This window comes from Paraburkholderia unamae (genome assembly GCF_003096875.1).
Lineage (GTDB): Bacteria > Pseudomonadota > Gammaproteobacteria > Burkholderiales > Burkholderiaceae > Paraburkholderia > Paraburkholderia unamae.
Map to the genome: position 1 here is coordinate 55,237 of NZ_QEOB01000030.1, position 40,469 is coordinate 95,705.

Annotated in this window: 36 protein-coding genes and 1 pseudogene (1 of these 37 running past the window's edge); 27 read left to right on the forward strand and 10 right to left on the reverse strand. The window is 66.3% G+C overall.

What is annotated here, in order from left to right:
- The 4 genes from C7402_RS39645 to C7402_RS39660 form a co-directional block, all read left to right on the forward strand.
- Window positions 1–191, forward strand: the 3' portion of a protein-coding gene (locus C7402_RS39645; protein ID WP_112171052.1) for a hypothetical protein. The gene continues 127 nt to the left of window position 1, outside the view; the window shows 191 of its 318 coding nt (coding positions 128–318); its start codon lies off the left edge, out of view; the stop codon is at window positions 189–191.
- An 889-nt stretch (window positions 192–1,080) separates the two neighbouring features.
- Window positions 1,081–1,674 (forward strand): IMPACT family protein, encoded by a 594-nt coding sequence (locus C7402_RS39650; protein ID WP_112171051.1) that lies wholly within the window; start codon window positions 1,081–1,083, stop codon window positions 1,672–1,674.
- Between the two features lie 169 nt (window positions 1,675–1,843).
- Window positions 1,844–3,283 (forward strand): flagellar filament capping protein FliD, encoded by a 1,440-nt coding sequence (gene fliD, locus C7402_RS39655; RefSeq protein ID WP_116614428.1) that lies wholly within the window; start codon window positions 1,844–1,846, stop codon window positions 3,281–3,283.
- Between the two features lie 392 nt (window positions 3,284–3,675).
- On the forward strand, window positions 3,676–3,924 hold the full coding sequence (locus tag C7402_RS39660; RefSeq protein ID WP_112171049.1) for a DUF2964 family protein: 249 nt from the start codon (window positions 3,676–3,678) through the stop codon (window positions 3,922–3,924).
- A 73-nt stretch (window positions 3,925–3,997) separates the two neighbouring features.
- Here C7402_RS39660 and C7402_RS39665 read toward each other — a convergent pair whose 3' ends face one another.
- Together C7402_RS39665 and C7402_RS39670 are read right to left on the reverse strand one after the other, a co-directional pair.
- Entirely contained in the window at window positions 3,998–4,612 is a 615-nt protein-coding gene (locus C7402_RS39665) for a hypothetical protein (protein WP_116614429.1), read from the reverse strand.
- Between the two features lie 59 nt (window positions 4,613–4,671).
- On the reverse strand, window positions 4,672–5,037 hold the full coding sequence (locus tag C7402_RS39670) for a hypothetical protein (protein ID WP_112171047.1): 366 nt from the start codon (window positions 5,035–5,037) through the stop codon (window positions 4,672–4,674).
- 847 nt (window positions 5,038–5,884) lie between these two features.
- On the opposite strand from C7402_RS39670, the gene C7402_RS39675 reads away from it, so the two are divergent.
- On the forward strand, window positions 5,885–6,289 hold the full coding sequence (locus tag C7402_RS39675; RefSeq protein ID WP_112171129.1) for a helix-turn-helix domain-containing protein: 405 nt from the start codon (window positions 5,885–5,887) through the stop codon (window positions 6,287–6,289).
- A gap of 63 nt (window positions 6,290–6,352) precedes the next feature.
- On the opposite strand, the gene C7402_RS39680 is transcribed toward C7402_RS39675, so the two are convergent.
- Window positions 6,353–7,972, reverse strand: coding sequence for a GGDEF domain-containing protein (locus tag C7402_RS39680; RefSeq protein ID WP_116614430.1), 1,620 nt, complete (start codon window positions 7,970–7,972; stop codon window positions 6,353–6,355).
- A gap of 209 nt (window positions 7,973–8,181) precedes the next feature.
- Between C7402_RS39680 and C7402_RS39685 the strand changes: the two genes are divergently transcribed.
- On the forward strand, window positions 8,182–9,780 hold the full coding sequence (locus C7402_RS39685) for an inorganic phosphate transporter (RefSeq protein WP_116614431.1): 1,599 nt from the start codon (window positions 8,182–8,184) through the stop codon (window positions 9,778–9,780).
- A gap of 70 nt (window positions 9,781–9,850) precedes the next feature.
- On the opposite strand, the gene C7402_RS39690 is transcribed toward C7402_RS39685, so the two are convergent.
- The 6 genes and pseudogenes from C7402_RS39690 to C7402_RS39710 all read right to left on the reverse strand — a co-directional run.
- Window positions 9,851–10,120 carry a helix-turn-helix domain-containing protein gene (locus C7402_RS39690; protein ID WP_372460308.1) on the reverse strand — a complete coding sequence of 90 codons (270 nt, stop codon included), beginning with the start codon at window positions 10,118–10,120 and terminating at the stop codon, window positions 9,851–9,853.
- Between the two features lie 4 nt (window positions 10,121–10,124).
- Window positions 10,125–10,259, reverse strand: a complete 135-nt coding sequence (locus C7402_RS47870; RefSeq protein ID WP_372460309.1) for a type II toxin-antitoxin system RelE/ParE family toxin — start codon at window positions 10,257–10,259, stop codon at window positions 10,125–10,127.
- Window positions 10,260–10,298: 39 nt separating this feature from the next.
- Window positions 10,299–10,457 carry a type II toxin-antitoxin system RelE/ParE family toxin gene (locus C7402_RS47875; protein WP_244315043.1) on the reverse strand — a complete coding sequence of 53 codons (159 nt, stop codon included), beginning with the start codon at window positions 10,455–10,457 and terminating at the stop codon, window positions 10,299–10,301.
- A 100-nt stretch (window positions 10,458–10,557) separates the two neighbouring features.
- A complete protein-coding gene (gene ppk2, locus C7402_RS39700; protein WP_372460312.1) occupies window positions 10,558–11,505 on the reverse strand; it encodes a polyphosphate kinase 2 in 948 nt (315 codons plus the stop codon).
- A gap of 172 nt (window positions 11,506–11,677) precedes the next feature.
- Window positions 11,678–12,058, reverse strand: coding sequence for a VOC family protein (locus tag C7402_RS39705; RefSeq protein ID WP_112171042.1), 381 nt, complete (start codon window positions 12,056–12,058; stop codon window positions 11,678–11,680).
- A 351-nt stretch (window positions 12,059–12,409) separates the two neighbouring features.
- Window positions 12,410–13,063, reverse strand: a pseudogene (locus tag C7402_RS39710) (FadR/GntR family transcriptional regulator); the annotation flags it as partial.
- A 174-nt stretch (window positions 13,064–13,237) separates the two neighbouring features.
- Here C7402_RS39710 and C7402_RS39715 point away from each other — a divergent pair.
- The 16 genes from C7402_RS39715 to C7402_RS39790 all read left to right on the forward strand — a co-directional run bounded on the left by C7402_RS39715 (window position 13,238) and on the right by C7402_RS39790 (window position 33,222).
- Window positions 13,238–14,035, forward strand: a complete 798-nt coding sequence (locus C7402_RS39715) for a (Fe-S)-binding protein (protein WP_116614432.1) — start codon at window positions 13,238–13,240, stop codon at window positions 14,033–14,035.
- Window positions 14,032–14,784 (forward strand): LutC/YkgG family protein, encoded by a 753-nt coding sequence (locus C7402_RS39720; RefSeq protein ID WP_224038378.1) that lies wholly within the window; start codon window positions 14,032–14,034, stop codon window positions 14,782–14,784. The genes C7402_RS39715 and C7402_RS39720 overlap by 4 nt, the downstream gene beginning before the upstream one ends.
- Window positions 14,781–16,259 (forward strand): LutB/LldF family L-lactate oxidation iron-sulfur protein, encoded by a 1,479-nt coding sequence (locus tag C7402_RS39725; protein WP_116614433.1) that lies wholly within the window; start codon window positions 14,781–14,783, stop codon window positions 16,257–16,259. Before C7402_RS39720 ends, C7402_RS39725 begins: the two co-directional genes overlap by 4 nt.
- A gap of 107 nt (window positions 16,260–16,366) precedes the next feature.
- Window positions 16,367–18,085: a lactate permease LctP family transporter gene (locus C7402_RS39730; RefSeq protein WP_112171039.1), complete on the forward strand. Its 1,719-nt coding sequence runs from the start codon at window positions 16,367–16,369 to the stop codon at window positions 18,083–18,085.
- Between the two features lie 218 nt (window positions 18,086–18,303).
- Window positions 18,304–18,783 carry a carboxypeptidase regulatory-like domain-containing protein gene (locus C7402_RS39735; protein ID WP_165842101.1) on the forward strand — a complete coding sequence of 160 codons (480 nt, stop codon included), beginning with the start codon at window positions 18,304–18,306 and terminating at the stop codon, window positions 18,781–18,783.
- 687 nt (window positions 18,784–19,470) lie between these two features.
- Window positions 19,471–20,982: an efflux transporter outer membrane subunit gene (locus C7402_RS39740; RefSeq protein WP_116614434.1), complete on the forward strand. Its 1,512-nt coding sequence runs from the start codon at window positions 19,471–19,473 to the stop codon at window positions 20,980–20,982.
- Window positions 20,983–20,996: 14 nt separating this feature from the next.
- A complete protein-coding gene (locus C7402_RS39745) occupies window positions 20,997–22,064 on the forward strand; it encodes an HlyD family secretion protein (RefSeq protein ID WP_116614435.1) in 1,068 nt (355 codons plus the stop codon).
- Window positions 22,064–24,817: a ribosome-associated ATPase/putative transporter RbbA gene (gene rbbA / locus C7402_RS39750; protein ID WP_116614436.1), complete on the forward strand. Its 2,754-nt coding sequence runs from the start codon at window positions 22,064–22,066 to the stop codon at window positions 24,815–24,817. Before C7402_RS39745 ends, rbbA begins: the two co-directional genes overlap by 1 nt.
- A gap of 1 nt (window position 24,818) precedes the next feature.
- Window positions 24,819–25,946, forward strand: coding sequence for an ABC transporter permease (locus C7402_RS39755; RefSeq protein ID WP_116614437.1), 1,128 nt, complete (start codon window positions 24,819–24,821; stop codon window positions 25,944–25,946).
- Window positions 25,947–26,136: 190 nt separating this feature from the next.
- Window positions 26,137–28,938 (forward strand): monovalent cation/H+ antiporter subunit A, encoded by a 2,802-nt coding sequence (locus tag C7402_RS39760; RefSeq protein WP_116614438.1) that lies wholly within the window; start codon window positions 26,137–26,139, stop codon window positions 28,936–28,938.
- Window positions 28,938–29,270: a Na+/H+ antiporter subunit C gene (locus tag C7402_RS39765; RefSeq protein ID WP_112171033.1), complete on the forward strand. Its 333-nt coding sequence runs from the start codon at window positions 28,938–28,940 to the stop codon at window positions 29,268–29,270. Before C7402_RS39760 ends, C7402_RS39765 begins: the two co-directional genes overlap by 1 nt.
- Entirely contained in the window at window positions 29,267–30,913 is a 1,647-nt protein-coding gene (locus C7402_RS39770) for a monovalent cation/H+ antiporter subunit D (protein ID WP_116614439.1), read from the forward strand. Before C7402_RS39765 ends, C7402_RS39770 begins: the two co-directional genes overlap by 4 nt.
- A gap of 1 nt (window position 30,914) precedes the next feature.
- The gene (locus tag C7402_RS39775; protein ID WP_112171031.1) at window positions 30,915–31,409 is read left to right on the forward strand and encodes a Na+/H+ antiporter subunit E; all 495 of its coding nucleotides are present in this window, start codon (window positions 30,915–30,917) and stop codon (window positions 31,407–31,409) included.
- Window positions 31,403–31,678, forward strand: coding sequence for a K+/H+ antiporter subunit F (locus C7402_RS39780; RefSeq protein ID WP_112171030.1), 276 nt, complete (start codon window positions 31,403–31,405; stop codon window positions 31,676–31,678). Before C7402_RS39775 ends, C7402_RS39780 begins: the two co-directional genes overlap by 7 nt.
- Before the next feature lie 12 nt (window positions 31,679–31,690).
- The gene (locus C7402_RS39785) at window positions 31,691–32,089 is read left to right on the forward strand and encodes a Na+/H+ antiporter subunit G (protein WP_112171029.1); all 399 of its coding nucleotides are present in this window, start codon (window positions 31,691–31,693) and stop codon (window positions 32,087–32,089) included.
- Window positions 32,090–32,436: 347 nt separating this feature from the next.
- Window positions 32,437–33,222, forward strand: coding sequence for a DUF4397 domain-containing protein (locus tag C7402_RS39790; protein WP_116614440.1), 786 nt, complete (start codon window positions 32,437–32,439; stop codon window positions 33,220–33,222).
- 53 nt (window positions 33,223–33,275) lie between these two features.
- Here the strand turns inward: C7402_RS39790 and C7402_RS39795 are convergent, their stop codons facing one another.
- Entirely contained in the window at window positions 33,276–34,184 is a 909-nt protein-coding gene (locus tag C7402_RS39795; protein ID WP_112171027.1) for a LysR family transcriptional regulator, read from the reverse strand.
- A gap of 148 nt (window positions 34,185–34,332) precedes the next feature.
- Between C7402_RS39795 and C7402_RS39800 the strand changes: the two genes are divergently transcribed.
- The 5 genes from C7402_RS39800 to C7402_RS39820 form a co-directional block, all read left to right on the forward strand.
- Window positions 34,333–36,456: a 3-hydroxyacyl-CoA dehydrogenase NAD-binding domain-containing protein gene (locus C7402_RS39800; protein ID WP_116614441.1), complete on the forward strand. Its 2,124-nt coding sequence runs from the start codon at window positions 34,333–34,335 to the stop codon at window positions 36,454–36,456.
- Window positions 36,457–36,490: 34 nt separating this feature from the next.
- The gene (locus tag C7402_RS39805; RefSeq protein ID WP_116614442.1) at window positions 36,491–37,699 is read left to right on the forward strand and encodes an acyl-CoA dehydrogenase family protein; all 1,209 of its coding nucleotides are present in this window, start codon (window positions 36,491–36,493) and stop codon (window positions 37,697–37,699) included.
- A gap of 10 nt (window positions 37,700–37,709) precedes the next feature.
- Window positions 37,710–38,846 carry an acyl-CoA dehydrogenase family protein gene (locus C7402_RS39810; protein ID WP_116614443.1) on the forward strand — a complete coding sequence of 379 codons (1,137 nt, stop codon included), beginning with the start codon at window positions 37,710–37,712 and terminating at the stop codon, window positions 38,844–38,846.
- A gap of 59 nt (window positions 38,847–38,905) precedes the next feature.
- Entirely contained in the window at window positions 38,906–40,120 is a 1,215-nt protein-coding gene (locus tag C7402_RS39815; protein WP_112171126.1) for a CaiB/BaiF CoA transferase family protein, read from the forward strand.
- A gap of 23 nt (window positions 40,121–40,143) precedes the next feature.
- Window positions 40,144–40,469, forward strand: a 326-nt coding sequence (locus tag C7402_RS39820; protein WP_425273820.1) for an electron transfer flavoprotein subunit beta/FixA family protein, incomplete at its 3' end; no start/stop codon positions are given.

Sequence of the window (40,469 nt, forward strand, 5' to 3'; positions counted from 1 at the left end):
CGCCGCAATATGGCGAGCCGCACATGATGCCGGTGGATGCGCGTATTTCGATCGGCTGGCACGACAACCGTTACTACGACGGCCACCGTTACTGGGAACACGACGAGTGGATGCATCACCATCCGCACGATCCGGGTCCCCCGCACTACCGTGACGACGACCGTCGTCCGCCGCCCCCGCCGCGTTACTGATCCGGGCGTGCTTCACATGTGACCCGCATGTGACCCACCTGTGATCGACAGGGCAAACAGGGCAACACCGAGGCCGGTCCTCCCCCACGGGGAGACCGGCCTCGGCGCATTTCCACGTCTTACTTCGCGCGCTTTCGATCCTTTCGCCAACTTCCTCAGCAATCCGAATCAAAATGGCGACAAGGCCCGCCACACGGCGTGTCCGGCGCAGCGGCGCCCGGCTCCGGCAGGCTTCGAAAGCCGGACGTCAGTAATCGCAGGTAATGCGCAAGCGTTGCCCGTGGCGCGTCGCGCGGGTAACGTTATTGGGCGTTTCGTTCCCCGGAGCGCACGGTGTATTCTCATTGCCCGGCCAGCGATGGCCGGGATTTTTTTTGGGCGCGACGAAACGAATGCGCCCGTCAGTGCCGGGCAAACGATCGGCCCGAACCTGGTTTTTTTCCGATTGCCGAGTCAATTTTGCGGACGTAAGGTGGTGTCGCCTCTTGAGAACAGGCGAGCCTTGTGACCCCCGGTCGTGAGATCTTGCGACCGGGGATTTTTTTGCCCCTGATTTGCGTGGGACCGCGGCGGTCTGCCGGGATTCGCGTATGCCGGAACGGCGCCGCGAGGGAATGCGAGGGGAAGAAGAGAAGGCGGAAAACATGACGGATCACCGAATGAGGAGTTCGGCGTCGCTCCAGCCAGAGCTAGATCCGTCATGTGATGCATTATCAGGCCTGGCAGACTGGGCGTCACTAGCATCTGACGCAAGAAACCGTTACGTAATTTGTGAGGATATGGGGACGGACGTCGAAGGCGCCCCGCCCGCATCGGTTAACATGACGGTTTCCCCCGGCGGCGCCGCGCGCCGAGCCGCCCCGCTTTGCCCACCGCGTCGCCCACTGTTTTGGCCACCTTTACGCTCGCCCACACTGTCAGCGCGGATCTGGAGATCCGCAAGAGCCGCTTCATCGCGCATGCGATTCCCGTCGCCGACCGCGAAGCGGCCATGGCCGAACTGCGCCGCCTGCGCGAAGAACACCCTGCCGCCACGCACGTCTGCTGGGCGCTGCTCGCGGGCGGCCAGTCGGGCATGTCCGACGACGGCGAACCCTCCGGCACCGCCGGCCGCCCGATCCTCGAAGTGCTGCGCCATCACGACCTGGACGGCGTGCTCGCCGCCGTGGTGCGCTACTACGGTGGCGTGAAGCTCGGCGCGGGCGGCCTCGTGCGCGCCTATACCGACGCCATCGCGAGCGCCCTGCAAGGCGCCACGCGCATCGAGCGCATCGCGCAGGCGCGCCTCACCGTCGAAATGGGCTACCCCGACGAAACACGCGTGCGCCACTGGATCGAGCAGGCGCAGTTCACGCTCGTGGACAGCCAGTACACGATGACCGTGCGCCTCACGGTGCAGATGCCCGCCAGCAACGTGGAAAACGCGCGTGAGGAACTGCGCGACCTCACGCAGGGCCGCGCGGGCTTCCCCGAGCACGTGTGAAAGCGTCGAAAAGCAACTGAAAGCGGCGGCCGGCGCCATGTCGGCCAAACTTTTCAATTTCTTTTCGATTCTTACATAAAGTTTCATGAAAGCTTGCCGTAATGAAAGAAAGTCCACGCTTTAAGCGTGTCCTGTCGATCCGACGCACCAGAACGAACGGACTTCTTTCATGGCAAGCACGATCACGAACACCACAGCCAGCGCGAACAGCGTCCTGAGCGACGCCGCGCAATCGATCATCAGCGGGGCGACCAACTCCGCGCTCGACGTCAACCAGCTCGTCAAGGCGCTCGTCAACGCGAAGATGGCGGGACCGAGCGCCGCCCTCGCCGCGCGGCAAACGGCCAGCAACACGACGCTTTCGGCGTTCGGCACGCTCAAGTCGTCGCTCGCCTCGTTGCAAACCGCGCTCGAACCGTTCAAGGACGGCGCCGCGCTCCAGCGCTTCACGGTCACCGCCAGCGAAAAGGACAAAGGCCTGAGCGCCGTGGCCGGCAAGAGCGCCGTGGCCGGCAGCTACACGGTCGAGGTGGATCACCTCGCAACCGCCCACAAGCTCGCCTCCGACGGCTTCGACACGGGCGCGACGCTCGGCACGGGCGCGCTCGACATCTCGATGGGCGGCAAGTCGATGCACCTGACGATCGCTGCGGGCAGCAACACACTCTCCGACATCGCGGCGGCCATCAACCGCGCGGCGGACAATCCTGGCGTCACGGCCTCGATCGTGAACGGCACCGACGGCCAGCACCTCGTGCTCAGCTCGACCAAGACGGGCGCGGCCAATGCGATCGAAGTGAGCGCAGACGCGGGCCTCGACGCACGCCTTGGCTCCGCGCAGATGCGCGAAGTCGTGCCGGCCGGCGACGCCGAACTGCATATCGACGGCACCCGCGTGACGAGCGCGAGCAACACGCTCGAAGGCGTGGTGAGCGACCTCACGATCAAGCTCGAGAGCGCCTCGGTCGGAACGAAGCAGACGCTCACCATCGCGCCGGACATGACGGCGACGGGCACGGCCATCCGCGACTTCGTGAAGGCCTACAACAGCTACGTGGACGCAATGAGCGGGCTCACCTCGTTCACGGCCGGCACCGACTCGTCCAGCTCGCACTCGGGCGCGCTGCTCGGCGACTCGGTCGCGCGCATGCTCTCCGAGGCGCTGCCGGCCGTCATCGCGAACGGCGTGAAGGGCGGCGACGGCGTGCGCCATTCGCTGGGCGAGATCGGCATCAAGCTGGACAAGACCGGCAAGCTGGAGATCGACGACAAGACCTTCGACAAGGCGCTCCAGCCGGATAACCGCGCGATCGCCACGCTGTTCGGCAGCGGCGGCATCCCCGCGAAGCTCGACGCCGCCATCAAGCCTTATGTGCAGTCGAGCGGCATCATCGAGCGGCGCACCGACGCGCTCAACAAGGAACTCAACGACATCAAGCAGCAGTCGACCACGCTCGAAGCGCGCGCAGCGCTGCTCACCACCAAGTTCAATCGCCAGTTCACGGCGCTCAACACGCTCATGACGACGATGAACAACAACGCGCAATACCTCACGCAACTCTTCGGCGGCGCGAACAGCGCGGGCGCACTCGCGACCAACCACAAATAAGCCGTGTCGAAGACGTGAACCGGCGCGCCTGCACGAAACAGGCGCGCCGGTTTTACGTTGGCGTGGCGATGCGCAGGAATGAATGCCCGATCGATAATCGCAGGCAAAAAAAAGCCGCCGAACGCATCGGCGGCCAACAGGGGACGTGAAGAACAACCGCGAATCGAACTATCGAATCGACCCGACGCACCCATCATGGCGACGCAAAATTAAGCCAGACTTAAACGCGCGCAAAAAACGGTGAAGAATTCCGCGAAGACCGCGTTGGGCAGTGAAAGAACGCGCAATAATGGGCTCGCTATAATGAATTCGGGCTAGGTGCTCGCTGTATTGTGTTCGCGTGACCGCCTTTCCAGTTCTTTCCGTCCTTTACTCAACCCGGAAGAGCCACCATGTTTTTCGACAGACTGCATCGGTTTATAGAAGGCGCCGGTCCCGCGCGGCGCCATCGCGTATGGAGCAAGGTGCGCATCTTCGTTGCAGCCATGGGCACGCTCGGCTCCGCGGCAGGCATCGCCATCGCCGTGATCGGCCTCCTTAATTTCGATCACCGGAAGGTCATTACGGGCGTGGCCATCATCATTGTTTGCACGGTGATTTACGTCTCGATCCTCGTGCGCGACCGCAATCGCGTCGATTAGCGCGTCAAAGCGCCGATGCGCGGCGGCAAGCCGCGCATCGGCATCATGCGTTCATCGCTCGCCGGCCCTCGACTCACTCCACGCGCTGGCCGTTGCGCGTCACCTGGACAGCGGTCGCGCCCACATAGTCGGCGCGAATGCTGTCACCCACCTTGAGCGAACCGATCGGCACGTCCTGGGGCACGGCCACCACCACCGTGTGACGCGGCCCGCGCAACGTCACCTTGCGATTCTTGTGGTCGATCTTCTGCACCGTGGCGACCACCTGAATGGCGCGCGCCTTGGCCACCACACCCTCCGAAGCCGGCGAGGTTGCCACCGTTTCGACACGCGAGCGTATGCCCTTCGTGCTCACCTTGTCGGCGCGCAGCAGCACTGCCTCCCGGTAGAGAATGTCCAGCTTGTCGCCGGGCGCGAGCTTGCTCACGTTGCCCACCGCCGGATCGACCGTGATCGTCTCCTGCTTGCCGTTATCGCCGCGCAGCGTGACCGCGTTGTTCGCCGCGTCGATACTCACCACCGTGGCCGTGCCCGAAATCTCCCCGACCTGTAGCAAGCCGCCCGGCGCGCTGGCAGGCGCGGCCTCCGATGCGGTTTGCGCATAAAGCGGCACGAGAGGCGAGGCACCAAAAGCGAGAACAAGAACGGCGCCGAGCAGCGGCGCGGACGTACGGTAACGCATGGACATGGACAGGCTCCTTCTCCGGATCGTGGATGACAACACAACGCAGGCGCGCGGCGCGCGCCTCATACGCCGTCCGCGCAAGCCGCTTCGGCTACGCAGCGTCGATAGTGGGCATACACGCGTTCGCGCTCGTCGCTCGCGAGCTGACGCTTTTCGACCAGCCTCAGCATGCGATGGCGGTCCGCGCCAAGCGTCGCGTAGTAGCGCTCGGCATGCAGACGCCGCAAGCGCTGGTAGAAGTCCGGCCCGGGCAGACCCGAGTCGGTCGCGAGCAACGACGCATAGTCGGCTTCGCCCGGCTCGCACAACGCCGCCGCGGCCGTCTCCAGTTTTTCATAGCGCTCACGCAGCGGCACGTCGCCTTCAAAGAGTGCGTGAAACGCTCCATACGGCACCAGCGAGCGACGGCTCGCGGCGCGACGCAACAACCTGCTTACCCTTTCATCAATTTCTCTATGCATCCCCACGACCAGGAAATGGGCCGACGCCTATGCTGCACGGCGCTTGCAAAAGGCACGCACATGGCGGCCCGGCAGGATTCAAGGAACCGTTTCATTTCGCAACGCGAAGCGAATCCGGCAATCGCCATTCGTTTCATTCCAATCCAATCCGCATTGAAATCAACCTGGAATGTTTGCGAAAAGTATTCTGCACAAAAAAATCATTTCGCTCCCTGAAATTGCACGGCCGACGAAAAACGTCCGACTATGGAGAGCGACGTCGAAATACGGGAAATGCTATCGGCGATACGCTAACAAACGTCTCAAGGCGCGCTTCGATATTTGATTTGCATTGTTTCGGCAACATTGGCGCCTATCGAAAGACCCATGATTACTCATACGAAACAATGCGCAATGCCCGGCCGCATCTTGCTCCGAGTAATTGAGTAAAAAAGTCAGGCTATTCGCCACAGATGGCGGAAACGACCGCATTGCAGCATCCGCGCGAAATGGCGGCCATCATTGTTGAGCAATCCGAGTCGGTTGTTTTTTCTCATTAGTTCAGGATTATCCACAAGTCAAGCAGACTATTTTTCCGCTGACTATACACATTCCCTACAAAAACAATTATTAATATCCGCTGCGGAACACCGAGGCGTTTCGCTACACGCGCCCTTCACCGGGCGTCGATTTCGCCGTCCGCCATGGCTTTCGCGTCACCGCACCCGGCGCGGGATTCATGGCAAGCGAGAAGACCCGCATGCAGGAAGAGGGTTACAGGTGCGGCACATCCGCAATGCCGCATGACCGGAATCTTTCGTCGACGAGTGAACACATGCTTACCCGAACCGAGAACCTGCCGAGCGTCGCGAGAAGAATGGCCGCCGGCCAGATGTTGATGGAAGGCGCGACCGTGAATAGCGTCGCCGACTCACTTCACCTTTCCGCCCAGACGGTGAGGCGCTACAAATCGATTGTCGAAGATGGCGGTCTCGCCGCGCTCAAGCAGATGAGCGTGGGCGGCCGGCCCTCGGTGCTCGACCAGGCCGCGCTGGGCTGGATCGCAACCGCCCTGCATGGCTCGGCGCGGGACCATGGCTTCCCGAGCGACGCATGGACCAACAGCCGCGTGCGCGAGCTGATCGGCCGCCAGTTCGGCGTGCACTATTCGCGCGTCTATACCTGGCAGATCGTCTCGAACCTCGGCCTCGGCCACCGGCTGTCGAAATCGGCACGCTAAGCGGCATGCACCGGCACCGCACGCCCCGCGGCGCATAGCGGGCGCGCGGCAAGCCGGATTGCGTCAGCTCGCGGGCGCGTCGCGGCCTCGGGTTCCGGCTTCGGAATCCACCACCGGCTCCGCGCCCTCGTCGGTCCATTGTTGCGAGCGGACCTGATTGCGGCCGGCATCCTTGGCCTCGTAGAGCAGGCGGTCGGCTTCGGCAAGCAGCTTCGCCCCGCTGCCGCCGACCGGCGGATTGCAGCTCGCGCACCCCACGCTGACCGTCACGCACCCGTGGTGCGTACCGTTCAGCGTGAGATTCGCCGACTCGATGCGTTGGCGGATCTTCTCCGCAATGCGCGTTGCGGCCTCGAGCGCCGTACCCGGCAGCACCACCGCGAACTCCTCGCCGCCAAAGCGCGCGGCGAGATCCGTCGCGCGCCTCGAACCGGCCGCGATGCGCCCGGCCGTGAAGGTCAGCACCTCGTCGCCGGCGCTGTGCCCGTAGGTGTCGTTGAAAAGCTTGAAGTGATCGATGTCGAAAAACAGCACGGAAAGCGGCGTGCCGTCGCGCACCGCGTGCTGCCATTCCTCCACGAGGCGCCGGTCCAGCGCGCGCCGGTTCGCCAGTCCCGTGAGCGGGTCGGTCACGGCGAGGCGCAGCAGCTCGCTTTCGGCCACGACCTTGTCGCGCAGCGCGAACGCGAGCACCCAGGACACCGCGACCCACGCGCCGCCGAACACCGTCGTCATGACCAGCGCGATATAGCTGCGCCGCCGCCAGCCTGCGAGCACGTCCGCCACGGCAGGCGCCACGACGACGATGAGCGGCGCGTTTTTCACATGCGCATAGGTGAAGATGCGCTCCACGCCGTCGAGCGCCGAATGGGCCGTGAAGGAGCCCGCGTCGTGGTGCGAAAAAATCGCGTAATTCGGTAGATCGCCATAATTCGCCCCCGCGCCGCGCAGCGAGGCGGGCTTGCTCGCGAGCAGCGTGCGGTCGTGCATCATGATGAACAGACGCCCGCCCTGCCCGACGTCGATCCGCTCCAGGAGCTGCTGGAAATAATCGAGGCGCACGCCGAGCAGCGCCACGCCCGCGAAGGAGCCGTCGGGCGCGTTGATGCGGCGCGAAAGACCGATGCTGGGTATGCCGCCGCGCAAGCGCGAGCGGTACGGCTGAGAAAAATAGAGGCCTGCCTGCGGGTCGCGTTGCTGCGCGATGAAGTAATCGCGGTCGGCGAACGAAAGACCCGCCGCCCCGGCTCGCCCGAGCGCGTTCTGCGACGCCCTCACGTGGCCCGTGGCGTCGATCACATAGGCACCGCCCAGGTTCGACGCCGCCGTCGCGCGGTCGAACAGCACGCGCTGGCGCAGCGCCTCGGGCATGAGCCAGGTTTGCGGCTGCTGCGCCGCCATGACCACGGCCTGTAGCGACAGGTCGTAAATCTCCATGTTGCGCGCGATGTCGTTGCTGATGAGCTGCACGAGGTTGCGCGAGTTCTCGGCCGCGTGGCGCAGTTCTTCGGCACGGCCCTCGTAGAGCGCCGCGTAGGTCAGGATCGCCATCACCGTCGCGACGAGCGTGCCCGAGAGCGCCGCGAAGAACGGATAGTGACCGATCAGGCGCGTCGCCCGCTTCGCCTGCGCGTGCGCCCATCGACGCACCCGAAGATGCGGCGAAAGAAACCCTCGTGGCATCTGCGCAATCCTCCGTCAGTCGGCGGGCCGCGTTGCAAGGCCCGAATCCGGCCACCGAAATTCAGCGTTTGCCTCACACGCCGCAGGGTGGCCTACGGCGATTTATAGGGCATGGCTGGCACAAATCCGTCATCAAACCGAAACCTGCGCGGTTCACGATCGAAGGCGAAACCTCTGCCTTCCCTCCATCCCCCAGGAGCGTGCCCGTCATGCCAGATCTTTCCCTGTCACCCCAACCGGGCGCCGCCCAGGCGCGTGGGCGCAATGCGAGCCTGCTCGCCTTCCTCATTGTCATCGCGGCAGGCGCCGTGTACGTGGGAATGCATCTCGCCGACGACCTCTCGCCGGTGCGCGAAAGCTCCGCGCTGCCCTGGCTTCTGCTTGGCATCGCGCTCTTGATCGCGCTCGGCTTCGAATTCGTGAACGGCTTCCACGATACCGCGAATGCGGTTGCGACCGTCATCTATACGCACTCGCTTTCGCCCAACATCGCCGTGATCTGGTCGGGTGCGTGGAATTTTCTCGGCGTGCTCACGTCCACCGGCGCGGTGGCCTTCGGCATCCTGCAACTGCTGCCCGTCGAGCTGATTCTCCAGGTGGGCAGCAGCGCGGGCTTCGCCATGGTGTTCGCACTGCTGATCGCCGCGATCATCTGGAATCTGGGCACCTGGTACTTCGGCCTGCCTTCGTCGAGCTCGCACACGCTGATCGGCTCGATCATCGGCGTGGGTCTCATGAACCAGCTCATGCACGGCGCGAATGGCGCTACGGGCACGAGCGGCGTGGACTGGAGCCAGGCGCTCGGCGTGGGTAAGTCGCTGCTGTTTTCGCCGATCGTGGGCTTCCTGCTGGCCGGGCTGCTGCTGCTCATCCTCAAGGCCGTCGTGCGCGTCCCCGCGCTCTATTCGGAGCCGAAGGGCAAGGAGCCGCCGCCGTTCTGGATCCGCGCGCTGCTGATCCTCACCTGCACGGGCGTCTCGTTCGCGCACGGCTCCAACGACGGCCAGAAAGGCATGGGCCTCATCATGCTGATCCTGATCGGCACGGTGCCCACCGCCTACGCGCTGAACCGCGCCGTGACGGCCGAGCAAACGCAGACCTTCGTCGCCGTCGCGCACGACGCCACGCGCGCGCTGGAGCGCTACACGAACGGCGTGGCCGCGCCCGCCGATTCGCGCGCCGAGGTGCAGCGCTTCATCAGCTCGCGCAGCCTCTCCAGCACGACGGTGCCGGCCCTCGCCGCGCTCTCGAACCAGGTGGCCGACCAGGTGCACGGCTATGGCTCGCTCGCGGCGGTGCCGCAATCGGTCGTCGACAACGTGCGCAACAACATGTACGTGATCTCCGAGGCGATCCGCCTGATCGACAAGCAAAAGGCGGTGGCCTTCTCAGCCGACGATGCGAAGTCCATCGATAACTTCCGCGGCCAGATCGACCACGCGACGAAGTTCATTCCGACGTGGGTGAAGGTGGCCGTGGCGATCGCGCTCGGCCTCGGCACGATGGTGGGCTGGAAGCGCATCGTGGTGACGGTGGGCGAGCGCATCGGCAAGCAGCACCTGAGTTATGGCCAGGGCGGCTGCGCCGAGGTCGTGGCGATGGTGACGATCGGCGCGGCCGACGTGTACGGCCTGCCGGTTTCGACGACGCACGTGCTCTCCTCGGGCGTGGCGGGCACGATGGCCGCGAACGGCTCGGGCCTGCAATGGAACACGGTGCGCAGCCTGGTAATGGCCTGGGTGCTGACGCTGCCCGCCTCGATCGTGCTGGCCGGGGCGCTTTATTGGGTGTTCAAGCACCTGTTTTGAGCGCGAACGGACGAGAAAAAAGCCGCGCTCCCGTGAGGGAGCGCGGCTTTTTTGCATTAGGCGTTTGGGTTCAGACGATCGATATCTTCAACGTTTTGCCGCACGCCTGCGCGTATTTGCGCAATGTGTCGATAGAAGGCGAGTGCTCGCCCGAGGCAAGCGCGCGTTCGAGCCGCGTTACCGCCGGCGCTTTTGTACCCATGCGCTCGGCCACCTGCGCCTGGCTGAGTCCCGCCTTGTGGCGGGCGGCCAGCATCTGGTCGAGCAGCGCAAATTCTTCCCGGTTCAACCGGTCGTATTCCGCCCGCGCCTCGGGATCAGCGAGAACTCGCTCGCGCATTTCCCTAAAGGTTCCCACTCTTGACCTCCTCGTGCCGCTTACGCGCAATGTCCAGTTCCTTGCGCGGCGTGTGCTGCGTCTTTTTCACAATGCAGTGAAGCATCACGACACGACGATCCACGATTGCGCAGTAGAACACCCTCGCGATGCCTTCCGCCCCTTTGAGCCTAAGTTCGAACTAGCCGTCACCCATCGCTTTGGTGTGCGGCTCTCCAAGGTTCGGCCCGTGCTGCTCCATACGTTCGGCAAGCGCCACGAAGCGCACCGCGAGCATTTTCGGCAGCGCATAGATGCTGCGTTCGACACGTTCGCTGTAGAAGTCGATCCGGTATCCCATGGCGATTATAGTAACAAATATGTTACTGCGCCACGGGCATCCCAGAATCGCCGCGTTTGTCCTCGATCAGGTCAAAATCAGGTCAAAGGCGGCCACCCGCTCAATAAATCTCCGGAATGACGATCTCGTCCGGCACCGGCTGGCGAATATAGTCGGGATGATGCACGCGCGCGGGCAGCGTCACCTGCGGGTGCTCGATCTCGTGATACGGCACCTGGCTCAGCAAATGGTGAATGCAGTTCAGGCGCGCGCGCTTCTTGTCCACGCCCTGCACCACCCACCACGGCGCTTCGGGAATGTGCGAGCGTTGCAGCATCACTTCCTTCACGTGCGTATACGCTTCCCAGCGGCGGCGGCTTTCGAGGTCCATCGGCGAGAGTTTCCACTGCTTGAGCGGGTCGTCGATACGGCTCTGGAAGCGCACTTCCTGTTCGTCGTCGGTGATCGAGAACCAGTACTTGACGATCTGGATGCCGCTTCGCACCAGCATCTTTTCGAACTCGGGCACCGAGCGGAAGAATTCCTCATACTCGTCGTCGGTACAGAAGTTCATCACGCGCTCCACGCCCGCGCGGTTGTACCAGCTCCGGTCGAACAGCACCATTTCGCCGCCCGCCGGCAAATGCTGCACATAGCGCTGGAAATACCACTGCGTGCGCTCGCGGTTGTTCGGCGCGGGCAGCGCCGCCACGCGGCACATGCGCGGGTTCAGGCGCTGCGTGATGCGCTTGATGACGCCGCCCTTGCCCGCCGCGTCGCGCCCTTCGAAGATCACGATGAGCCGGTGCCCCGTGCTCACGATCCAGTCCTGCAACTTCACGAGCTCGCCCTGCAAGCGGATCAGCTCGCGGAAATAGACGCGGCGCAGCGCGCGCGCCTCGTCGGTGAGATGCAGGCCGCTCTCCTGCAACCGGTCGTCCACCTCCATTTCGAGCTCTTCGTCGTAGGCGTCGATGAGTTCCTCGTCGAGACGGCGGCGGCGATGCAGCTCGGCCTCCCGCTGTTCGGCGTCCTGCGGTTCGTCGGCCCGTTGTTCGGCGTCGCGCACTTGCGCGTCCGCCTGGCGGTCGAGTTCATTCATGGCGACTTCTCTCCTGGTTCGGTCAGCTGGCATCCCGTGTCGCGCCGCCTTGCGCCTTGCAGCTCGCGCAGGCGGACGCGGCCTCGCGCCACTATCAGCGCGCCGAGTGTCACGAATATTTCAAATGCATCACAACCGCTCACGCGAGCGGTCTGGCGAAGCTCAACTCGTGGCCGTCGGGGTCGAGGAGATGAAAATAGCGCTCGCCCCAGGGCGCGTCGCGCGGCGCGAATTCGGGCGTCGCCCCGGCCGCCAGCGCGTGCGCGTAGAACGCGTCCACGTCGGCGACGTAGAGAATCACGCGGCCCCAGCCGCCCACCGCCCCGTGCGGTCCCTCCAGCAAGTTCAGATAGCAGGCGCCCGCCGCGCCCGCGAGTTCGAATGACGCAAAGCCCGGCACCGCCGGCCCGGCCTTGTGCACGAAGCCGAGCGCCTCATAGAAGGGCGCGGAGCGCGCGATGTCGCTGACAGTCAGCGTCACGGCACTCAACGATACGATCTGCGCGGCGCGCTCGTTCATGGTTGCCTCCCGCGGTATGGCCCGCTGTTATCTCTCGTCGCCTGGCGACCGGTTCCGACGACTTTAGCAGCGTTCGCACGCGCCGGGCGGCAAGGGCGTCTGCGCTCAGGTCTGCGCTGAGGTCTGTGCTCAGGCCTGCCCGTCCGGCGCGCGGCGGCGCGTGCGCGCCGCGCCTGCCGCCTTGCCCGCGCCCGCGCCGCGCTTTTGCGCACTCGCGCCGGAGCCGCCCTGCGCGCTTTTCCCGCGCCGCGCGGCCCCGGCGGGCGCGCCTTGCGCGCCGCCGCCCCAAACCGGGGCGCTCGTTTTGACAGCACTGGTCGGACCACTTTCCGGCCAGCCGATCTCATCGCCAACCCGCGTGCGCACGAAGTCGATATGCGTCTGCATCGCCGTGCGCGCCTCCTCGGGACGCCGCGCGACGATCGCGTCGCACAGCGTGCGATGCTGCTGGAGCAGCAGATCCGGCGCGTCCTCGTTCTGCACGCGCAGCCCCGTGCCGTTGATCGTGATGTGCTCACGCAGCACGCCCAGCACGCTCGTATGCAGGTGCAGGAACATGGCGTTGTGCGAGGCCTGCGCGATCACCTCGTGCAGCTTCGCGTCGGCGTCGGCCTCCGCTGCCTTGTCGTCCACTTCGCGCGTGCGCTCCAGCTCCAGCATCAGCGCCCGGATGCGCGCGAGGTCGTCGTCGCTTGCGCGCAGCGCCGCGAAATACGCGGTCGCGCCTTCCAGCACGCGGCGAAACTCCAGGATGTCGTCGCGCAAGGCCGGATGATCGGACACGAGCTGCCCCCAGGGCGACGCGAAGCCCGTGCGCAACTGGTCGGTGACGAACACGCCCGCGCCCGGCCGGCTCTGCACGAGGCCGCGCGCGGCGAGCCGCTGGATCGCCTCGCGCACCGTGTTGCGCGCCACCTCGTATTGCTGCGCGAGCACGCGCTCGGAGGGCAGCTTCGCGCCCGCGCGCCAGGTGCCATCGAGCAGCGACGTCTCCATCTGCCGCATCACGGTTTCCACGCGCCCGCGCGTGAGCGCCCTGTCCCTCATTGCCATCCCCGAGTCTCGTTGTGATGTGCGGCATGTGCGGCGAGCGGTCCAACCAGTTTGAACCACTTGCCCGAACCGGGAATTATGCGCCCAAACCAGCGCACCACGCGGCACAACGATATCCAGCGAGACATGAATCCACGGCACTACTCCACCGGCCAGGCAACGCCAGCGCGGCCCACCGACGTCTATCTGTTCGCCACCTGCCTCGTCGACCTGTTCGTGCCGCAAGCCGGCCTCGACGCGGTGAAGCTGCTCGAACGCGAAGGGCTCACGGTCCACTTCCCGCGCGGCCAGAGCTGCTGCGGTCAGCCCGCGTACAGCAGCGGCAACCCACGCCAGGCGCGCGAAGTCGCGCTCGCGCAGCTCGACCTGTTCGACAAGCCCTGGCCCGTGATCGTGCCCTCCGGGTCGTGCGCGGGCATGATGCGTCACCACTGGCCCGCCCTGTTCGAAGGCGACGCGCAAAACGCCGCGCGCGCAAGCGAACTGTCGGAGCGCATCTATGAGCTGACCGAATTCTTCGTGCGGGTGCTGAAGGTGGATTTCGGCGCATATGGCAGTCCTGCGCAACCCGAAGAACGCGTCGTGCTGCACACCTCGTGCGGCGCGCGGCGCGAGATGGGCACACGCGTGCACGGCGTGGAAGCCGTGGACGCCCTGCCGGGCGTCACGCGCATCGAGCACGAGCGCGAGTCCGAATGCTGCGGCTTTGGCGGCACGTTCTCGCTCAAGCACCCCGACATTTCCGGCGCGATGGTCGCCGACAAGATCGCCTCCGCGTGCGCGACGGGCTGCGAGCGGCTCGTTTCCGCCGATTGCGGCTGCCTCCTCAACATCGGCCACGCGGCCGTGCACAAGGGCGCGCCGCTCACCGTAGAGCACCTCGCGTCGTTCCTGTGGCGCCGCACCGGCGGAGACACCGCATGAGCCTCGATACGATGAGCGCGCGTGCGCGCATGCTCGGGCGCTTGCGCGGCCATGCCCCCGCCGCGCCCGCCACGCCGGTCGAAGCGCTCGATGCGCGCATCGACGCGCATTTCGCTGAACGCCGTGCCCACGCGCCGCTCGCGTTGAACGAAAGCCTCGCGCAGTTCGAACGCATGCTCGAAGCTGCGCACGCCGAAGTGATCCGCGCGAGCGCCGCAACGTGGGCCGCCGATCTCGCGCAGCGGCTCGAAGCCGCGGGCGTGCGCCGCCTGCTGCTCGACCCCGCAAGCACCGAGGGCCAGGCGCTCGCCGCAGCGCTTCCCGCCGCCGTGCAGGCGCGCGGCTACGCGCAGCCCATCGAGCAATGGAAAAGCGAGTTATTCGACACGATCGACGCGGGCTTCACGGTCGCGCGCTCGGGCCTCGCGGCCACGGGCACGCTGGTGGTCGTGCCCGACGCGAACGCCCCGCGCACGGTTTCGCTCGTGCCGCCGCTGCACGTCGCGCTGATCCACGCGCGTACGCTGCACGCCGACCTGCATGCGGCCGTGGCCGCGGAGCGCTGGCGCGACGGCATGCCCACGAATCTCGTGATGATCTCGGGGCCCTCGAAGACCTCGGATATCCAGCAGACCACGGCGTACGGCGCGCACGGCCCGCGTGCGCTGTGGGTTGTCGTCGTGACCGACGACAGCGACGCAACGAACGCATCGAACAAGCCCACCGAAGCGCAGGAAACCGCCCAATGAGCACGACCACGCAGACGCCCAGCGCGACGGCCCAGGAAAGCGCGCTCCACTTCGTGCCGACGGCCGAATTCCGCCAGCGCGCACGCACGGCGCTCGACGACCCGCAATTGCGCAAGAGCTTTCGCGGCGCGATGGACTTCCTGCAAGGCAAGCGCGCCGCGCAGTTCCCCGAAGCGGACGAACTCGAAGCGCTGCGCGACCTCGGCGAAGCCGTGCGCCAGCACGCGCTCGCCCGCCTGCCCGAACTGCTCGAACAACTGGAAACGAAGCTGCGCGCCAACGGCGTCCAGGTGCACTGGGCCGAGACCGCCGACGAGGCGAACCGCATCGTCCACTCCATCGCGCAGCGGCACGCCGCCACGCGCGTGATCAAGGGCAAGTCGATGGCGAGCGAGGAAATCGAGCTCAACCATTACCTCGCGGAACGCGGCGTCGACTGCATCGAATCGGACATGGGCGAGTACATCGTCCAGCTCGCGGGCGAAAAGCCCTCGCACATTGTGATGCCCGCCATCCACAAGACGAAGGGCGACATCGGGCACCTGTTCGAAGCACATATTCCGGACACGCCCTTTACCGAAGACGTCGACACGCTCATTCAAACGGGCCGCCGCGCGCTGCGCCGCGCCTTCGTGGACGCGCAGATCGGCCTCTCGGGCGTGAACTTCGCCGCCGCCGACACGGGCACGCTGTGGCTCGTGGAAAACGAGGGCAACGGCCGCCTGTCCACCACGGTGCCCGACGTGCACGTCGCGATCATGGGCATGGAAAAGGTGGTCGCGAAGCTCGAACACATCGTGCCGCTTTCGAGCCTGCTCACGCGCTCGGCCACGGGCCAGCCGATCACGACGTATTTCAACCTGATCAGCAGCCCGCGCCGCGAAGGCGAAAAAGACGGTCCGCGCGAAGTGCATCTCGTGCTGCTCGACAACGGCCGCAGCCAGGCCTACGCCGACGAGCAACTGCGCGCCACGCTGCAATGCATCCGCTGCGGCGCATGCATGAACCATTGCCCGGTGTACACGCGCATCGGCGGGCATGCTTACGGCACGACGTATCCGGGCCCGATCGGCAAGATCATCTCGCCGCATCTGCTAGGACTCGACGCCACCGCCGATCTGCCCACGGCTTCGAGCCTGTGCGGCGCGTGCGGCGAAGTGTGCCCCGTGCGCATTCCGATTCCGCAACTGCTCGTGCGCCTGCGCACCGAAGCGAACCGCGACCCCGAGGAAAGCGTGGCGCATCCGCTGCGCGGCCAGGGCGCGAATCACAGCCGCAGCGAGCAGTTCATCTGGCGCTTCTGGAGCGGCGCGTTCGCGCACCCGCGCGCGTACCGCGCGCTGCGCTGGGCCGTCACGCGCCTGCGCGGCCTCGCGCCCTCGCAGCAAATGGGCTGGACACAGCACCGCGTGCCGCTCAAGCCCGCGCCGCGCAGCCTGCACGACCTGCTGCGCGAGCGCAACCAGCCGCAGTAGCGCAATCGCGCAATCGCGCTCAAGTCATCAGGCATGCGAAATAACCAGCAAAGCGTGTCTGACGGCTTCGCATAAATTTTCTACCCGCATCATCGGAGGAGACCGTAGTGCAACCCTGGCATCAGATCTACACCCCACTCGGCAGTCTGTGGCTATCCGCGCTCGTGGCCGCCGTTCCCATCCTGTTCTTCTTCGTCGCGCTCGCCGGACTGCGCATGAAGGGCCACGTAGCCGCCGCGATCACGCTGTTGCTCGCGCTCGCCGTGGCGATCTTCGAATACGGCATGCCCGTGCGCCAGGCGCTCGTTTCAGCGGGCTTCGGCTTTGCCTACGGCATCTGGCCCATCGCGTGGATCATCGTCACCGCGGTGTTCCTCTACAAGATCGTCGTGAAGACGGGGCAGTTCGAAGTCATCCGCGCCTCCGTGCTCTCGATCACCGACGACCAGCGCCTGCAACTGCTGCTCATCGGCTTCTCGTTCGGCGCGTTCCTGGAAGGCGCGGCGGGCTTCGGCGCGCCGGTGGCGATCACGTCGGCGCTGCTGGTCGGCCTCGGCTTCGAGCCGCTTTACGCCGCGGGCCTGTGCCTGATCGCCAATACGGCGCCGGTCGCGTTCGGCGCGATGGGCATTCCCATTATCGTGGCGGGCCAGGTGACGGGCATCGACCCGTTCCTGATCGGCGCGATGGCGGGCCGCCAGTTGCCGCTGCTCTCGCTCTTTGTGCCGTTCTGGCTCGTGTTCATCATGGACGGCAAGCGCGGCGTGAAGGAAACGTGGCCCGCCGCGCTCGTCGCGGGCGGCAGCTTCGCGGTGACGCAGTACTTCACGTCGAACCACATCGGCCCCGAACTGCCGGACATCACCTCGGCGCTCGTGAGCCTCGTCGCGCTCGCCGCGTTCCTCAAGGTGTGGCAGCCGCGTCGCGCCGCGCAAGGTGCGAACGTGCAAATGAGCGGCGGCGCCGCCACGCTCGGCGGCTTCGGCGGCGGTGCGGGCGGTTCAGGCGGCGCGCGCATGGGCGCTTCGAGCCGCCAGGCTTCGCCGTACAGCATCGGCCAGACCGTGCGCGCATGGTCGCCGTTCATGCTGCTCACGGCCATCGTGACCGTGTGGAGCATCAAGCCGTTCAAGGCGCTCTTCGCGGCCAAGGGGCCGCTCGCGGGCACCATCCTGAGCCTGCACGTGCCGGGCCTCGACCAGCTCGTCGTGCGCACCGCGCCGATCGTCGCCTCGCCCAAGCCATATGAGGCCGTGTTCAAGCTCGACTGGCTTTCCGCCGTGGGCACCGCGATCATGATCACCGCGATCATTTCCGCGATCCTGCTGCGCATGAAGCCGCGCGCCGCCGTGACCGCGTTCTTCGAAACGCTCGGCGAACTGCGCCGCCCCGTGCTCTCCATTGGCCTCGTGCTCGCCTTCGCGTTCGTGGCGAATTACTCGGGCATGTCGTCGACGCTCGCCCTCGCGCTTGCAGGCACCGGCGCCGCGTTCCCGTTCTTCTCGCCGTTCCTTGGCTGGCTCGGCGTGTTCCTCACGGGCTCCGATACGTCGTCGAACGCGCTGTTCTGCTCGTTGCAGCACACCACGGCGCACCAGATCAACGTGTCGGACACGCTGCTCGTCGCGGCCAACACCTCCGGCGGCGTGAGCGGCAAGATGATCTCGCCGCAATCGATCGCCGTGGCATGCGCGGCAACCGGACTCGTCGGCAAAGAGTCGGCGCTGTTCCGCTTCACCGTGCGCCACAGCCTGTTCTTCGCGGCTGTCGTGGGCCTGGTGACGCTGATCCAGGCTTACGTGCTTACCGGCATGATTCCGCAGTAACGGCGCGCAGTAGCGTTGTAATCGCTGTCACAGCACGCAAGGCCGTTGCCCGCTCCACGCAGGCAACGGCCTTTTTGCATGTGCAGCGAAAACACGAAATCCCGCTGCTTTAAGGGACTTTTAAGCCGCGCTGCCTACGCTCGATTCGTCCGGAACGCACTCGCGCGCGAAAACGCGGCGCAGGCCGGCCCCGATGAACGAATCGATGGAGGTCGACAATGAAAGCACGCTCAACTCCGTGGATCGGCGCGGCACTCGCGCTCGCCGTCATGATCGGCGCGCCCGGCGCGTGGGCGGCCACTCCAGCCACTCCGGCCAGTAGCGCGGCAAGCGCGACAGGCAGCGTCGGCGTCCTGCCGCCCGCCCAGCACAAGGGCGACATCGCGTATGTGTCCGGCGGCATCGGCAGCGACCAGTCGGGTGCGTTCAAGGCGGCGATGCACCAGTACCCGCTCTCGCTGGAATTCGCGCGGCAATCGGCTGACGGCAACGAATACCTCGCGAACGTGCCCGTGAAAATCGCCGACATGCACGGCACGCCGCTCCTTTCCACGCGCACGCGCGGCCCGTTCATGCTCGTGTCGATTCCCGACGGCCGTTACGTCGTGAGCGCGAGCCACGGCGGCAACACCGAACGGCGCACCGTCGACATCGGCAAGACCACGCGCGCTCACGAAACCTTCGTCTGGCCGATGTGACGGCCGCAGCGCCACGTCTTTGCGGCGGTTGCGTTGCGTGCGCAACGGTTTTACGCGGCGCATAGCGCCGCACGTCACTCACCTGCGAGGCGAGACACACGCCTCGCACGCCTACCGTCTTTCACCGCTTCGTCATTGCGCAGCGCACCTGGCCGTCACGACTTTTCCGGTTGTGCCAGGATCGATTGGTAACCGGGCCATATCGTGACATCACATGGCACTGCCGGCCCGGATTCGATGCGCGACGCATTCCGCGGTTCGCGCGTCGCACGCCTGCCGCGAACCCGAGATGACGACGACGCAACACGCCCCCCGCACGCGCGCACCGTTCCCGTGCGCAACCGATCCTGCCGCGCGCCTTGCTGCGTCGTCGCGCCACATACCCCCGCAAACCGCTTGCGCCGCGCGCCTGGATGCCGGTCATCCATCCCGCGCTTTCTCGACTGAGGGCGTCACTGCGCCGCAGTCCACGGCACTTGTCGCACCCGACTCCGTCACACATATGGCTGAGCCGGCCGGCGGCCGCCCTGCTTCGTGCAGCGCGCGCTAACGCGCCGGCGTCCGCACGCGGCCTTTCTTTTGCGGCTTTTTTTGCGCTTGCGCGCCCGCACGCCGCACACATCGAGCGAAACGCCCGTCGTTGCGGCAGCCGTTTTACACCATGCCCGCCAAGAGGAGAGCTTTGCCATGATCCACCGCCCCGACTTCGCCGCCCTCACCGCGCGTCGACTGCCTCTGGCGGTGCTCGTCGCCCTGCTGGCGGGCTGCGTTTCGCTCGCACCGCCCTATGAGCCGCCGCCCATGCCCGTGCCGGCCACCTTCCCCGACGCGAGCGGCAACCCCGCCACCGGCGGCGAACATACCGCCAACGCGGCCTTGATCGGCTGGCAGGACTATTTCACCGATCCCACGCTGCAAACGCTCATTGCCGACGCGCTCGACTACAACCGCGATCTCCGGCTCGCGATCCAGCGCGTGGACGAAGCGCGCGCCATGTACGGCATTCGCCGCGCCGACCAGTTTCCGACCATCGGCGTGGAGGCCGATCTGGCGCGCGCACGCGTGCCCGCAGACCTCTCAGGCGTGGGGCGGCCCGTCACCGGAAACCAGTTTCAGGTGGGCGTGGGCCTCGCAAGCTGGGAACTGGACTTCTGGGGCCGCGTAGCGAACCTCAAGGAAGCGGCGCTGCAAAACTATCTCGCGAGCGACGCGGCGCGCCAGGCCGTCACGCTCACCGTGATCGAGCAGGTCGCCAACAGCTACCTGAGCCTGCGCGAACTCGACGAGCGCATCATGCTCATGAACGAGACCATCGCGAGCCGCGAAAAGTCTTACCGCATCTTCAAGCGCCGCTACGAAGTGGGCTCGACGTCGAGGCTCGATCTCAAGCAGGTCGAAACATTGTGGCGTCAGGCCGTCGCCCTTGGCGCACAGCTTCAGCAGCAGCGCGCCACGCGCGTGAACGCGTTGCAGGTGCTCGTGGGCAAGCCGGTCGAACTGCCGCACGAAGACATCCGGCTCGACGACAACGCCGTGATGGCCGACCTCCCCGCAGGCCTGCCCTCCGACCTGCTCGTGAACCGCCCCGACATCGTCGCCGCCGAATTCCAGCTACGCGCGGCCAACGCCAACATCGGCGCGGCGCGCGCCGAGTTCTTCCCGAAGATCACGTTGACAGGCTCGTTCGGCACCGCCAGCGCGCAGCTCGACAGTCTCTTTACAGGGCCGAGCCGCGCGTGGAGCTTCGGGCCGACCGTCTCGCTGCCCATCTTCGACATGGGCCGCCGCGAGGCGAATCTCGACGTCACGAAGGCGCAGCGCGACCAGGCCGTGACGTCGTATGAACTGGCCGTGCAATCGGCGTTCCGCGACGTGGCCGATGCCATTGCCGCACGCCAGTGGCTGGCCGAACAGGTCGATGCGCTGCGCGCGACCGAAAAGGCCCAGGCCGAGCGCGCGCGCCTCGCGCAAATGCGCTACGACCATGGCGCCTCGCCGTTCCTCGAAGTGCTCGACGCGCAGCGCGACCTGCTCGCCGCGCAGCAGCAGCTCGTGGAAACGCGCCGCGCGCTGCTTTCCAGCCGCGTCGCGCTCTATTCGGCGTTGGGCGGCAGCGGCTTCAGGAACGATGTCGCCACGCCTTCGGCCACTCCCGTCAATCCCGCCGCGCCCGCCGCCGGCGTACAGAATCCATCCTGATCGAGGTTCCCGTCATGCAGATTTCAGCCCGCAAACTGATCCCCGTCGTCATCGTGATCGCGCTCGCGGCGGGCGGCTATTTCGGCTGGCGCATGCTTTCCGACCGTGGTCCGGGCGCCGGTTTCGTGAGCGGCAACGGCCGCATCGAGGCGACCGAGATCGACGTCGCCACCAAGCTCGCAGGTCGCGTGCAGGACGTGCTCGTGCGCGAAGGCGACTTCGTCACCGCAGGCCAGGTGCTCGCGCACATGCAGGTCGACACGTTGCAGGCGCAACGAAACGAAGCCGTGGCGCAGCATCAGCAAGCCGTCAATACCGAGGCGAGCGCGAAGGCGCAGGTTGCGCTGCGCGAGAGCGACCAGCGCGCCGCCGAAGCGGGCGTCACGCAGCGCGAAAGCGAACTCGACGCCGCGCGGCGACGTCTCGCGCGCTCCGAAAAGCTCTCGAAGGAAGGCGCCTCGTCGATGCAGGAACTCGACGACGACCGCGCCCGCGTGCGCAGCGCCCAGGCCGCGGTTGCTGCCGCAAAGGCGCAAGTCACCGCGGCAGCCGCGGCCGTGACCGCCGCGCGCGCTCAGCAAACGGGCGCGGCCTCGGCCATCGCGGCCGCGCAGGCCACCATCGACCGCGTTCAGGCCGATATCGCCGACAGCGATCTGCGCGCGCCGCGCGCGGGCCGCGTGCAGTTTCGCGTGGCGCAGCCGGGCGAAGTGCTCGGCGCGGGCGGCCGCGTGCTCAACATGGTCGATCTCGCCGACGTCTACATGACCTTCTTCCTGCCCACCAGCGCGGCGGGTCGCGTGGCGCTCGGCCAGGACGTGCACATCGTGCTCGACGCTGTGCCGCAATACGTGATTCCCGCGCGCATCACCTTCGTTTCGTCCACGGCGCAGTTCACCCCCAAGACCGTGGAAACGCAAAGCGAGCGCGAAAAGCTCATGTTCCGCGTGAAGGCGCAGATCGACCCCGAACTGCTGCAACAGCACCTCAAATACGTGAAAACCGGCCTGCCGGGCGTGGCGTGGGTCAAGCTCGACGCCGACGCAGACTGGCCCGCCAACCTCCAGGTGCGGGTGCCCTGATGAGCGAGCCCGCCGTTCGCATCGAACACGTCAGCCTGCGCTACGGCAAAACCGTCGCGCTGCGCGACGTGACGCAAGACGTGCCCGCCGGACTCATGGTCGGCTTGATCGGCCCGGACGGCGTGGGCAAGTCGAGCCTGCTCTCGCTCGTGGCCGGCGCGCGCGCCGTGCAGGAAGGCACGGTGTGGGTGCTCGGCGGCGACATGGCCGGCAAGCAGCACCGCGACGAGGTGTGCCCGCGCATCGCCTACATGCCGCAAGGCCTCGGCAAGAATCTCTACCCGACGCTTTCAGTCGAAGAGAACCTGCAATTCTTCGGCCGCCTGTTCGGTCACGACGAAAGCGAGCGCCGCCGCCGCATCGACGCGCTCACGCGCAGCACCGGCCTCGATCCTTTTCTCGCGCGGCCCGCGGGCAAGCTTTCCGGCGGCATGAAACAGAAGCTCGGCCTGTGCTGCGCGCTGATCCACGACCCCGACCTGCTGATACTCGACGAGCCCACCACGGGCGTCGACCCGCTCGCGCGCGCGCAGTTCTGGGACCTGATCAACGGCATCCGCAAGGAGCGCCCTTCGATGAGTGTGATCGTCGCGACCGCGTATATGGACGAGGCGCAGCGCTTCGACTGGCTGATCGCGATGGACGACGGCGCGATTCTCGCGACCGGCACGCCCGCCGAACTGCTTGCGCGCACAACCACCGAATCGCTCGAAGAGGCGTTCATCGCATTGCTGCCCGAAGCGAAGAAGCGCGGCCACGAGCCGGTCAGGATCGTGCCGCTGCGAGCCGACGCGCACGCGGAAATCGCCATCGAAGCGAAAGACCTGACCATGCGCTTCGGCGACTTCGTCGCCGTCGATCATGTGAGCTTTCGCATCCGGCGCGGCGAGATATTCGGCTTTCTGGGCTCGAACGGCTGCGGCAAGTCCACCACCATGAAGATGCTCACGGGCCTGCTGCCCGCGAGCGAAGGCAAGGCCTGGCTCTTCGGCCACGAGGTGAACCCGCGCGACCTCGACACGCGCCGCCGTGTGGGCTACATGTCGCAGGCGTTCTCGCTCTATGGCGAGCTGACTGTGCGGCAGAACCTCGTGCTGCATGCGCGGCTCTTTCACGTCCCCGAAGATCAGATCGAAGCGCGCGTGAACGAAATGGTCGACCGCTTCGATCTGGCCGAGGCGCTCGACACGCTGCCCGAAAGCCTGCCTCTCGGGGTGCGCCAGCGCCTTTCCCTGGCAGTGGCGATGGTGCACAAGCCGGAACTGCTGATCCTCGACGAACCGACTTCGGGCGTGGACCCGGTGGCGCGCGACAACTTCTGGCGCCTGCTCATCGCCCTCGCGCGCGAAGATCACGTCACGATCTTCATCTCCACGCACTTCATGAACGAGGCCGGCCGCTGCGACCGCATCTCGCTCATGCACGCGGGCCGCGTGCTCGTGAGCGACACACCCGAGGCCATCACGCTAAAGCGCGGCGCGGCGACGCTTGAAGAAGCGTTCATCGCGTATCTCGTCGATGCGGGCGCGGGCACCGAAGCCAGCGCAACCGGCGAGCTTGCGGCGCTTGGCGAAAACGCCACGGCAAACGCCGACACCCACGCAAGCGCAGCGCACGCGCAACAACGCGGCTTCAGCTTCCAGCGCGCATTCAGCTATATGTGGCGCGAAGCGCTGGAACTGCGCCGCGACCCCGTGCGCGCCACGCTCGCGCTCGCGGGCTCGCTGCTGCTGCTGTTCGTCATGGGCTTCGGCATCAGCATGGACGTGGAGGACCTGCGCTTCGCCGTGCTCGACCACGACCAGACCACGCTTTCCCAGAACTACGAGCTGAATCTCGCGGGCTCGCGCTACTTCGTCGAACGGCCGCCCCTTGCGAACTATGCGGACATGGACCGGCGGCTGCGCAGCGGCGAACTCGCGGTGGCGCTGGAGATTCCGCCGGGTTTCGCGCGCGACGTGGCGCGCGGGCGCCCTGTGCAGATCGGCGTGTGGATCGACGGCGCGAACCCGCAGCGCGCGGAAACCGTGCGCGGCTACGTGCTCGGCATGCACCAGGGCTGGCTGCTGCAACAGGCCACGCAGCGCCTCGGCACGAGCGCGCACGCCGCGGTCTCCGTCGAAACGCGCTTTCGCTACAACCCCGACGTGCGCAGCCTGCCCGCCATGGTGCCGGCCGTGATTCCGGTGCTGCTGCTCATGATGCCCGCCATGCTCACCGCGCTCGCCGTGGTGCGCGAAAAGGAACTGGGCTCGATCATCAACCTCTACGTGACGCCGGTTACGCGCCTCGAATTCCTGCTCGGCAAGCAGGCGCCTTATGTGCTGCTCGCGCTGCTGAACTTCCTGCTGATGACGCTCGTCGCGGTGACCGTGTTCGGCGTGCCGGTCAAGGGCAGCTTTCCCGCGCTGCTCGGCGCGGCCGTGCTCTACAGCCTGTGTGCGACGGCCATCGGCCTGCTCGCCTCCACGTTCACGAAAAGCCAGATCGCGGCGCTCTTCTTCACGATGATCGGCACCATGGTGCCCTCCGTGCAGTTCGCGGGGCTGCTCACGCCGGTTTCTTCGCTGGAGGGCGCGGGGCGCGTGATCGGCCAGCTCTATCCGGCCACCTACATGCTCACGATCAGCCGCGGCGTGTTCAACAAGGCGCTGGATTTCCACGACCTCTGGCAGTCGTTCTGGCCGCTCGCGCTCGCCACGCCCATCGTGATCGGCGTGACCGTCGCGCTGCTCAAGAAGCAGGAGTCCTGACATGGGCCGCCATCTTGCCAACATCTACCGCCTCGGCGTGAAAGAGCTCTGGAGCCTCGCGCGCGACCCCATGCTGCTGCTGCTCATCGTCTTCTCGTTCACGGCGATGATCTATTCCTCGGCGACCTCGCGGCCCGAATCGCTGCACATGGCGCCCATCGCCGTGATCGACAACGACGCCTCGCCGCTTTCGCAGCGCATCATCGAAGCGTTCTTCCCGCCGCATTTCCTCGTGCCGAAGCACGTCACGCCCGCCGAAGCCGACGCGGGCATGGACGCAGGCCGCTACACCTTCGTGCTGAGCATTCCGCCCAATCTCCAGCGCGACGTGCTCGCGGGCCGCGCCGCCGAAGTGCAACTGAACGTGGACGCCACGCGCATGACCCAGGCGTTCACGGGCAGCAGCTACATCCAGCAGATGATCAGCGACGAAGTGAGCACCTTCGCGAACCGCTACCGGGCGTCCACGGAGTCGCCGGTCGATCTCGCCGTGCGCATGCGCTTCAACCCGAACCTCACGCAGGCGTGGTTCGGCTCGCTCATGGAGATCATCAACAACGTGACGATGCTCTCCATCATCCTAACGGGCGCGGCGCTCATCCGCGAGCGCGAGCACGGCACCATCGAGCACCTGCTCGTCATGCCCGTCACGCCCACCGAGATCATGCTCGCCAAGGTCTGGTCGATGGGGCTCGTGGTGCTCGTGGCCGCCGCGTTCTCGCTCACCTTCATCGTGCGCGGCGCGCTGCACGTGCCCATCGAAGGCTCGGTCGCGCTCTTTCTCACGGGCGCGGCGCTCCACCTCTTCGCCACCACCGCGATGGGCATCTTCATGGCCACGCTCGCGCGCAGCATGCCGCAATTCGGCATGCTGCTCGTGCTCGTGCTGCTGCCGCTGCAAATGCTCTCGGGCGGCAACACGCCGCGCGAGTCCATGCCCCAGTTCGTGCAGAACGTCATGCTCGCCGCGCCCACCACGCACTTCGTCGAGCTGGGCCAGGCCATTCTCTTTCGCGGCGCGGGCATCGACGTGGTCTGGCGGCCGTTCCTCTGGCTTGCCGTGATCGGCAGCGTGCTGTTCGCCCTCTCGCTCATGCGCTTTCGCAAGACCCTCAGCCAGATGGCCTGACGCGCCGCCACCTTGTGGCAGGCCAGGCGGCATGGCGTTGCGCACGACGCCTTCATGCCACATGAATGAACTCCGGCCCCGTTTGCGGCTATGATCGTGAACTGCGGCGCGCCGGCTCGCCCGGCCTCGCATTCCGTGCAGCACCGCGCAACGCAAACCCGCCGCCCGGCGGATTCCCGGAGTGTGTCGAATGGCAATGGGCTGGCTCGTCGTAATACCGTTCGTCGCCGCGGCGCTCATCGCGTTCGCGGGCCGGCGCGCGCCGGCCGCCGGCACCTGGGTCGCGTTCGCGGCCGCGCTCCTCGGCCTCGGACTGCTGGCAAGCGAACGCGTGGGCATGCCCACCTACGGCGTGCTGCAATGGCAAGCCGACTGGATTCCGCAGCTCGGCCTGTCGTTTTCCCTGCGCCTCGACGGCCTTTCGTTCATGTTCGCGCTGCTCGTGCTCGCGATCGGCCTGCTCGTTTTCATCTACGCGCGCTACTACCTCGCGGGCAGCGAATCGCTGCCGCGCCTCTACGCGCTGCTGCTGCTCTTCATGGGCGCGATGCTGGGCGTCGTGCTGTCGAACAACCTGCTGCTGCTCGTGATCTTCTGGGAGCTCACGAGCATCGTGTCGTTCCTGCTGATCGGCTTCTGGCCTTCGCGCCCGGAGGCGCGGCGCGGCGCGCGCATGGCGCTCACCATCACGGGCGCGGGCGGTCTCGCACTGCTTGCCGCCGTGCTGCTGCTCGGCCGCGTATGCGGCAGCTACGACCTGAACGTCGTGCTCGCGCACGCGGGCGAGGTGCAGCGCAATCCGCTCTACCCCGCCATTCTGCTGCTCATCCTCTTTGCCGCGTGCACGAAGTCGGCGCAGTTCCCGTTTCACTTCTGGCTGCCGCATGCGATGTCGGCGCCCACGCCGGTTTCGGCCTACCTGCATTCGGCGACCATGGTGAAGGCGGGCATCTTCCTCATTGCGCGCTTTTACCCCGTGCTGGAAGGCACCGGCTGGTTCTTCTACGTGACGAGCCTGATCGGCCTCGTCACGCTCACGGGCGGCGCGGCCATGGCGCTCGTGCAGCGCGATCTCAAGGGGCTGCTCGCGTATTCGACCATCAGCCATCTCGGGCTGATCGTGCTGCTGTTCGGCCTCGACACGCAGCTCTCCACCGTCGCCGCGCTCTTTCACACCTTCAATCACGCGGTGTTCAAGGCCTCGCTCTTCATGGCCGCGGGCATCATCGACCATGAAACCGGCACGCGCGACCTGGGCCGCCTGCGCGGGCTGCGCCGCTTCATGCCGCATACCGCCGTGCTCGCGAGCGTGGCCTCGCTCGCCATGGCGGGCGTGCCGCTGCTCAACGGCTTTCTCTCGAAGGAAATGTTCTTCGGCGAAACGCTCGCGCAAGACCTGCTCGGCGACTTCAACTGGATCATTCCCGCGCTCGCCGTGGTGGCCGCCGGGCTTTCGGTGGCGTACTCGCTGCGCTTCGTGTGGGGCGTGTTCTTCGACGGCGAAACGCCGCACGACCTGCCGCACTATCCGCCGCACGAGCCGCCGCGCTTCATGAAGCTGCCCGTCGAGATTCTGGTGGTGATCTGTCTGCTGGTTGGGCTCGTGCCGCAGCAAACCATCGGCGGGATGCTCGAATCGGCGGCGTGGTTCGCGCTCGGCGGCGTCGTGCCCACCTACAGCCTGAGCTTGTGGCACGGCATCAACGTGCCGCTCGTCATGAGCGGTCTGTCGTTCGTGGGCGGCGCGCTGCTGTTCTTCTTCCGCCGCGACGCCTTTCGCCATCATCGTTCGCGGCTCTCCGAAATGAACGCGAGCGAGGGCTTCGACCGCTTCGTCCAGCAACTGGAAAAAGCGGCCGGCGCCGTGGTCAATCTCTTCGAAACGCGCTCACTGCCCTCCTATCTTTCGTGGATGATCGCGGCCATGCTGATCGTGCCGGGCGCGGCGCTCGTCGCACTCACGTCGCTCGACGGCGCGTACCGCTCGGTGCCGCCCGACTCGCTCACGCTGATCGGGCTCGCACTGGTGGCGCTGTTCGCCGTGGGCGTCGTGCTCGTGCGCGCCAACACGCTCTACGCGCTCGTGCTGCTGAGCACCTGCGGCCTTCTCGTCACGCTCGCGTTCGTGCGCTTTTCCGCGCCCGATCTCGCGCTCACGCAAATCTCAGTGGAAGTGGTGACGGTGCTGCTGCTCGTGCTCGCCATTTACTTCCTGCCCGTGGTGCAGCGCGCGGTGCAGCCGGTGCCCACGCGAGCGCGCAACGCCGTGCTCGCGCTCGCGGGCGGCGCGCTGATCGGCAGCGTGGCGTACGCGGTCATGACGCGCGCGCCGGTGGCCGGCGTCGGCGCGTACTTTCTCGCGAACGCGTTGCCGGGCAGCGGCGGCCATAACGTCGTGAACGTGATCCTCGTGGACTTCCGCGGCTTCGACACGATGGTCGAGATCAGCGTGCTGGTGGTCGCGGGGCTCGCAGTGAAGGCGCTGCTGCGCGGCCTGCGCCTGAAGTCGCCCGACACGGGGCCGGGCGGCCTGCCGTGGTCGTCGCAATCGCATCCACTGCTGCTCTCCATTCTCGCGCGCCTCATGCTGCCGCTCACCGTGCTCGTCGCCGTGTTCATCTTCCTGCGCGGCCATAACCTGCCGGGTGGCGGCTTCGTGGCTTCACTCGTGGTGTCGATCGCGCTGCTGCTGCAATACGTGGCGAGCGGCGTGCTGTGGACGGAGTCGCGCATTCGCATCAACTACCGCGCGCTCGCGGGCTTCGGCATTCTCGTTGCGGGCGCAACGGGTCTGGGCGCCATCGTGCTCGGCCAGCCGTTTCTCACGAGCGCGTTCGGCCACCTGCATGTACCGCTGATCGGCGAGATCGAACTGAGCACGGCCATGCTGTTCGACCTCGGCGTGTTCGGCGCCGTGGTGGGCACGACGCTCACGATCGTCTCGCACCTGGGCGTGCGCGACAAGGACATGCAATCCGTGGAGAAAAGCTGATGGAAGCCGCCTTCGCCATTACGCTCGGCGTGCTTTGCGCATGCGGCATCTACCTCATGCTGTGCGCGCGCGTGCTGCCCGTGATCCTCGGCATCACGCTGTTCTCGTACGCCATCAACCTCTTTCTGCTCGGCATGGGACGGCTCTCCACCGGCAAGCCGCCCGTGATCGCGGCGGGCGCGCAATACGCCGACCCGGTGCCGCAGGCGCTCGTGCTCACCGCCATCGTGATCGGCTTTGCGATGACGGCCTTCACAGTCGTGCTCGCGCTGCGCGCGCTCGCGATAGACGGCACCGACCACGTGGACGGCAAAAAGGCGCTCGGCGAATGAATCACGCTCTCATCCTCCCGATCCTGATTCCGCTCTTCGCGGCCGGCGCCATCGTCGCGCTGCCGCTGCGCGCCAAGCGCCTGCAACGCGCGATCAACGTGATCGCCACGCTGGCCCTGCTGCCGATCGCCGTGGCGCTCGCCGAGCATGCGGCGCAGGGTGAAATTGCGAGCTATGCCCTCGGCGCGTGGCCCGCGCCCTTCGGCATCGTGCTGCAACTCGACCGGCTCGGCGCGCTCATGCTCGTGCTCACCGCGCTGCTCGCGTGCTGCTGTCTGCTTGGCACGACCAGCGCGGACGTGCGGCGCGGGCGCTACTATCGCGCGCTCGTGCAGTTCGAGCTGATGGGGTTGAACGGCGCGTTTCTCGCGGGCGATCTCTTCAATCTGTTCGTGTTCTTCGAACTGCTGCTGATCGCCTCATACGCGTTGTTGCTGCATGGCGGCGGGCGGCGACGCGTGCGCAACGGGCTGCATTATCTGCTGCTGAACCTCGTGGGCTCATCGTTCTTTCTGATCGCGATTGGCGTGCTGTACGGCCTCACGGGCACGCTCAACATGGCCGACATGGGCGAGCGGCTCGCGCATCTGGACCCCGCCTCACTGCCGCTCGCGCAATATGCGGGCGCGACGCTCATGCTCGTTTTCGGCCTGAAGGCCGCCGTGTTTCCGATGTCGTTCTGGCTGCCGCAGGCGTATCGCAGCGCCATCGGGCCGGTGGCCGCGCTGTTCGCGATCATGACGAAGGTGGGCATCTACGCGATGCTGCGCTGCGACGCGCTCGTGTTCGGCGGCCCCGGCGGCGTGCTCGACGCGTTCATGCACGACTGGGCGTGGTGGCTCGCCATCGCGACGATCATCTATGGCGCGCTCGGCGCGCTCGCCGTGTCTAGCCTCAAGACCACCACGGGCTTTCTCGTGCTCGTCTCGGTGGGGCTGCTGATCGCGGCCGTGACGTTCCAGACCGTGCTCGCATGGAGCGCGCTGCTCTACTACCTCATCAGCACGACGCTGTGCACGGGCGCCCTGTTCCTGCTCGCCGATACACTGGAGTCCGAAGCAACGGAACCGGTGGCGGTGCCGGCTCTGCCCGAAGCCCGCGAGCCCGCCTCGCTCGAATCGCTCGACGACGCCAGCGCGCCCGCCATCACGCCCGAGGCCGACGGCGAGCCCGTTGCCGTCGCCTCTCTCGCCGCACCGGCAAGCGTCAAGCCGTCGTCGGGGCCGTGGCCCTCGAACACCGCCGGTGTGCTCTATCTCGCCGCCGCCGTGGGCGCGGCAGGCCTGCCGCCGCTTTCGGGCTTTCTCGGCAAGGCGATGGTGCTCGCGGCCGCGCCGCTCTCGCAAGCGGTCGTGCTCTGGCCCGCCGTGTTGATCTCGGGGCTGCTCTCCATCGTCGCGTTGAGCCGCACCGGCACGCGCCTGCTTTGGGCGATTCCCGCCTCGCACGCCTTTGCCCATACGCCGGTCGCCGCGCCGCGCGGCAGCCGCGCGAAACTCGCGGCCTGCGCGTTGCTGCTCGCGAGCGTGGTGGCCGCCACGCTGCTGGCGGGTCCGCTCAAGCAGTATCTCGACGCCACCGCCGCGCAACTGCTCGATCGCGAAGCCTACGTCCACGCGATCGTGCCCGCGCAGGGGAGCTGACATGCTGAAAAGGCTCTTTCCTCACCCCTGGCTCACGGCCGTGCTGCTCGTCTGCTGGGTGCTGCTGATGAACGACATTTCGCCGGGCAATCTGCTGCTCGGCCTCGTGCTCGGCACCGTCATCGCCTTCGCCGTGGGCGAAGGACTGTGGCTTGCGCCCGTGCGTTTCGGCAGGCCCTGGCTGCTCGTGCGGCTCCTCGCGCACGTGCTCTACGACATCGTCGTGGCGAACCTCGAAGTCGCGCTGCTCGTGCTCGGCCCGACCCGGCGCCTGCGGCCCGCCTTCATCGAAGTGCCGCTCGACAGCACGCACGAAATCGCGCTTTCGGCGCTCATCAGCATCGTTTCGCTGAGCCCCGGCACGCTGTGCGCCGAGCTTTCCGACGACCGCACGCGCCTCGCCGTGCACGTGCTCGATCTCGAAGACGAAGCCGCGCTCGTGGCTTTGATCAAGTCCCGTTACGAAGCCCCGCTAATGGAGATCTTCGCATGCTAGCCATCGTCATTCCGGTGTCCTTCGCGATCCTCGGGCTCGCGTTCCTGCTCACGCTCGTGCGCCTCGTGCGCGGGCCGTCGCTGCCCGACCGGCTCGTCGCGCTCGACACGCTCAACATCAACGCCATCGCGCTGATCGTCGTCTACGGCATCATGCTGCGCTCCACCGTGTTCTTCGAAATCGCGTTGCTGATCGCGGTGATGGGGTTCGTCGCCACCGTCGCGCTCACGAAGTATCTGCAACGCGGCGACATCATCGAACTCAACTAGCCGGGCCCCGCCATGCAAACCGTCATCGAAGCGATTGTCTGCGTGCTGCTGCTGCTCGGCAGCGCATTCACGCTGATCGGCGCGATCGGCCTCGCGCGCCTGCCCGACTTCTACATGCGCCTGCACGGCCCGACCAAATCGACCACGCTCGGCGTGGGCGGCGTCGTGCTCGCCTCCGTGGTCTACTTCAGCACGCACAACAATTTCGCGAGCCTGCACGAACTTCTGATTCCGGCGTTCCTGTTCCTCACCGCGCCCATCAGCGCGCATATGCTCACGAAGGCGGGCATTCAGCAGCGCGTGCGGATTTCGCCGGTCACGCGCGGCAGGCCGCCGGAAACCGGCGCTTGCGCGAGCAACGATAGTGCGCAAGGCGCGCACCCGGACGAAAAGCCCGCGCGCGATGCGTAACTAGCCGCCAACCCTGATCGGCAGTACAGATATTCCCTTCTCACGTAAAAGCTGCCATCGAACGGTGTAAAGGTGGCGGCTTTCACGCGCCTCGATTCGCCCCGCTCCCGCATCCCGCCTGGTCTCTCCCGCCCGTTATCCACGCCCACGCCACGCCAATGCCGCGCCGCTCGACACGCGCGGCACACCGATTGCTGAACATGCTCGCCCGAATGGAGCGCCGCGAGGCTGTCACGCCTTGCGAGCGGACACCACTGAAGCAACGGGCGCAATAACAACGTAACAACGCGCGGTCGCGGTGATCGCCGCGCGCCCGAACAGCCAGAACGAAACCGGAGAGGCAAACGATGAAGACAATTCGCACCCTGGTCGCCTTTGCGAGCGCGGCGGCCTTGCTGAGCGCGTGTGGAGGCGGCGGCAACGACGTAGGCAAGGAACTCGGCCTGCAAAACCCCCTGATCCATTTCGTGCATGCCCTGCCGGGCGGCCCCAACGTCGATTTCCTCGTGAACGGCAGTCCGTTGCAGAGCAATATCGGCTACAAGCAGGTGACCAACTTCGCCAACATCAACACCGGCAACACCAACGTGGCCTATGCGAACACCGGCTCGACCACGGCGATTGCGAGCGGCAACTTTCCCGATGTCGCGAAGGGTCACGAGTACACCGTGCTCGCGCTGCCCGCGCTCACGGGAGGCGACATCGGTCTGATCGACGATCCGTTCGACAAGGGCCTGCTCTCGAACGACGCACGCGTGCGCGCCTTCAACGCCACCGTCAATGCGCAGAACCTCGACATCTACATCGTCGCGGCCGGCACCAATATCGCCAACGTATCGCCCACGATGGCCGGCGTGGCGTTCAAGAATGCCGTGCCCGCCAGCGGGCAGGACTCGAATTACCTGAGCGGCGGCACCTATGTGGCGATCGTCACCGTTGCGGGCAGCAAGACGCCGATCTTCCAGTCCGACACTTTCAACCTCGCGAATAACGCGGACTGGCTCATCACGACCGTACCGATAGGCGGCACGCTCTCGCAACTCGCGCCGGGACAGATTCACCTGCTCGTCGCGCAGGGCGGCAACACCTCGCAGCCGGCAGTGGAACTCAGCAACACGCTCACGAACCAGTAACCAGTAACCAGTAATGCGTTGCGTGCGCAACCAGTACGCCGCGTGAACGCGCTTCACGCGGCGGCGCCGCGCCCGGTCTTGCGGGCCTCGCCCAGCACGTAGTCGATGAAAGTGGATGCCGCGCGCGTGTGGTGGCGGTTCGGCATATAAAGCATGTACATGTGCGTGCCGAAGATGCTCAGGCGCCACGCGTCGAGCGACGTGACGGCCGCGCCCTGGCGGATGTCGTCGTGCATCACATAGTCGGGCACGATGCCCACGCCCAGCCCCGCGAGTATCGACTGGCGCAGAAATAGAAAGTTTTCCGAAATAATCGAGGGCTCCAGCAACACCTCGTGGCGTTCTTCGCCCAAATATCCCGCAAGCCGCAGTTGTCGCCCCACCACCGTTGCCGTAATCACAGGCGCGCGCGCGAGGTCTTCCAGCGTTTGCGGCATGCCGTGCTTCCCGGCCCACTCCGTGCACGCGCACGCAATGTACTTCACGGGCCCCATGTCGCGCGCCACGAGATTTTGCGGCGGCTCGTGCATCACGCGCACGGCGATATCCACTTCGTCGCGCAGCAGGTCTTCCACGCGATTTTCGAACATCACGTCGAGCACGATGCCGGGGTACAGGCGCTTGAACTGGATGAGCCAGTCCGACATCACGAGTTGCCCGTAGCCGCTCGGCACCGAAAGCCGCACGCGCCCTTGCAGGCTTTGCCCGAGCGTGGACACCGACTCGCGCGCGGCGAGCAGCGCATTCTGGATCGCCCGGCCGTGCTCGTAGAGCTTCAGGCCGATCTCGGTCGGCTCGACGCGGCGCGTGGTGCGGCGCACGAGTTGCAGGCCAATCGACTTCTCCAGGTGATTGAGGTGATAGCTCACGTTCGCGCGGCTCATCTTGAGCCGGCGCGCCGCCTCGCTCAGGTTGCCCGCGTCGAGGATCTCGACGAGCAGGGTCAGCGCATTGACGTCCATGGCGAGTCCATTGTCAAAAATACTTTGACAGTCTGTCAACGAGCCATGGGATTGTCAATTCCCCCTGACGCGCTGAGAATCGACGCCAACATAGAACACCTGCCGCCTGCCCCGCCAGTCCGGCCCTCATTCTGGAGACAGCATCCTCATGGCATCCGAAAGCGTCAACGCGTCCCCCGTCACCCACGAACTGCGCGGCAAGGTGCTGCTCGTCACGGTCGACAATCCGCCCGTCAACGCGCTGGGCGTCGATGTGCGCCGCGGCCTCGCCGCCGCCATCGAGCACGCCGAGGCGAACGACGCCGTGCAGGCCGTGCTGATCGTCGGCGCGGGGCGCAACTTCATCGCCGGCGCGGACATTCGCGAGTTCGGCAAGCCGCCGCAGCCGCCCGCGCTGCCCGACGTCCTGAACCGCATCGAGGCCTGCCACAAGCCGGTGATCGCCGCCATTCACGGCGCGGCGCTTGGCGGCGGCCTCGAAGTGGCGCTCAGCGCGCACTATCGCCTCGCCGTGGCGGGCGCGAAGCTCGGCCTGCCCGAAGTGCAACTGGGCCTGCTGCCCGGCGCGGGCGGCACGCAGCGCGCGCCGCGCCTGATCGGTGCGGAAGCCGCGCTCTCGCTCATGCTGAGCGGGCGCCATGCGAGCGCGCAGGAAGCGCTCAAGCTCGGCCTCGTCGATCGCGTGGGCGCGAGCGACGACATCCTCGCCGAAGGCCTCGCCTACGCACAGGAACTGCTCGCGAGCCACGCCCATGTGCGCCGCACGCGCGACGCCCAGGCGCTCGCCGACCGCACGCAAGCGCAAGCCGCCATCGACGCCGCGCGCGCCGACACCGGGAAGAAGTCGCGCGGCCTGTTCTCGCCGTTGAAGATCGTCGACTGTGTGCAGGCCGCGCTCGACCTCTCCTTCGAGGAAGGCCTGCGCTTCGAGCGCAAGCAGTTCCTGGAGTGCCTCGAAAGCCCGCAGCGCGCGGGCCTCGTGCACGCGTTCTTCGCCGAGCGCGAAGTGCAGAAAGCCCCTGAAACGAAGAGCGCGAAGCCGCGTGCGATCGAAACCGTGGGCGTGATCGGCGGCGGCACGATGGGCGCGGGCATTGCCGTGGCCGTGCTCGACGCGGGTCTGCCCGTGACGATGATCGAGCGCGACGACGCCTCGCTTGCGCGCGGCCGCGCACATGTGGAAAAGGTCTATGACGGCCTGATCGCCAAGGGCCGCATGAAGCCCGAGGCAAAGGAGCAGATTCTCGCGCGCTTTAGCGGCAGCACCTCGTACGACGCGCTCGCGACCACCGATCTCGTGATCGAAGCCGTGTTCGAGGACATGGCCGTGAAGCAGGCCGTGTTCGCCGAACTCGACCGCGTGTGCAAGCCCGGCGCCGTGCTCGCGACCAACACCTCGTATCTCGACATCGACGCCATTGCGGGCAGCATCAAGCGAGCGCAAGACGTGGTGGGCCTGCACTTCTTCTCGCCCGCCAACATCATGAAGCTGCTCGAAATCGTGGTGCCGAAGGCGGTGAGCGCCGACGTCGTGGTCACGGCGTTCGAGCTGGCGAAGAAGCTGCGCAAGGTGCCCGTGCGCGCGGGCGTGTGCGACGGCTTCATCGGCAACCGCATTCTCGCCGTGTTCCGCACGGCCGCCGATCATCTGATGGAAGACGGCGCCTCGCCGTACCAGATCGACAAAGCCGTGCGCAACTTCGGCTTCCCGATGGGCCCTTACCAGGTGGTCGATCTCGCGGGCGGCGACATCGGCTGGGCCACGCGCAAGCGTCGCGCCGCCACGCGCGACCCGAAAGCGCGCTACGTGCAGATCGCCGACCGCATTTGCGAGCGCGGCTGGTTCGGCCAGAAAACGGGCCGCGGCTTCTACCTCTACCCCGACGGCGCGCGCACCGGCACGCCCGACCCGGAAGTCGAATCGATCATCCGCACCGAGCGCGAGCGCGCCGGTATCGAGCCGCGCAGCTTCAGCGACGAAGCCATCATGCGCCGCTACATGGCCGCGATGGTCAACGAAGGCGCGAACGTCGTGCACGAGAAGATCGCGCTGCGCCCGCTGGACGTGGACGTGACGCTGCTTTACGGCTATGGCTTCCCGCGCTATCGCGGCGGCCCGATGAAGTACGCCGATACGGTGGGCTTGGCCAACGTGCTCGCCGATATTCGCGAGTATGCGAAGGAAGATCCGCTGTTCTGGCGTCCCTCGCCGCTGCTCGTCGAACTCGTCGAGCGTGGTGAGAATTTCGCGAGCCTCAATCAATCGGCCTGAAATGCAATAAGGGTGCAATAAGGAGCAACGACACATGGACCTGAAATTCACCGCCGAAGAAGAGGCATTTCGCAGCGAAGTGCTGGACTTCCTCAAGGAGCGCCTGCCGCAGCGCCTCGCCGACAAGGTGCGCAACGGCAAGCACCTCACGCGCGAGGACATGGCGCAATGGCACGCCATCCTCAACGAAAAGGGCTGGCTTGCGAATCACTGGCCGCGGGAATACGGCGGCCCCGGCTGGAACCCCGTGCAGAAGTTCATCTTCGAGAACGAATGCGCGATTGCAGGCGCGCCGCGCATCGTGCCGTTCGGCGTGAACATGCTCGGCCCCGTGCTCATCAAGTACGGCAGCGAAGCGCAAAAGCGCTACTGGCTGCCGCGCATTCTCGACGGCGCGGACTGGTGGTGCCAGGGCTATTCGGAACCCGGCGCGGGCTCGGACCTCGCTTCGGTGCGCACGACCGCCGTCCTCAAGAAGGACAGCGACGGCGACCACTACGTGGTGAACGGCCAGAAGACGTGGACCACGCTCGGCCACTACGCGAACATGATCTTCTGCCTCGTGCGCACCGCCACCGACGTGCGCAAGCAGGAGGGCATCAGCTTCCTGCTGATCGACATGAATACGCCGGGCATCGAAGTGCGCCCGATCGTCACACTCGACGGTGAACACGAAGTCAACGAAGTGTTCTTCACCGACGTGCACGTGCCGGCCGCGAATCTCGTGGGCGAAGAGAACAAGGGCTGGACCTACGCGAAATATCTGCTCACGTATGAGCGCACGAACATCGCGGGCGTGGGCTTTTCCGTGGCCGCGCTCGCGCGCCTGAAGCGCGCCGCGCAGAAAATCACGCGCAACGGCCAGCCGCTCGCGCAAGACCCGCAGTTCGCCGCGCGTCTAGCGAAGGTCGAAATCGATCTGGAAAACATGAAGACGACCAACCTGCGTGTGATCGCCGCCGTGGCGGGCGGCGGCGTGCCGGGTGCCGAAAGCTCCATGCTGAAGATTCGCGGCACCGAGATCCGCCAGGAGATTTCCTCGCTGCTGCGCCGTGCGATGGGTCCGTATGCGGCGCCATTCGTCGAAGAAGCGCTGGAAGAGGGTTACGCGGGCGAAGCCGTCGGCCCGGACGAAGCCGCCAGCGCCGCCGCGCAGTACTTCAACAACCGCAAGCTGTCGATCTTCGGCGGCTCCAACGAAATCCAGAAGAACATCATCTCCAAGATGATTCTCGGTCTTTGAGAGGCGCGTCATGAATTTCCAGCACACTGAAGACCGCCGCATGCTTGCGGATACGCTGAACCGCTTTATCGCCGAGCAATATGGCTTTGCCGCGCGCGATGCCATCGCGCGCTCCACTGAAGGCTTCAGCGCCGACATGTGGCAACGTTTCGCCGAACTCGGCGTGATCGGCGCGCTGTTCGACGAGGCCGACGGCGGCTTCGGCGGCGCGGGTTTCGATGTGGCCGTCGTGTTCGAAGCGCTCGGGCGCGGCCTCGTGGTCGAGCCGTTTCTCGACACGCTGATCGTGGGCCGCGCGCTCGCGCATGCGGGCAGCGAAGCGCAGCGTGCGCGCATCGCATCGTTGATCGACGGCTCGCTCGTGGCCGCCCTCGCGCACGACGAGCCGGGCTCGCACTACGAAGACGCACGCGTGACGACGCGCGCCGAAAAGCACGGCGACGGCTGGGTGCTGCAAGGCGCGAAGGGCGTCGTGCAACACGGGGAACACGCGGACGCACTGCTCGTTTCGGCTCGCACCGCAGGCAACGAATTCGAGGAAGCCGGCATCTCGCTCTTTCTCGTGCCGCGCGACGCAGCGGGCGTGAGCGTGCGCGGCTACGGCAAGATCGACGGCGGCCGCGCGGCGGAAGTGACGCTCGATAACGTGGCGGTGAATGCCGACGCGCTCGTTGGCGCACAGGGCGGCGGCTTCGCGACGCTGGAACACGCGCGCGGCTACGGCCTCGTGGCGCTCGCGGCCGAAGCGCTGGGCGCGATGGATGTCGCGCGCGACTTCACGCTCGAATACCTGCGCACGCGCAAGCAGTTCGGCACGCCGATCGGCAGCTTCCAGGCGTTGCAGCATCGCATGGCGGACGTACTGCTCGAAATCGAGCAGGCGCGCTCGGCGGTCATCAACGCGGCGGCGGCCGTCGATGCGCCACGCGCGCAGCGCGAGCGCGCGCTTTCGGCCGCCAAGTACACGATTGGGCGCACCGGCGCACGCGTGGCCGAAGAGGCGATCCAGTTGCATGGCGGCATTGGCATGACGTGGGAATTGCCGCTCGCGCACTATGCGAAACGACTCGTGATGATCGATCATCAACTGGGAGATGAGGATCATCATCTCGCACGCTATATTGCGTTGGCGCGCGTAGCGGCCTGAGCCAGTATGAGGAGGCGAAGGCGCACCCTTCCCTCCAAAACGAACCAGGAGACATGCTCATGCAAAGCGACAACCCAAGCCTGCCGCTGTCAGGCGTACGCGTCCTCGATCTTTCACGCGTGCTGGCCGGACCGTGGAGCGCGATGGTGCTCGGCGACCTCGGCGCGGAGGTCATCAAGATCGAGCATCCCGACCGCGGCGACGACACGCGCGACTGGGGCGTGCGCGTCGGCAAGACCGAGACTGCGTACTTCAACAGCGTGAACCGCAACAAGCGCTCGATCACGCTCGATCTGCAAACGCCCGAAGCCCAGCAGATCGTGCGCGATCTGGCGAAAACGAGCGACATCGTCGTTCAGAATTTCAAGTTCGGCGGCGCGGAAAAACTCGGGCTCGGCTATGCCCAGTTGAGCGCGGAAAATCCGCGCCTCATCTATTGCTCGATTTCGGGCTACGACCGCACCGGCCCCGAAGCGAAGCGCCCCGGCTACGATCTCGTGGTGCAGGGCGAAACGGGCCTCATGGCGATGAACGGCGAGGCCGACCAGCCGCCGCTCAAATTCGGCGTGGCGGCCGTCGATCTTTTCACCGGCATGTATTCGGCGCAGGCCATGCTCGCGGCGCTCTACGAGCGCGAGCGCACGGGCCGCGGACGCCACATCGAAATGGCGCTGTTCGACTGCGGCCTCATGATCACCGCGTACTACGGGCTCGAAGCGTTGCTGATCGGCGAAGACCCGCCGCGCTTCGGCAACGCGCATCCGTCGATCGTGCCGTATGGCGTGTTCGATGCGGCCGATGGTCCGATCGTCATCACCGTCGGTAACAACGCGCAGTTCGAGCGCTTTTGCCGCGAAGTGATCGAGCGCCACGACCTCGCCGACGACGCGCGCTACAAGACCAATATCCTGCGCGGGCAGAACCGCGAGACGCTCGTGCCCGAACTCACGCGCGAGCTGGCGAGCCGGCCGCGCAAGCTGCTGCTGGAACGCCTGGCGGGCGCGGGCATTCCGTGCGGCGAGGTGGCGGGGCTGCGCGAAGCGCTGCTCTCGCCGCGCGCCACGCAAGGCGGCCTCGTCACGCAGCAACCGCACCCGCATACCGAAAGCGGCACGACGCCGGTGCTCGCGCCGCCGTGGCGCTTCGACGGTGAGCGCATGCCCGTGCGCCGCGCGCCGCCGCAACTAGGCGAAGGCACGCGGGAAGTCTTGCAGGAAGCGCTCGGCTATTCAGCGCAGAAACTGGCCGAGTTGAAGGACAAAGGCGTTATCTAATTCAATGTGGATGGAGGGATGCAGTGAAGATTCTTGTACCTGTCAAGCGCGTGGTGGATTACAACGTGAAGGTTCGCGTGAAGTCGGACGGCACGGGCGTGGATATCGCCAACGTGAAGTTCTCGATGAATCCGTTCGATGAAATTGCTGTTGAAGAAGCGGTGCGGTTGAAGGAAGCGGGTGTTGCGACCGAGGTGATTGCGGTTTCGTGCGGTCCTTCGCAGGCGCAGGAAACGCTGCGCACGGCGCTCGCGATCGGTGCCGATCGCGCGGTGCTGGTCGAGTCGAATGAAGACCTGCAACCGCTGGCCGTGGCGAAGCTTTTGAAGGCGCTGGTCGACAAGGAACA

What these genes read in the sequence shown, in the direction of transcription:
- fliD (WP_116614428.1), top strand. Translation starts at nt 1,844, where the DNA reads ATGGCAAGCACGATCACGAACACCACAGCCAGCGCGAACAGCGTCCTG.
- C7402_RS39660 (WP_112171049.1), top strand. Translation starts at nt 3,676, where the DNA reads ATGTTTTTCGACAGACTGCATCGGTTTATAGAAGGCGCCGGTCCCGCG.
- C7402_RS39665 (WP_116614429.1), bottom strand. Translation starts at nt 4,612, where the DNA reads ATGTCCATGCGTTACCGTACGTCCGCGCCGCTGCTCGGCGCCGTTCTT.
- C7402_RS39675 (WP_112171129.1), top strand. Translation starts at nt 5,885, where the DNA reads ATGCTTACCCGAACCGAGAACCTGCCGAGCGTCGCGAGAAGAATGGCC.
- C7402_RS39680 (WP_116614430.1), bottom strand. Translation starts at nt 7,972, where the DNA reads ATGCCACGAGGGTTTCTTTCGCCGCATCTTCGGGTGCGTCGATGGGCG.
- C7402_RS39685 (WP_116614431.1), top strand. Translation starts at nt 8,182, where the DNA reads ATGCCAGATCTTTCCCTGTCACCCCAACCGGGCGCCGCCCAGGCGCGT.
- C7402_RS39690 (WP_372460308.1), bottom strand. Translation starts at nt 10,120, where the DNA reads ATGCGCGAGCGAGTTCTCGCTGATCCCGAGGCGCGGGCGGAATACGAC.
- C7402_RS47875 (WP_244315043.1), bottom strand. Translation starts at nt 10,457, where the DNA reads ATGGGATACCGGATCGACTTCTACAGCGAACGTGTCGAACGCAGCATC.
- C7402_RS39705 (WP_112171042.1), bottom strand. Translation starts at nt 12,058, where the DNA reads ATGAACGAGCGCGCCGCGCAGATCGTATCGTTGAGTGCCGTGACGCTG.
- C7402_RS39715 (WP_116614432.1), top strand. Translation starts at nt 13,238, where the DNA reads ATGAATCCACGGCACTACTCCACCGGCCAGGCAACGCCAGCGCGGCCC.
- C7402_RS39720 (WP_224038378.1), top strand. Translation starts at nt 14,032, where the DNA reads ATGAGCCTCGATACGATGAGCGCGCGTGCGCGCATGCTCGGGCGCTTG.
- C7402_RS39725 (WP_116614433.1), top strand. Translation starts at nt 14,781, where the DNA reads ATGAGCACGACCACGCAGACGCCCAGCGCGACGGCCCAGGAAAGCGCG.
- C7402_RS39735 (WP_165842101.1), top strand. Translation starts at nt 18,304, where the DNA reads ATGAAAGCACGCTCAACTCCGTGGATCGGCGCGGCACTCGCGCTCGCC.
- C7402_RS39740 (WP_116614434.1), top strand. Translation starts at nt 19,471, where the DNA reads ATGATCCACCGCCCCGACTTCGCCGCCCTCACCGCGCGTCGACTGCCT.
- C7402_RS39745 (WP_116614435.1), top strand. Translation starts at nt 20,997, where the DNA reads ATGCAGATTTCAGCCCGCAAACTGATCCCCGTCGTCATCGTGATCGCG.
- rbbA (WP_116614436.1), top strand. Translation starts at nt 22,064, where the DNA reads ATGAGCGAGCCCGCCGTTCGCATCGAACACGTCAGCCTGCGCTACGGC.
- C7402_RS39755 (WP_116614437.1), top strand. Translation starts at nt 24,819, where the DNA reads ATGGGCCGCCATCTTGCCAACATCTACCGCCTCGGCGTGAAAGAGCTC.
- C7402_RS39760 (WP_116614438.1), top strand. Translation starts at nt 26,137, where the DNA reads ATGGCAATGGGCTGGCTCGTCGTAATACCGTTCGTCGCCGCGGCGCTC.
- C7402_RS39765 (WP_112171033.1), top strand. Translation starts at nt 28,938, where the DNA reads ATGGAAGCCGCCTTCGCCATTACGCTCGGCGTGCTTTGCGCATGCGGC.
- C7402_RS39770 (WP_116614439.1), top strand. Translation starts at nt 29,267, where the DNA reads ATGAATCACGCTCTCATCCTCCCGATCCTGATTCCGCTCTTCGCGGCC.
- C7402_RS39775 (WP_112171031.1), top strand. Translation starts at nt 30,915, where the DNA reads ATGCTGAAAAGGCTCTTTCCTCACCCCTGGCTCACGGCCGTGCTGCTC.
- C7402_RS39780 (WP_112171030.1), top strand. Translation starts at nt 31,403, where the DNA reads ATGCTAGCCATCGTCATTCCGGTGTCCTTCGCGATCCTCGGGCTCGCG.
- C7402_RS39785 (WP_112171029.1), top strand. Translation starts at nt 31,691, where the DNA reads ATGCAAACCGTCATCGAAGCGATTGTCTGCGTGCTGCTGCTGCTCGGC.
- C7402_RS39790 (WP_116614440.1), top strand. Translation starts at nt 32,437, where the DNA reads ATGAAGACAATTCGCACCCTGGTCGCCTTTGCGAGCGCGGCGGCCTTG.
- C7402_RS39795 (WP_112171027.1), bottom strand. Translation starts at nt 34,184, where the DNA reads ATGGACGTCAATGCGCTGACCCTGCTCGTCGAGATCCTCGACGCGGGC.
- C7402_RS39800 (WP_116614441.1), top strand. Translation starts at nt 34,333, where the DNA reads ATGGCATCCGAAAGCGTCAACGCGTCCCCCGTCACCCACGAACTGCGC.
- C7402_RS39805 (WP_116614442.1), top strand. Translation starts at nt 36,491, where the DNA reads ATGGACCTGAAATTCACCGCCGAAGAAGAGGCATTTCGCAGCGAAGTG.
- C7402_RS39810 (WP_116614443.1), top strand. Translation starts at nt 37,710, where the DNA reads ATGAATTTCCAGCACACTGAAGACCGCCGCATGCTTGCGGATACGCTG.
- C7402_RS39815 (WP_112171126.1), top strand. Translation starts at nt 38,906, where the DNA reads ATGCAAAGCGACAACCCAAGCCTGCCGCTGTCAGGCGTACGCGTCCTC.